Source organism: Aeromonas sp. FDAARGOS 1408 (assembly GCF_019048665.1).
GTDB classification, from domain to species: Bacteria; Pseudomonadota; Gammaproteobacteria; order Enterobacterales; family Aeromonadaceae; genus Aeromonas; species Aeromonas dhakensis.
This window is the reverse complement of the sequence record NZ_CP077394.1, coordinates 3,891,088-3,946,469: the sequence shown is the minus strand read 5'-3', so window position 1 is coordinate 3,946,469 and position 55,382 is coordinate 3,891,088. Positions and strand designations below refer to the sequence as shown.

Annotated in this window: 56 protein-coding genes (2 of these 56 only partly in view); 30 read left to right on the top strand and 26 right to left on the bottom strand. The window is 61.1% G+C overall.

The features are described from left to right. Together I6L38_RS18260 and I6L38_RS18255 are read right to left on the bottom strand one after the other, a co-directional pair. A protein-coding gene (locus I6L38_RS18260) for an ABC transporter ATP-binding protein (RefSeq protein WP_043170713.1) crosses the window boundary here: on the bottom strand, positions 1-1,186 show its 5' portion. It extends 395 nt beyond the left edge of the window; only the first 1,186 of its 1,581 coding nucleotides appear in the window; it begins with the start codon at positions 1,184-1,186; the stop codon falls past the left edge of the window. Positions 1,187-1,269: 83 nt separating this feature from the next. Next, a complete protein-coding gene (locus I6L38_RS18255; RefSeq protein WP_024943029.1) occupies positions 1,270-2,268 on the bottom strand; it encodes a BMP family protein in 999 nt (332 codons plus the stop codon). A gap of 432 nt (positions 2,269-2,700) precedes the next feature. Between I6L38_RS18255 and uvrD the strand changes: the two genes are divergently transcribed. The 4 genes from uvrD to I6L38_RS18235 all read left to right on the top strand — a co-directional run bounded on the left by uvrD (position 2,701) and on the right by I6L38_RS18235 (position 7,093). Beyond that, positions 2,701-4,872, top strand: a complete 2,172-nt coding sequence (gene uvrD / locus I6L38_RS18250) for a DNA helicase II (protein ID WP_201883041.1) — start codon at positions 2,701-2,703, stop codon at positions 4,870-4,872. Positions 4,873-5,129: 257 nt separating this feature from the next. Beyond that, positions 5,130-5,426, top strand: coding sequence for a hypothetical protein (locus I6L38_RS18245; RefSeq protein ID WP_155292456.1), 297 nt, complete (start codon positions 5,130-5,132; stop codon positions 5,424-5,426). Positions 5,427-5,699: 273 nt separating this feature from the next. Then, complete coding sequence (locus I6L38_RS18240) at positions 5,700-6,521, top strand: hypothetical protein (RefSeq protein WP_216988817.1); 822 nt, start codon at positions 5,700-5,702, stop codon at positions 6,519-6,521. Continuing rightward, on the top strand, positions 6,521-7,093 hold the full coding sequence (locus I6L38_RS18235; protein ID WP_080760895.1) for a hypothetical protein: 573 nt from the start codon (positions 6,521-6,523) through the stop codon (positions 7,091-7,093). Before I6L38_RS18240 ends, I6L38_RS18235 begins: the two co-directional genes overlap by 1 nt. Before the next feature lie 201 nt (positions 7,094-7,294). On the opposite strand, the gene I6L38_RS18230 is transcribed toward I6L38_RS18235, so the two are convergent. From I6L38_RS18230 to I6L38_RS18220, 3 genes are all read right to left on the bottom strand, one after another. Continuing rightward, complete coding sequence (locus tag I6L38_RS18230) at positions 7,295-7,825, bottom strand: transposase (protein ID WP_043170715.1); 531 nt, start codon at positions 7,823-7,825, stop codon at positions 7,295-7,297. 198 nt (positions 7,826-8,023) lie between these two features. Then, on the bottom strand, positions 8,024-8,917 hold the full coding sequence (locus tag I6L38_RS18225) for a LysR family transcriptional regulator (RefSeq protein ID WP_216988816.1): 894 nt from the start codon (positions 8,915-8,917) through the stop codon (positions 8,024-8,026). A 146-nt stretch (positions 8,918-9,063) separates the two neighbouring features. Further along, positions 9,064-9,849 (bottom strand): hypothetical protein, encoded by a 786-nt coding sequence (locus I6L38_RS18220; protein WP_216988815.1) that lies wholly within the window; start codon positions 9,847-9,849, stop codon positions 9,064-9,066. Between the two features lie 234 nt (positions 9,850-10,083). Here I6L38_RS18220 and I6L38_RS18215 point away from each other — a divergent pair, with 234 nt between their 5' ends. Beyond that, complete coding sequence (locus I6L38_RS18215) at positions 10,084-10,428, top strand: SH3 domain-containing protein (protein ID WP_254204169.1); 345 nt, start codon at positions 10,084-10,086, stop codon at positions 10,426-10,428. 95 nt (positions 10,429-10,523) lie between these two features. On the opposite strand, the gene I6L38_RS18210 is transcribed toward I6L38_RS18215, so the two are convergent. Further along, positions 10,524-11,927, bottom strand: coding sequence for a hypothetical protein (locus tag I6L38_RS18210; RefSeq protein ID WP_216988814.1), 1,404 nt, complete (start codon positions 11,925-11,927; stop codon positions 10,524-10,526). A gap of 228 nt (positions 11,928-12,155) precedes the next feature. Next, positions 12,156-12,353 carry a putative selenium delivery protein YdfZ gene (ydfZ, locus tag I6L38_RS18205; RefSeq protein WP_010635475.1) on the bottom strand — a complete coding sequence of 66 codons (198 nt, stop codon included), beginning with the start codon at positions 12,351-12,353 and terminating at the stop codon, positions 12,156-12,158. Between the two features lie 263 nt (positions 12,354-12,616). On the opposite strand from ydfZ, the gene I6L38_RS18200 reads away from it, so the two are divergent. Together I6L38_RS18200 and I6L38_RS18195 are read left to right on the top strand one after the other, a co-directional pair. Beyond that, positions 12,617-13,117: a DUF1993 domain-containing protein gene (locus I6L38_RS18200; protein ID WP_017778633.1), complete on the top strand. Its 501-nt coding sequence runs from the start codon at positions 12,617-12,619 to the stop codon at positions 13,115-13,117. Positions 13,118-13,305: 188 nt separating this feature from the next. Beyond that, entirely contained in the window at positions 13,306-13,971 is a 666-nt protein-coding gene (locus I6L38_RS18195; protein ID WP_017785254.1) for a hypothetical protein, read from the top strand. A gap of 79 nt (positions 13,972-14,050) precedes the next feature. Here I6L38_RS18195 and I6L38_RS18190 read toward each other — a convergent pair whose 3' ends face one another. The 4 genes from I6L38_RS18190 to I6L38_RS18175 form a co-directional block, all read right to left on the bottom strand. Next, the gene (locus I6L38_RS18190) at positions 14,051-14,500 is read right to left on the bottom strand and encodes an SRPBCC family protein (RefSeq protein ID WP_005307686.1); all 450 of its coding nucleotides are present in this window, start codon (positions 14,498-14,500) and stop codon (positions 14,051-14,053) included. Between the two features lie 78 nt (positions 14,501-14,578). Next, on the bottom strand, positions 14,579-15,091 hold the full coding sequence (locus I6L38_RS18185) for a cupin domain-containing protein (protein ID WP_117405644.1): 513 nt from the start codon (positions 15,089-15,091) through the stop codon (positions 14,579-14,581). A 124-nt stretch (positions 15,092-15,215) separates the two neighbouring features. Continuing rightward, positions 15,216-15,578: a cystatin domain-containing protein gene (locus I6L38_RS18180; protein WP_201883114.1), complete on the bottom strand. Its 363-nt coding sequence runs from the start codon at positions 15,576-15,578 to the stop codon at positions 15,216-15,218. Between the two features lie 103 nt (positions 15,579-15,681). Then, on the bottom strand, positions 15,682-16,338 hold the full coding sequence (locus I6L38_RS18175) for a DUF3313 domain-containing protein (protein WP_017788679.1): 657 nt from the start codon (positions 16,336-16,338) through the stop codon (positions 15,682-15,684). Between the two features lie 270 nt (positions 16,339-16,608). Here I6L38_RS18175 and I6L38_RS18170 point away from each other — a divergent pair, with 270 nt between their 5' ends. Next, positions 16,609-17,283, top strand: coding sequence for a chromophore lyase CpcT/CpeT (locus I6L38_RS18170; RefSeq protein WP_201883112.1), 675 nt, complete (start codon positions 16,609-16,611; stop codon positions 17,281-17,283). Between the two features lie 9 nt (positions 17,284-17,292). Here the strand turns inward: I6L38_RS18170 and I6L38_RS18165 are convergent, their stop codons facing one another. Continuing rightward, complete coding sequence (locus I6L38_RS18165; protein WP_201883110.1) at positions 17,293-18,177, bottom strand: LysR family transcriptional regulator; 885 nt, start codon at positions 18,175-18,177, stop codon at positions 17,293-17,295. 101 nt (positions 18,178-18,278) lie between these two features. On the opposite strand from I6L38_RS18165, the gene I6L38_RS18160 reads away from it, so the two are divergent. Further along, a complete protein-coding gene (locus I6L38_RS18160; protein WP_005307702.1) occupies positions 18,279-18,899 on the top strand; it encodes a LysE family translocator in 621 nt (206 codons plus the stop codon). Between the two features lie 96 nt (positions 18,900-18,995). Here I6L38_RS18160 and I6L38_RS18155 read toward each other — a convergent pair whose 3' ends face one another. Beyond that, the gene (locus tag I6L38_RS18155; protein ID WP_216988813.1) at positions 18,996-20,105 is read right to left on the bottom strand and encodes a YeeE/YedE thiosulfate transporter family protein; all 1,110 of its coding nucleotides are present in this window, start codon (positions 20,103-20,105) and stop codon (positions 18,996-18,998) included. Between the two features lie 1,230 nt (positions 20,106-21,335). On the opposite strand from I6L38_RS18155, the gene mgtA reads away from it, so the two are divergent. After that, positions 21,336-24,098, top strand: coding sequence for a magnesium-translocating P-type ATPase (gene mgtA, locus I6L38_RS18150; RefSeq protein ID WP_201882228.1), 2,763 nt, complete (start codon positions 21,336-21,338; stop codon positions 24,096-24,098). A gap of 99 nt (positions 24,099-24,197) precedes the next feature. On the opposite strand, the gene I6L38_RS18145 is transcribed toward mgtA, so the two are convergent. From I6L38_RS18145 to I6L38_RS18120, 6 genes are all read right to left on the bottom strand, one after another. Then, positions 24,198-24,845, bottom strand: coding sequence for a LysE family translocator (locus I6L38_RS18145; protein ID WP_045790883.1), 648 nt, complete (start codon positions 24,843-24,845; stop codon positions 24,198-24,200). Between the two features lie 79 nt (positions 24,846-24,924). Further along, positions 24,925-25,743 carry an AraC family transcriptional regulator gene (locus I6L38_RS18140; protein WP_117405650.1) on the bottom strand — a complete coding sequence of 273 codons (819 nt, stop codon included), beginning with the start codon at positions 25,741-25,743 and terminating at the stop codon, positions 24,925-24,927. Between the two features lie 66 nt (positions 25,744-25,809). Further along, a complete protein-coding gene (rarD, locus tag I6L38_RS18135) occupies positions 25,810-26,712 on the bottom strand; it encodes an EamA family transporter RarD (RefSeq protein ID WP_216988812.1) in 903 nt (300 codons plus the stop codon). A gap of 125 nt (positions 26,713-26,837) precedes the next feature. Further along, the gene (locus I6L38_RS18130) at positions 26,838-27,011 is read right to left on the bottom strand and encodes a hypothetical protein (protein WP_005307716.1); all 174 of its coding nucleotides are present in this window, start codon (positions 27,009-27,011) and stop codon (positions 26,838-26,840) included. 125 nt (positions 27,012-27,136) lie between these two features. Beyond that, a complete protein-coding gene (locus tag I6L38_RS18125) occupies positions 27,137-28,633 on the bottom strand; it encodes an aldehyde dehydrogenase (RefSeq protein WP_216988811.1) in 1,497 nt (498 codons plus the stop codon). A 261-nt stretch (positions 28,634-28,894) separates the two neighbouring features. Beyond that, positions 28,895-29,437: a cupin domain-containing protein gene (locus tag I6L38_RS18120; RefSeq protein WP_011704252.1), complete on the bottom strand. Its 543-nt coding sequence runs from the start codon at positions 29,435-29,437 to the stop codon at positions 28,895-28,897. 185 nt (positions 29,438-29,622) lie between these two features. Between I6L38_RS18120 and I6L38_RS18115 the strand changes: the two genes are divergently transcribed. The 6 genes from I6L38_RS18115 (at position 29,623) to I6L38_RS18090 (ending at position 36,210) form a co-directional block, all read left to right on the top strand. Further along, entirely contained in the window at positions 29,623-30,954 is a 1,332-nt protein-coding gene (locus tag I6L38_RS18115; RefSeq protein WP_216988810.1) for an aspartate aminotransferase family protein, read from the top strand. A gap of 98 nt (positions 30,955-31,052) precedes the next feature. After that, positions 31,053-32,549 (top strand): CoA-acylating methylmalonate-semialdehyde dehydrogenase, encoded by a 1,497-nt coding sequence (locus I6L38_RS18110; protein WP_216988809.1) that lies wholly within the window; start codon positions 31,053-31,055, stop codon positions 32,547-32,549. 84 nt (positions 32,550-32,633) lie between these two features. Further along, positions 32,634-33,389 (top strand): glutamine amidotransferase, encoded by a 756-nt coding sequence (locus I6L38_RS18105; protein WP_216988808.1) that lies wholly within the window; start codon positions 32,634-32,636, stop codon positions 33,387-33,389. Then, positions 33,386-34,501, top strand: coding sequence for an alanine dehydrogenase (ald, locus tag I6L38_RS18100; RefSeq protein WP_010635456.1), 1,116 nt, complete (start codon positions 33,386-33,388; stop codon positions 34,499-34,501). Before I6L38_RS18105 ends, ald begins: the two co-directional genes overlap by 4 nt. A 119-nt stretch (positions 34,502-34,620) precedes the next feature. After that, positions 34,621-35,460 carry a PfkB family carbohydrate kinase gene (locus tag I6L38_RS18095; protein WP_005307736.1) on the top strand — a complete coding sequence of 280 codons (840 nt, stop codon included), beginning with the start codon at positions 34,621-34,623 and terminating at the stop codon, positions 35,458-35,460. A 297-nt stretch (positions 35,461-35,757) separates the two neighbouring features. Next, entirely contained in the window at positions 35,758-36,210 is a 453-nt protein-coding gene (locus tag I6L38_RS18090; protein ID WP_005307739.1) for an Rrf2 family transcriptional regulator, read from the top strand. Positions 36,211-36,270: 60 nt separating this feature from the next. Here I6L38_RS18090 and I6L38_RS18085 read toward each other — a convergent pair whose 3' ends face one another. Beyond that, complete coding sequence (locus I6L38_RS18085) at positions 36,271-36,783, bottom strand: ferredoxin-type protein NapF (protein ID WP_005307741.1); 513 nt, start codon at positions 36,781-36,783, stop codon at positions 36,271-36,273. Positions 36,784-36,921: 138 nt separating this feature from the next. Here I6L38_RS18085 and I6L38_RS18080 point away from each other — a divergent pair, with 138 nt between their 5' ends. Both I6L38_RS18080 and rmuC read left to right on the top strand, forming a co-directional pair. Beyond that, a complete protein-coding gene (locus I6L38_RS18080; protein ID WP_005307744.1) occupies positions 36,922-37,137 on the top strand; it encodes a hypothetical protein in 216 nt (71 codons plus the stop codon). Further along, entirely contained in the window at positions 37,134-38,474 is a 1,341-nt protein-coding gene (rmuC, locus tag I6L38_RS18075) for a DNA recombination protein RmuC (RefSeq protein WP_017785242.1), read from the top strand. Before I6L38_RS18080 ends, rmuC begins: the two co-directional genes overlap by 4 nt. 221 nt (positions 38,475-38,695) lie before the next feature. Here rmuC and I6L38_RS18070 read toward each other — a convergent pair whose 3' ends face one another. The 5 genes from I6L38_RS18070 to def form a co-directional block, all read right to left on the bottom strand. Then, on the bottom strand, positions 38,696-40,138 hold the full coding sequence (locus I6L38_RS18070) for a TrkH family potassium uptake protein (RefSeq protein ID WP_216988807.1): 1,443 nt from the start codon (positions 40,136-40,138) through the stop codon (positions 38,696-38,698). 96 nt (positions 40,139-40,234) lie between these two features. Then, complete coding sequence (gene trkA / locus I6L38_RS18065; protein WP_005307752.1) at positions 40,235-41,611, bottom strand: Trk system potassium transporter TrkA; 1,377 nt, start codon at positions 41,609-41,611, stop codon at positions 40,235-40,237. Between the two features lie 147 nt (positions 41,612-41,758). After that, positions 41,759-43,051 (bottom strand): 16S rRNA (cytosine(967)-C(5))-methyltransferase RsmB, encoded by a 1,293-nt coding sequence (gene rsmB / locus I6L38_RS18060; protein WP_017785240.1) that lies wholly within the window; start codon positions 43,049-43,051, stop codon positions 41,759-41,761. A gap of 56 nt (positions 43,052-43,107) precedes the next feature. Next, on the bottom strand, positions 43,108-44,052 hold the full coding sequence (gene fmt, locus I6L38_RS18055; protein ID WP_017788635.1) for a methionyl-tRNA formyltransferase: 945 nt from the start codon (positions 44,050-44,052) through the stop codon (positions 43,108-43,110). Between the two features lie 12 nt (positions 44,053-44,064). Continuing rightward, positions 44,065-44,577, bottom strand: a complete 513-nt coding sequence (gene def / locus I6L38_RS18050; protein WP_011704266.1) for a peptide deformylase — start codon at positions 44,575-44,577, stop codon at positions 44,065-44,067. 108 nt (positions 44,578-44,685) lie between these two features. Here def and I6L38_RS18045 point away from each other — a divergent pair, with 108 nt between their 5' ends. From I6L38_RS18045 to I6L38_RS18005, 9 genes are all read left to right on the top strand, one after another. After that, entirely contained in the window at positions 44,686-45,774 is a 1,089-nt protein-coding gene (locus tag I6L38_RS18045) for a LysM peptidoglycan-binding domain-containing protein (protein ID WP_017778614.1), read from the top strand. Between the two features lies 1 nt (position 45,775). Then, on the top strand, positions 45,776-46,891 hold the full coding sequence (dprA, locus tag I6L38_RS18040) for a DNA-processing protein DprA (RefSeq protein ID WP_216988806.1): 1,116 nt from the start codon (positions 45,776-45,778) through the stop codon (positions 46,889-46,891). Further along, entirely contained in the window at positions 46,884-47,357 is a 474-nt protein-coding gene (locus I6L38_RS18035) for a DUF494 family protein (RefSeq protein WP_005307774.1), read from the top strand. The genes dprA and I6L38_RS18035 overlap by 8 nt, the downstream gene beginning before the upstream one ends. 55 nt (positions 47,358-47,412) lie before the next feature. Next, positions 47,413-47,970, top strand: coding sequence for a type I DNA topoisomerase (locus tag I6L38_RS18030; RefSeq protein ID WP_005307777.1), 558 nt, complete (start codon positions 47,413-47,415; stop codon positions 47,968-47,970). Between the two features lie 74 nt (positions 47,971-48,044). Continuing rightward, complete coding sequence (purE, locus tag I6L38_RS18025; protein WP_005307779.1) at positions 48,045-48,548, top strand: 5-(carboxyamino)imidazole ribonucleotide mutase; 504 nt, start codon at positions 48,045-48,047, stop codon at positions 48,546-48,548. Between the two features lie 133 nt (positions 48,549-48,681). Beyond that, complete coding sequence (locus I6L38_RS18020) at positions 48,682-49,242, top strand: Sua5/YciO/YrdC/YwlC family protein (protein ID WP_005307782.1); 561 nt, start codon at positions 48,682-48,684, stop codon at positions 49,240-49,242. Positions 49,243-49,348: 106 nt separating this feature from the next. After that, the gene (gene hemF, locus I6L38_RS18015; protein ID WP_216988805.1) at positions 49,349-50,257 is read left to right on the top strand and encodes an oxygen-dependent coproporphyrinogen oxidase; all 909 of its coding nucleotides are present in this window, start codon (positions 49,349-49,351) and stop codon (positions 50,255-50,257) included. A gap of 102 nt (positions 50,258-50,359) precedes the next feature. Beyond that, a complete protein-coding gene (gene aroE / locus I6L38_RS18010; protein WP_017778610.1) occupies positions 50,360-51,181 on the top strand; it encodes a shikimate dehydrogenase in 822 nt (273 codons plus the stop codon). Next, the gene (locus I6L38_RS18005; protein ID WP_005307791.1) at positions 51,178-51,438 is read left to right on the top strand and encodes a DUF1488 domain-containing protein; all 261 of its coding nucleotides are present in this window, start codon (positions 51,178-51,180) and stop codon (positions 51,436-51,438) included. Before aroE ends, I6L38_RS18005 begins: the two co-directional genes overlap by 4 nt. Before the next feature lie 790 nt (positions 51,439-52,228). Here the strand turns inward: I6L38_RS18005 and yihA are convergent. Continuing rightward, positions 52,229-52,879 carry a ribosome biogenesis GTP-binding protein YihA/YsxC gene (yihA, locus tag I6L38_RS18000; RefSeq protein ID WP_005307794.1) on the bottom strand — a complete coding sequence of 217 codons (651 nt, stop codon included), beginning with the start codon at positions 52,877-52,879 and terminating at the stop codon, positions 52,229-52,231. Positions 52,880-53,021: 142 nt separating this feature from the next. Between yihA and I6L38_RS17995 the strand changes: the two genes are divergently transcribed. The 3 genes from I6L38_RS17995 to I6L38_RS17985 form a co-directional block, all read left to right on the top strand. Then, entirely contained in the window at positions 53,022-53,639 is a 618-nt protein-coding gene (locus I6L38_RS17995; protein ID WP_043170739.1) for a cytochrome c, read from the top strand. An 830-nt stretch (positions 53,640-54,469) separates the two neighbouring features. After that, on the top strand, positions 54,470-55,048 hold the full coding sequence (yihI, locus tag I6L38_RS17990) for a Der GTPase-activating protein YihI (RefSeq protein ID WP_043170740.1): 579 nt from the start codon (positions 54,470-54,472) through the stop codon (positions 55,046-55,048). An 11-nt stretch (positions 55,049-55,059) separates the two neighbouring features. Then, positions 55,060-55,382, top strand: partial view of a DUF2489 domain-containing protein gene (locus tag I6L38_RS17985; RefSeq protein WP_216989603.1) — the 5' portion only. 118 nt of this gene lie beyond the right edge of the window; 323 of the gene's 441 nt are visible here — the first part of the coding sequence; its start codon is at positions 55,060-55,062; the stop codon falls past the right edge of the window.

Genomic DNA, 55,382 nt, shown 5'->3' with positions numbered 1-55,382 from the left:
TCTTGGCCTGGCAATCCTGCAGGATCGCCTCCTTGTTCTGCAGCCAGCCCTTGTTGTACTGGGGGCGGCGGTGATAACCGAGGATGAAGGCTTCTTTCGCCTCGAAGCGGTTGATGAGACCCATCTTGTGTCTGTCTTCCGGCACGTGGCCGAGACCGAAGTTGCGCACCCGCTCCGGGTCGGCCGGGTGGCTCACGCTCACCTCGTGGGCCTGACCGTTGCCGGTGATGGTGAAGCTGCCTTTGCTCGGCTTGAGGATGCCACCGAGCAGGCTGAGCAGTTCGGACTGGCCGTTGCCGGAGACGCCGGCGATGCCGACCACTTCACCGGCTCGCACCTCGAAGCTGACGGATTTGACCCGCTCCACCTTGGCGTCGTCCACATAGCTGAGGCCATTGACCTTGAGCTTGGCGTCGCCTGGCTGGGTCGGCCCCTTGTCGACCTTGAGGCGCACCTTGCGGCCCACCATGAGTTCGGCCAGCTGCTCCTTGTCGGTATCCTTGGTGGCGACGTGGGCTACCATTTCACCCCGGCGCATAATGGAGACCTGATCCGTGATGGCCAGGATCTCGCGCAGCTTGTGGGTGATGAGGATGATGGTGGCGCCCTGATCGCGCAGCTTCTTGAGCACCTCGAACAGGTGATCCGCCTCTTGCGGGGTCAGTACCCCGGTCGGCTCGTCCAGGATCAGGATGCGGGCGCCACGATAGAGCGCCTTGAGGATCTCGACCCGCTGTTGCAGGCCCACCGGCAGATCCTCGACCTTCTCGTGCAGCGGCACTTCGAGACCATAGTCCCGTGCCAGCTCGCCCAGCAGTTTTTCGGCCGCCGCCAGGCTCTGGCCCAGGTGCCAGCCGTTTTCCGCGCCGAGAATGACGTTTTCTAACACTGTAAAATTGTTCACCAGCATAAAGTGCTGGTGCACCATGCCCACGCCTGCGGCGATCGCATCTTGTGAGCCATGGGGTTTGAAGGGGTTGCCGTCGATGAACATCTCGCCTTTGTCGGCGTGGTAGAAACCGTAGATTATGCTCATCAGGGTCGACTTGCCGGCGCCATTTTCGCCGACGATACCGTGAATGCTGCCTTTACGAACCTTAAGGTCGATCTGCTTGTTGGCGTACACTTCGCCAAACCGCTTATCGATACCCCTTAATTCGATGGCATAGCGATCTGTCTGGTCCATGATGCAGTCCTTGCGGGTCATGAAAAGAGACTAAAAACCGGCCCGTGCGGGCCGGTCGTTGGGTTGAGAGTAGTAGCGGTTACTCAGTATTTGCAGGTGCTGTCGCTCATATAGTCGTGCACCTTGACCTTGCCGGAGATGATCTCGGCCTTGATGGCCTCCACCTTGGCTTTCATCTCGGGGGTGATCAGCTTCTCGTTGTCTTTGTCGAGTGCCCAATCCACACCACCCTCGGCCAGACCCAGGTTCTTGATACCCGGTTTCCAGGTGCCTTTGGCGGCGTCATCCCAGGTCTGGTAGGCGGCCAGGCCCACCGACTTGACCATGGAGGTCAGCATGGTGCCCGGTTGCAGGTGGTTCTGGTTGGAGTCCACGCCGATGGCCAGCTTGCCTTCGTCCTTGGCGGCCTGGTAAACACCGATGCCGGTACCGCCGGCGGCGGCATAGACCACGTCGGCGCCCTTGGCGAACTGGGACTTGGCCAGTTCCGCACCCTTGGCCGGGTCCGCAAACGCTGCCGGGGTGGAGCCGGTCATGTTCTGGAACACCTCGATCTTCGGATTGACGTACTTGGCGCCCTGCTCGTAGCCGCACTCGAATTTGCGGATCAGCGGGATGTCCATGCCGCCCACGAAGCCGACCTTGCCGCTCTTGGAGGCGATGGCAGCCAGGGCGCCCACCAGGAAGGAACCTTCATGCTCCTTGAAGATGACGGACTGGACGTTCGGCTTGTCGACCACCATGTCGATGATGGTGAACTGGGTTTTCGGAAACTCGGTCGCCACCTTCTCTACCGCGGAACCCATGTTGAAGCCGACGGCCACGATCGGGCCATTGCCACGGCTGGCCAGACGACGCAGACCCTGCTCGCGCTGGGCTTCGTTCTGGGGTTCGAACTCCTTGACCTTGACGCCTTTGTCCTTGTTGTAGACTTCGACGCCATTGCGGAACACGGCTTCGTTGAACGATTTGTCGAATTTGCCTGCGGTGTCGTAGATGACGGCGGGCTGGGAGGCTGCCTGGGCAGAAAGGGCAGCGAGAGTGAGGGCGGCAACGGTGGCCAGCTTGAGCACTTTAGTCACGATCGTATCCTTGATTGTTATGTGAGGGTCCACAACCTGCCGGGGCAGGCCATAAAGCACGCCGGCTAACTGTAAGTGAGCCGTGGTACGGGTCAAGGAGATCATAAAGGAAAAACGTTTGCGTTAACGGTTTGAAATATAAGCAAATGACTTTATAAGTTGTTGTTTTGATGCCTGTTTTTAGATTTAAATTCTGTGAATAATTGGTTCCAAATGACATTTCTGTTTGTATTCATGAGGTTATAAGCAAGCGTTTTCCTGAAATCGGCCAAAAAGTGGCTTCCAATGGTGCCAACTGATGGATTTTTCTAGGTTGGAACGCCTCGGCCGGGGTGACAAGAAACCGGGCCATGGTGATCACCCCTACGCCGATTTGGTCTGCGGCGCCGCAGGTCGTATAATCCCCGCCTGTATAAATAAACAGGAGTGGTGATGGACGTTTCAACCCTGCTCGACGGGCTCAATGACAAGCAAAGAGACGCGGTGGCGGCCCCCCGTTGCAACCTGCTGGTACTGGCCGGTGCCGGTTCGGGCAAGACCCGGGTGCTGGTGCACCGTATCGCCTGGCTGATGCAGGTGGAACGCTGTTCACCCTTCTCCATCATCGCGGTGACCTTTACCAACAAGGCGGCGGCCGAGATGCGCGGCCGGGTCGAGAAGGTGATAGGCGACGGTGTGCGCGGCATGTGGATCGGCACCTTCCACGGCATCGCCCACCGCCTGCTGCGGGCCCACCATCTGGATTCGGGGCTGCCGCAGGATTTCCAGATCCTCGACTCCGACGACCAGTACCGTCTCATTCGCCGGGTGCTCAAGGCGCTCAACCTCGACGAGAAGCACTGGGCCCCCCGCGCCGTGATGGGTTACATCAACGGCAAGAAGGACGAGGGGCTGCGCCCCGGCGACATCGACCTCTACGGCGACCCTGTCACCCGCACCTATCAGCAGATCTACAAGACCTATCAGGAGACCTGCGATCGCTCCGGTCTGGTGGACTTCGCCGAGCTGCTGCTGCGCGCCCACGAGCTGTGGCTCAACAAGCCCCACATCCTCGAGCACTACCGCGATCGCTTCCAGAACATCCTGGTGGACGAGTTCCAGGATACCAACGGCATCCAGTACGCCTGGCTGCGGATGCTGGCCGGCGACACCGGCAAGGTGATGATCGTCGGTGACGATGACCAGTCCATCTACGGCTGGCGCGGCGCCAAGATCGAGAATATCCAGCGCTTCCTGACCGACTATCAGGGGGCCGAGACCATTCGCCTCGAGCAGAACTACCGCTCCACCGCCAATATCCTCAAGGCTGCCAACAGCGTCATCGCCAACAACGCCGAGCGCCTCGGTAAGGAGCTGTGGACCGAGGGGGCCGAGGGCGAGCCGATCTCGCTCTACGCCGCCTTCAACGAGGTGGACGAGGCCCGCTTCGTGGTCGGCCGTCTCAAGGACTGGAAAGAGAAGGGGGGTCTGCTCGCCGACTGCGCCATCCTCTATCGCTCCAACGCCCAGTCACGGGTGCTGGAAGAGGCGCTGATGCAGGACGCCATGCCGTACCGCATCTACGGCGGCCTGCGCTTCTTCGAGCGCCAGGAGATCAAGGACGCCATGGCCTACCTGCGCCTTATCAACAACCGTGGCGACGACGCCAGCTTCGAGCGGGTGGTCAACACGCCGACCCGCGGCATCGGCGATCGCACCCTGGAGATCTTGCGCAATAACGCTCGCGATCAGGGGCAGAACCTGTGGCAATCGGCCAAGGCACTGCTCAATGACAAGGTGCTGACCGGTCGCGCCGGCAATGCGGTGCGCGGCTTTGTCGAGCTGATCGACGCGCTGGAGGAACAGGTCTCCCTGTTGCCCCTGCACCAGCAGGCGGATATCGCCATCCAGCACTCCGGCCTCAAGGCGATGTATCTGGCGGAAAAAGGCGAGAAATCCCAGGCGCGGGTAGAGAACCTGGACGAACTGGTCACCGCCTGCCGCCAGTACCAGCGCCCGGACGAGCTGGAAGACATGAGCGATCTCTCCGCCTTCCTCGCCCACGCGGCGCTGGAATCCGGTGAGAATCAGGCGGACGAATATGCCGACGCGGTGCAGCTGATGACGCTGCACAGCGCCAAGGGGCTGGAGTTCCCCCTGGTACTGCTGGTCGGTGTCGAGGAGGGCATGTTCCCCAGCCAGCAATCCACCGAGGAGTCGGGCCGGCTGGAAGAGGAGCGGCGCCTCTGTTACGTCGGCATGACCCGCGCCATGGAAAAGCTCTACATCTGTTATGCCGAGAGCCGCCGCATCTACGGCCGCGAGATGTTCCACAAGCCGAGCCGCTTTATCCGCGAAATGCCCGCCGAGTGTCTGGAAGAGATCCGGCTGCGCACTCAGGTCAGCCGCCCCACCCAGTACGGTCGCTTCAGCCAGAACGAGGTGCAGCAGAGCTTCGACGCCAGCGGCATCAAGCTCGGCCAGCGGGTGCTGCATCCAAAATTTGGCGAAGGGGTCGTGCTCAACTTCGAAGGGGTCGGCCAGCAGAGCCGGGTGCAGATCCAGTTCGACGACGTCGGCGCCAAGTGGCTGGTGACGGCCTACGCCAGATTGGAAGCGCTCTAATCCCCTCACCCTGACCCTCTCCCAACGGGAGAGGGGATCATCCCCGAGATAGCCTTGGTCTCCTTCTCCCATGGCGGGAGAGGGGGCCTGTTCCCGTGATCGTCTTCGCTCCCTTCTCCCCTTGTGGGAGAAGGGTTGGGGATGAGGGGTTCGGAAATGGCTTTGGATCTTGGCACGGCTGGCGCCGTGCAGGACGCGAGGGCTGTGCCCTCGACAGGGATTCGCCCGCCCTTCGGGCTGGGGCGAGTAACTTTTCTTTGCGTGGCCAAAGAAAAGTCACCAAAAGGAAGACCACCTGTGCTTTTTGGGACAGCACATACAGCCGCTTTAGTCAGAACGAAGTGCGGCAGAGCCAGGAGCAGATCCAGTTCGACGACGTCGGCGCCAAGTGGCTGGTGGCGGCGTATGCCCGCCTTGAGGCGCAGAGCTCCCGCCATAAAGAGCAAAAGGAGCCGTTGGCTCCTTTTTTGTTTATCGAAGCTTGGCTTGGAAACGAAGAGAGCGAGACTTTCGGCGTCAAGGGGCCGGTAAACGCCAATGTCAGATTGGAATAGCTCTTATTTCAATTGCCCCTGACCTCACTAACCCTGCTTTAGATCGGGCTTCATCCATCATTCCAATACAACTACAGGTCAGACAGAATGTCTGGAGCGTTGGAAATTTATTTTCTATTCACACCAAATCTCTTTAGAAGAGGATGATGCATCGCCCAATGACTTTAAAATATGTGACCGGCTTATCAAATAGAATTAGTAATGTATGCATTATAGACGAGGAATATTTATGTTAGTTGATTCATATGTGTGTAAATGTTGGAGAAACTTCAGGTGTCCGAGAAAGATTTAAGTTTTACTCTTAGAATTGAGGGTGGTGATGCTGATGAAGGTATCCTAGATATCTATGACGCGGCCAATACAATGTATGGCTTAGCAAGAGCAACAAACCTTGTGTCTCATGCGTTCAGTAATAATGACGAGGTTAAAAAGAAAGGCGATTCTGCTATTGGTGTAAAAATATTCATTCATCCCTCTCGGAAAGGATGTTTTGAAGAACAAGTTAAAATTGTTTTTTCATCTACGGTCACACAAAAAATAGGTCATTCAGTAATAAATAAAAATTTTTTTGATGACTTAACTTGGTGCTGGTCGGAAGCTGTAGGAATTTCCTATACACCGAGCACTCCATTCGTAAAAAAGATATGTTCGAATAAGAAAAAAGAAGGTTTTATACATGATATAGCATTTACTCTTGAAAAACCTTTTATATATATGCAGAAGACTATTAAAAATAATCCAGATGCAAAAATATATATTGAAAGACCAATGGTTGGTGATATTTTATCTTTGGATAGCGCCACATTCAATTATGTGTCTGAAACAATAGTCGAATCAAGAAAATTCAACATCATTGGGAATGTAACTACATTTAATATCCTTAGTGACTTTGGACGGATGTATTCCGACCAAGATAAAAAATTAATATCATTCAATTTGTCTGAACCTAAAGATAGAATTCGAGATCTTGCGACAAAATCCATGAATGACTTTACGAAAAGGCTACCAGGAAAAGTGGTTTTTACCGTTAGTAAAGTTACAAATAAAAGTGGTATTTTAAGACGCTATATTGTTCATGATGTGCAGCCAGTATAATGAAAAAAGAAATTTTATATTGTCTTTTTAATACTACGGACTACTGCTATTCACTTTCTGAGTGGGGTGTTATATGGCAGTCAGTAGGGGTCTTTGCATCAATAGCAATTGGACTCGTTGGCTTCTACAAAATATATCTTGAGCTCAAGGAGTTGAACCGGCAGAGAGCAAAGCAATTAAAAGATGATGAAGATACAGCTAAGTTAACTAGAACAGAGTTTTTCCTCCGGCAACATCGTCGACTATTTGATGATTTTGATCTTTCTCAAGTAATGAACTTGATTGACTCTGATGATATTCGACTTAGAAATGAGAAACTATGGGATAGCAAGAGGAAATTATTAGTTTTTTTCGAAGAAGTGGCACTCTTAGTGTATTCAGGACAATTAAATAAAGAGGTGGCATTTTATATGTTTGGATATTATGTCAGATGTGCCGTACATGGAGAAAATTTCGCTATAGGTATCGAACCATCCCGTGAACATTGGGGTTTATTATATAGATTTGTTGATGACCTTGAAGAACATTTATTAATGCATTCAGAAGACCCACCTAAGAACTTGAACTTATAAATACGTAAGGGCGGTATGACGCGTTATTGAACGAAAATATGGGGCACCCACCTTTCTGACAGCGGCGTAGCTGATGAGGCTACGCCCTGTTTGTTCGGCACAGATATCAGATTACTTAACCAGGGCCGTAGGTTCGATTAGCGAAGCGTAATCGGACGATCGCGTAATCGGACGCTTACAACGGAACAATCCTTGAGAGGTTTACTCCAATCCCCCCAACACCCCCTCCACCGACCCGCACCAATCCTGCGGATAGACGCCGCTCGCCACGTAATGATGGAAGGTGGAATACGGCCAATCGGCCACCCGCGTGACATGACCATGTTTGATCGGGTTGATATGGACGTAATCCATATGGCGGCGGTAATCCTGCTCACCCCGGATCAGGTGTTCCCAATAATGGCGCTGCCAGATGCCCCGCTCCCCGTGGCGTAGCCGGGTCTGGCTGCGGCGCTCGTTCACCGGCAAGGCGCGAGAAAAGTGGCTTTTGATCAGCCGCCAACGCAGGGGGAAGTCGGTGTCCCCCTCCGGCAATGAGAGAATGCAGTGAAGATGGTCGGGCAACACCACCCAGGCGTGAATGGCGAAGGGGTGAGCCTGTTGCACCTTGGCAACGCTGTGGCGCAGCAGGTCGATCTGCTCCACCAGCAACCGGTTGTTGCGCCGCTCCAGCAGGTTGACGGTAAAGAACCAGGTTCCGCCGAGCCACCATGCCCGCCGCCAGTTTGCCATCCTCTTTCCCTTGTTGAGACCGAAAAGCCAAGCATAGCCTTGCCGCTATATACCCAATCACGCGAATGTCCGATGATGCGATCGTCCGATTCCACGAACGTCCGATTACGCTTCGCTCATCGAACCTACATGCCGCATACAGTTGGGTATCGGCGTTTCGCCCGAGAGGCAAAAAAACCAAGATCCCGCCTATCGGGCTCACCTCGGCTGAAACGCCTTGACGATAAATTCGATAAAGAGCCGCACGTTGGGGGACTGCTCCTTGTGGAAGGGGTAGACGGCGAACAGGGCGTGGGGGTCGGGTTGCCAGTCGGGGAGCAGTTTGACCAGGGTGCCGTCCGCCAGCTCGCTTGCTACGAACTCATGCGGCACCAGGATCACCCCAAGCCCTTGCACCGCAGCCTGTTTGAGGGCAATGCCGTTGTTGGCGCAGAAGCTGGCAGGGCGCACGTCCACCGTCAGGCTCTCCTCTGCTCGGCTAAAGCACCACTTGTTGGGGGAAGAGGAGAGGCTGTAGCGCAGGCAGTTGTGGGCCTTGAGATCCTCCGGGTGGGCGGGCTGACCCGCCTCTTTGAGATAGTCGGGGGCGGCGCAGAGCACCCGCCGCACCTCGCACAGGGGTTTGGCGCGCAGGGTGGAGTCCTCCAGGGTGCCAGCCCCCCGGATCACCACATCCAGCCCCTGATCCACCAGATCCATGTAGGCGTCGCTCAGGATCACCTCGATGCCGATCGCCGGATAGCGGCGCTGGAACTCGCAGACGAGGGGGTTGAGCCGGATCAGCCCGTAGGACATGGGCATGCCGATCCTCAGCCTGCCCCTGGGGGTGAAGGAGGTGGCCATGATGGACTGGTCGGCGGCCTCCAGGCCGTCCAGCACGGCGCATATCTGGCGGTAATAGGTCATGCCGGCTTCGGTGACGCTCAGCCGCCTGGTGGTGCGGTTGATCAGCGCGATGCCGAGAAAGGCCTCCAGCTCGTTAATGTTCTTGCTGACCGCTGCCTGTGAGAGGTGCAGGTCATCTGCCGCCGCCCTGAAGGTGCCCATCTCCACCACCCGGCGAAAGACGTTCAGCGCCGTGATCTTGTTCATCCTGCCCCCGATAATTCACCACTGGTAAACGATGGTGCCATCATGGCGCGGTGAATTCACCCAATCCGGCTCGCCGGGCGCCAGGTAACAGACAGGCACAACAAGGGCGGCAGGGCCTTGACCCGACCGCCCGGTGCCGCGGTGGCCTATTGCACCTTGCCGGGGGCGGGGGGCAGGCTGATGCCAACATCGGCCCAGGGGTTGGTGCCGAGCAGTTGGGCGTGGGGCACGTCGGCCTGGTAGCGCATGGTGAATTCCTTTGGACCGTGGGCGAAGGCTACCAGCAGCCCCTGTTTGGCATCCATCAGCCCGGCGTGCATGCCCAGCCCGTGATAGCTGACTCGCACGGCCTTGTCCTCCAGGCCCACCTTGTCGATCTGGAAGCGGGCTATGCTGCCGTCTTGCAGGGTAAAGCCCCAGCGGAACGGCCCGCCGCTGACCACCGTCATCACCTCGTCGATATCGGTACCATCCTCTGCAGAGTTGACGTGCATGCGGCCATATTTGCCGAGCACGGCGCTGCGGGTGCGCTCGTCCAGCGCCATCAGGTCATAGACCTTGGGGTAGGGGCCGACGCCTGTCTCTTCGGTGGCGACGCCACCCCCTTGCACCGCAGGCTCGCGGCCTGCGAGCCTGGCCTGCTCCAGCAGCTCCCCCTGACTCAGGTTGAAGGCTGCAATCAGGGCGCTGTGCTCCACTTTGGTCAACGCGCGGCGGTGGGAGGCCTCCAGCAGCGGCCTGGCGGCGTCGGGGATGTCGACGGTGACCACGTTGACGCCGATGGGGTTGAGCGCTTTGTTGACCGCCTCGACTCCGGTCACGGCGGGGCGGCCATCGCTGAACTGCACCGAGACCAGATCACCGGCTAAGGTGTTGAAAGAGAGGGCCGAAGTTATGGTGCCGGCCAGCAAAGTAATATGGATGAGTTTCATACAAGACTCCTCGTTAAGGTTCGAGAAGCAGTCTAGGGCGGTAGAAAGTGCACTGAAATGGCGCTCTGTTGATATGAAAATTCACTGACAGTAATGAATAGCGGGGAGCAGGATCGCCGGCCCGCCCCGGGGGATGGCGCACCCTGCCAGAGGATGTGAGCCCGGTTGACGCAACTGTGCCCTGCTTGTGGTATGACTCTGGACGTCACTCATCAGAACCTGTTGGAGGATGCGATGATGCTGGTGTTGATCACCACGGCGCACCACACCTGTTACCCCAATCCCATCACCTTTCGGGCCGGAGAGTGGGTGCGCATCGGCCACGAAGATGACGAGTTTCCGGGCTGGGTGCGCACCTTTACCGCAGACGGCAACGAGGGGTGGGCGCCCCTATCGCTGCTGACGCCGATCAGCGCGCAGGAGGCGCAGGCGCGTCAGGACTATACCGCCCGCGAGCTGGATGTGGCGGCGGGGGAGAGGGTGCGGGTGGAGCGGGAGCTGGCAGGCTGGCTCTGGGTACATAACGATCAAGGGCAATCTGGCTGGATCCCGGCCAGCGCCATCGCACCAGTCTCTTGAGGTCCTTGATGGTGGCGGGTGAGGTGTTGTGATCACCCGCCGGAACGATATGGCGCAGCAGACTGACGGATTCTGTGTGAATGCTGCGCTGCTTCTCAATCAAGAGGGGGAGTTTTTCCCTGTCGCATCAGCTGATAAATCAGACGGCCATGTTCTTTGCGATAGATGTCACTGTGCGCACCACCACCACTTAGATAGGCGTTCTCACTGATGAGGCTGCTCGCCTCGATATAGGTGATGTTGCTGCGGGCTGGGCCGCTGACACCGAACAGGTTACCGTGATGATCGGCGAAGGCGCAGCGAATAAGGGTGTTGGTATTGGAGCAAATCTCTGCATAGCTCCTGGCATCGCCGGCATAGCCTCCCCCGGGCGCCTTGTTCATGGCCTGATCATTGATCGATGCTGTCAGCGCTACCTGCTTGACCAGAGGGCAAAACACCGTCGCAGAGGTCGATGTGGCGTTATCGGTCAGTCGGGTCAGTTTAAAGGCTCCTTGCAGGTTGATCAGGTTATCAATGCCCGCCGTGGGGGGCTGGTAGTGATCCTGATAAATGGCCGGACCAAAGCAGGCAGCCACATTGGAAGCACGGCTGCCAAAGCTATGGCCAATCAGCGAGGTCGTGAGTTGCGCTTGCTGGGCTTGAGGCAATGCGGCTTTTACTTCCGGCAGTGTCTGCTGTATCAGCACTCCCAGCCAGCTCAGGCCGAGTTCGTCGGCGTCGCCTGCCTTGGTGGGGAAGCTGGTGAGTCGATAAATCGGTTCAATCCAACTGCTGCTCCATTGGCTAGGCCAGGTGACACCGATAACCAGGGGATTGAAATCGGCAGGGGCACTGCGTTTCACATTGAGCATGATGGAGTTGAAGTTGCGAATGGCCTCTTCTTGCACCGTATTCCAGCCCATGACAATGACCACAATGTCGCTGTAAGGCTTGCCTGTATTGGCCTGCGTCATCAGGCGCTGAATCATGCTCTGTTTTAACAGCTTCAGCGCATCCCAACTGTCGTCATAACCGCAGACCTCTTTATCCTGGCAACGCCGATGCGTGGTGGCCATCGGTAGCATATTCTGCTGGGCGCAGAGTTCAACCAGCTGGGATTGTGCGGGCTCCAGTCGTTGATAAAGGTTATACAAGGCACAGGTATGGTTTTCGTCGGATTGGGGCTGGGCCTGCTCTCGCAGAATATGCGAGATATACAACAACTTGGGCTGGTCTAATAATGCGTCTGTTGATGTTTTCAAGGTCTTCTCTGAGGGTGTACTGACCTTCACGCTTTGCGGTGTAGAGACCAGATCACGCGGGCTTTTTTCCACGCCAATCAGATAACCATCAAAACGCAAACTCAGTTCATCCGGATAATAAAGAACAGAGTGATACAGCATGGTGGTTTCACCATCCGTACTCAATTGCTTTTCTGCCGAGGCAAGCCGGCGTTGAGGAGTATTGGTACAACCCTGTAATAACAGACAGACGATCAGAAGGATTTTCCCGTACATGATTCACTCTCCTTGTTATGTGGCACCCCGATGAGGGTAGTCCGTACAGGTGAGTAGATGTAGTGGAAGGGGTTGAGCCACACCTTGTTCATGGCGATCCCCGTGCCGATAGCGTGCATGCTCCCATGACGCGGTGTGGAGATGGAGGTAGAGCGCAGAAACCCGGCCCCAACGGGGAGCGGCGGCCGGGTGAATTGTAAAGAGTAGGGTGACAGGTAACGCCGGGTATCAGCCTAGTCTAATCAACTCGATGGGGGCGTAGCGCTCCCGGGAGTTGGCCAGCAGCACGCACTGCTCGTGCTCGGCCTGATAGGGGGTCAGGTTGTCGGTGTGGGCCTCTTTCAGTACGTCGACGGCGCCAGTGGCGGCGATCATCACCCGCTGACCCGGTGTGAGCGCATTGCGGTTTCGGTCATAGATTTTCATGGCACTCTCCTTTATGTGGTGCCCGGCGACATGCCCGGGCTGCGCGAATCAGCCTACGCCCCTGCCAAAGAGTGATGCATGTCACAGATCAAAAAAGAGCCAAAGAGGGCCTCGGCATATCGGCAGCCGCAGGGGTCGTCCAATCCTGTCGCTGGGCAACTGGCCGGGGCCGGCATTTTGCGGGGGCGGGCTCGAACAAACGGGGGGATGCGCTATAGTGGATGCCGCTCGTGCAACCGCCTTCAACCAACCGAGAGCGCATTATGAATCGTGAGATCGCCGCCCAGTTTATCAAGATGCTGACCAACCTCGACCACTGTCTGGCCAAGGCCGAGGCCCATGCCGCCGCCAAGAAGTTCAACGTGGAGAACTTCTTCAATGAGCGGCTCATCGTCGACATGCTGCCGCTGGCCAAGCAGGTGCTGATCTGCTGCGACAGCGCCCGCGCCGTTGTGGCCACCGCCAGCCTGAGCGAGCCGCCGGTGCTGGGGGATGACCCCAAGACCATGGCGGATCTGCGCGCCCATGTGGCCAAGACCCTCACCTATCTGCAAAGCAAGCTGGATGCCGACTTCAGCCAGTATGCGAGCGGCCACTACACCCCCTACTGGGCCGGTGGCAAGGGAATGGACGGCCACACCTGCGTGCACGAATACGGCATCCCCAACTTCTACTTCCACCTCACCATGACCTATGCCCTGCTGCGCCAGGCCGGGGTCGAGCTCGGCAAGGGAGATTACCTGGGCGCCATCAAGCTGCAATAAGCTGTATTCAGGAACGAAAAAGCCTGCCTGCTGGCAGGCTTTTTTTATCCGCGAACGGAGGGCGAGCCAGATCTAGCTGCATGGTCGCCGGCGACGGCTCTGGGCATAAAGGCGTGGTCTTCGGCCCTCGCGCGGTTACAATCCGGCGTCAAAGTAGAAAGGGTAAGAGAAACATGAAGATCCGAGTAATGATGCTGGCGGCCTTGCTGTGCCATGGCGCCGCGCAGGCGCAGGAAAGCGTCGCCGCAAGCTGGCCCGACACCCCCGTCACCCGTCTCAAGGCTCAGGCGCTGCTGCAGACCCTCAATGCCACCCTGCTCAGCAACCCGAGCGCCACCGTCACCCTGCAGAACTGGTGCGCCGACCACCGGATGGCCGGTGAGCCGCGCATCCGCGCCCTGCGTGATCAGGATACCCGCAAACCGGCCGATGCCGCCGTCCGCGAGCAGCTCAAGATCGCGGCCGACGAGCCCGTCGGTTATCGTCGGGTACAGCTCGCCTGCGGCGATCATGTCTTCTCCGAAGCGGACAACTGGTACGTGAAAAGCCGCCTCACACCGGAGATGAACCGGCTCCTCGACACCAGCGATACCCCGTTTGGCCTGGCCGTCAAGGCGCTGAACTTCAGCCGCCGGACCCTCTCTTCCACCCTGCTGTGGGCACCCCTGCCGGCCGGTTGGGAGATGCAGATGCCCACCCTCACCAGCAGTGACCAGCCGCTGGCGATCCCCGAGCGGGTGCTGCAGCATAGGGCCATCCTCTCACGGGGGGATGGCGTGCCGTTCAGCCTGGTGGTCGAGACCTATCGCCGCGATCTCTTCGCCTTCCCGCTGGACAAGGCCCCCGGCCGCTGAGCCCGGATGGTGGTTTGGCGCACAGGCCGCCAGCAATAAAAAAAGCCTGCCGGCTGGCAGGCTTTTTCGTGGGCGTCACTCAGCCCGGCGGGATCTCCGGCTCCACCAGGGCCGCCAGCTGGGCCAACGACTCCTGCCAGCCGAGATAGCACATCTCCACCGGGATGGCCGCGGGGATCCCCTCCTGCACGATGACGAGTTCGGTGCCGCACACTACCCCGGTCAGGATCACGGTCACGTGCATCACCCCCGGCAGGTTGGGGTCGTCGAAGCTGTCGGTGTAGCGAATGCGCTTGCCCGGTTCGAGCTCTAGGTATTCGCCGCCAAAGGCGTGGCTGTGGCCGTTGCCGAACTGGGTGAACGCCATCCGGAAGTGGCCGCCGACCCTGGCCTCCAGCTGTTCCACCTGGCAGGTGAAGCCGTGGGGTGGCAGCCATTTGGCCAGCGCATCGGCCTCGATAAAGGCCCGGTAGATCCGCATCGGCGGCGCCTTGAGCACCCGATGCAGCCGCACTGTTCCTGTCTTCATCTCTCTTCCTCGTTGCCTTGGGTCCATCAAGGATAGTCGGTTGCGTCCGCTTGCCGACCAGGGGCCGGCCGCGGCGGCCTAGAAGGGGCCGTTGCGCTCGCGCAGCTGGTCGGGCAGGCCGTCGTGATCCCCCAGCTCGCGCTCGGGTACCGTATCCCAGTGCCGCGCACCGATGAAGCGGTTGCGCTCAGGGTGCAGGGCGTAGTGGATGTGGTTGTCCGCCCGATCGGTGTCGCCCACGCAGAGCAGCCGCACCGGCTGATCGGTATTGTTGATGAAGGTATGGGCCAGCCCGTCTCCCGCCTTGAAGCCGACCGAGTCACCGGGTTGCAGCCGATGGAGCACGCCGTCGAGCCAGACATCCGGAGTGCCTTCCAGCACGTGGACGAACTCGTCCTCTGTCTCCTCGGCGTGAGGCCAGCTGGTGCGCCGGCCCGGCGGCAGCAGCTCGTGGTGAATGCCGAGACGGGCAAAGCCGTAGTGTCTGCCGAGGGCACTGCCCAGAGAGAGCGGCTCCTCGCTGCCGGAGTAGCGGCCGGGTTCGGGCTCCTGCAGCTCGCGCCAGTGCTTGATGCTGGGGTGACGGGTCATAGTGGTTCCTTTTCTATGGGGATGTGGTCACGGGAAGGGTCATCCTGACTGCCGGAGTGCGGGGAGAACAGCAGAGATTTGCTGGTCAGATGAGCCCCTCTGGCGAGGGACCCGATGGTCGCGGCTATTTGGCCTTGACGCAAGGCATGGCGGGCAGTTCCCCCTGGGCGGCCGGCCGGGCCATCTGGTAGTGGCCGGCGAGATCCCGATAGACGCGGGTATTCCACACCTCGCCGTTGTCGAGCTGGAAGGCGATGTCGTAGTTGATCCCGGAGACCACCTGGCTGCGCACCTCGAGAATGCGCTCCAGCCTGGCGGAGGTGTTCATGCGCGCCAGCACGCTGGCCAGCGCCGCTTCGGCGCCGGCGTTCGGCAACGGCTGACTCTGCCATCCGCCGGCCATGGGGGCGCACTCCTGCTGCTGTGGAGCCATGCTGCAGGCGCTCAGCAGGCCGGCAACCAGAATGGGAAACAGCGCTTTTTTCATATCTTTTTCTCCAGCCAATAAAGTAATGACCTTATCAACATTCAGGCGATAACGCAGCTGTCATGGCTCCAAAAGCCCCCCTTTTGGGAGGCGGCCGGCCCGTTCAGCGACCCAGGTTGTCGGCCAGCTGCTTGGCGCGGCCGGCGGCCCACTGGTCGATCATTTTCGCCATCTCGCCGGCGGTGATGGGGCTCTCCTTGTGGGTGGTGTCCGGGCTCTCGCGTGCATCCATCACCCGCACCAGCAGCTTGCCGCTTTGGGAGTCGAGCAGCTGGGCCATGCTGCCCACCCTGAGCAGATAGGGCTCCTTGCCGATCACCTCGCGGGTGACGTTGATGGCGATCTTGGCGGGCAGCAGATCCCGCAGCTTGGGGTCGGGCCGGGTCAGGTCGAAGTTGGTGATGGCGGCCTGCACCCGGAGCACGCCGGGGCCGGGGGCGGTGGCAATCTTGACGCCGTGGCTCATCAGCTCGCGCTGGAAGGTGGCGTGGTAGTAGCGGCCGATCTCGTTCTGCTCGTTGGCGGTCAGCAGATACCACTGGCCATTTTCCTGCCGGATAAACTGGAGCGGATCGAGCAGCACCTCATTGTATTGGCGCAGATCCACGCCGGGCTCCTTGTAGATGCGCTGGTTGGGGTTGCTTTCACTCTGCTGGAAGGCGGTCAGCGGGATCGCCTGCAGGCTGTGGGAGACCTGGTTCTTCACCGCGCAGCCACTCAGCAGAATGGCCACCATGCCCGCGATTACGGCTCTCTTCATCTCTTGCTCCTGATTGCGCTGCTTGTCCGACCCTGGCATCCGCTGCACAGGGCATGGCAAGAGAGATAACCGATTCAAAGAGCGCCCACAAGGACAGAATGCGGGGTGTTCAGGCAGGGTCCAGCCTGGCGTCGATGGCTACCCGATTGCCGGGACATGACGCTAATACGATGATTTTGCTTCGGATCGGCAATCATTTGATCAAGGTTGCGGATATTGACGCCGTTCGCTCATATAATCGCCGCCATGACACTGATTCGGAAGGATTCGATGACCAGCCTGATGACGGCCCTGTGGGGGCTGCTCTTCTCCTGCCTGGCCTGGGCGGCACCCGGCCCCTTCGTCACCACGCCCCCTGACAGCACCACCACGACGCAGCCTGCCAGCATGGAGCCGCTGCTCTCCTGGTTTACCGGCGAGTTCTCCAGCCGCGAGCAGGCCAGCTACGACAGCCGCTTTACCAGTGCCGAGCTGCGGCTGGTGGAGATCTGGCCCGGCTACAAGGGCTTTCGCTGGGTCTATGCCGAGCAGTTCCTGACCGAGCGGGCGGTGCGCCCGTTTCGCCAGCGCATCTATCGCTTCTCGCTGGTGCCCGATGGCCGCATCCTGATGGCCGAGCTGACCATGCCGCGAGCCATCGACTTTGCCGGTGCCTGGCGCCGGCCCGAACTGCTCGACTCCCTCACCCCGCAACAGCTCTCCCTGCGCCAGGGCTGCGAGATCTGGCTGACTCGCCAGCCGTCGGGGGAATACGCCGGCCACAGCAAGGTGGGCAGCTGCTCCACCAATTTCGGCGGTGCCAGCACCCTGGTGCAATACCTCTGGATCGGCCCCCACAGTGTGCGACTGCTGGATCGGGCCTATGACACCGATGCCCATCAGCGCTGGGGCAGCCCGGGGGAGGGCTATGTCTATCTGCGCCGGGTGAAGCAGCGCGGCGAGTAGGGCTGCGCCCTACAGCTGGTGGCGCAGCTCGATCAGGTAGTCGATGAGCAACCGCAGGCGCAGCGGCAGCGGCTCCCTGGCCGGGTAGAGCAGGTTGACCGGGCGCGGGGCGGGCAGCGCATCCGCCAGGATCTCCTGCAGGGTGCCGCGCGCCAGCTCCTCGCTCAGCAGGGCGCGTGGCTGCAGCAGGATGCCGGCGTGGTTGAGGGCGGCCACCTTGAGGGCGCCGCCGTGGTTGCTGATGAAGGGGCTGTCCCACAGGTGCAGCTGTTCGAGGGGAAAGGCTTCGGCCAGGCGCGACTGGCCGAGCCAGGGGCTGAATCCCAGGCAGTGGTGGCTGGCCAGATCCGCCAGCGTGAGGGGAGTGCCGTGGCGTTGCAGATAGTCTGGCGAGGCGCAAAACACCGAGCCCGTGCTGGTCAGTGGCCGGGCGATGTAGCCGGCATCCTTGGGCTGGCCGATCCGGAAGATGAGGTCGAAGCCGTCGCCGATGACGTCCACCAGCCGATCCGACAGATCCAGCTCGATGCGGATCTGCGGGTAGCGCTCCATGAAGCGGCACAGCAGCGGCGTCAGCCGGTAGCTGCCGAAGGTAACGGGTGCATTGATGCGGATCCTGCCCGCCGCCTGGCCGGTATTGGCCAGGGTGTTCTGCTCCAGCTCCCGGTAGTGTTGCAGCAGGCTCTGGCAGCCGGCGAGGTATTCCTGGCCCGCCTCGGTCAGGCTCTGGCAACGGGTGTTGCGATTGAGCAGGCGGGAGCCGACTCTGGCCTCCAGCCACTTGATGTACTTGCCGATCATGGCCGGCGTCATCGCGAAGCGCTCCGACACGGCGGCGAAACTGCCCGCGCGGGCAACCTCGACGAAGATCTCGATGGCGGTCAAGCGGTCCACTCTAAACTCCTGGTTTATAAAGCCCGGCGCCACTATGTCTGGCTGGCGTCGCGGCTGTCAATATACTGGGCGGCAGCCAATCCACGCTGGAATCTCTCTCGATGACGCTCGACTATTACGCCCTCTATCTGCTGCTCGCCATCGGCACAGTGCTGAGCCCGGGGCCCGCCGTGATCTACACCATAGGCAACACCCTGACCCGGGGTGCTCGCCATGCCATCGCCGGCTTTTGCGGGGTGGCGGTGGGCATCCTGCTGGTGGCGAGCCTGGCCTCGCTGGCGGTGCTCTGGTTCACCCGCTGGCTGGCCGCGGGCCAGCAGATCCTCACCCTGGGCGGTGCGCTCTACCTGCTCTATCTGGGGCTCAACTCCTGGCGCCAGCGGGCGGTGAGCCCGGTGCCGGGGGCCGGGCCGGATCGGGATTGCCGTCGCAGCTTCATCAAAGGGGCGCTCATCAGCCTGCTCAACCCCAAGGCGATCATCTTCTTCACCAGCCTGTTCCCCCAGTTCATCGACTTTCAACACGGGGCGCTGGGTCAGTGCATGCTGCTGGCGGTCACCTTCAGCGCCGTGGTGCTGGTGGTGCATGGCGGCTACTGCTTGGTGTTCCACTGGGTAGGGGCGCAAGGCTATGGCGAACGCTTCGCCAGGGGGATCAACCGGCTGTCGGCGGTGATGTTCACCGGTTTTGCCCTGTTGCTGTTGTTTAAAGGACTGAGATAGAGAAGAGGGGGTTGGGGGGCTGCGTGGGATCGGCGCACCGGCGTGGAAGGGGAATAGTGGCGGGATGGCGTTTAACCGCGCCATCCCGTTGTTTTATCAGAGCTTGAACAGCGGGCGCAGGCGGATGCCGATCAGGCTGCCGGCGAGGGCCATCAGCATCCAGACCCAGCCGTGCAGGCTGCCCGATGCCGTGCCGTCGAAGAAGCCGCCAAGGTTGCAGGCGCTGTACATGGCGCCCATCCCCATCAGCAGGCCGCCGAGGATGGAGGCCAGGCTGTTGCCGAGCCGCATCGGGGCGAATTGGCCGCCACCGCTGATGCAGCGCGCCAGCATGGCCCCCAGGATCCCCAGCCAGAACATGCCGACCATGGGGTTGATGAAGAGCGGCTGGGCCAGCTTGGGGTGCCCCTCGAACAGACCGAACAGGGAGGCACCGCGCAGCGCCATGTCATAGACGGCGCCTGTGATGGTCCAGGCAGAGCCGTGCAGGGCGACCACGGACGAGTTGAGCAGAGCTATGATGATGCCGCCGGTCAGCACGGTGAAGCGGCCGTCGCGCCAGAACAGGTTGCCGCCGCTGAAGAGGGGCTTGAGCTCACCGGTGCGCTTGAGTTCGCTCTTGCGAAACAGCAGGAACAGCGCGGCGACCAGCGCCAGGTTGAGCAGCATGCCGCTCCAGATATTGCCGGTCAGGTCTTTTGCCAGCACCACATGGCTGGAGAAGGTGGCCTCCAGTTCGGGGCGGAACTGGTTGCTGATCAGAGTGCCGATGCCGTAGCAGAGCAGCACCAGCCAGAAGCGGGGTTGCCCCTCGCCGCAGCAGTAGAGGGTGCCGGTGGCGCAGACGCCCGCCAGCTGCATGCCGATGCCGAACAGGAAGGCACCGACGATGAAGGGAATGCCGATGGCCATCACGTTGCCCACCATGGCATCGCCAAACAGGGCGTGGCTAAAGGAGAGGAAGCAGGTGAACAGCAGAATTTCGATGGCGATGGTGAGCAGGTGAACCCGCACGTAGTAGCTGTTGCGCTTGGTCAGCATCTCACGCCAACCGAACACGATGCCGAAGCGGCTGAAGGAGAGGGTGAAGCCGAAGCCGAATCCGATCAGGGCCATCAGAGCCCATTTCATACCAAAGGTGTTGCCGAGCCAGAGTAACGCTCCCCCCGCGATTGCCACGATGGGGAGCGACCATTTTCGATTCATGCCTGTTGTTTCCTGTGCGTCATGGATGGAAGCCGTGCATCCTATTCCCACATTGAGTCCGATTCCAGCCCGGATCCGGTGGATGGCCGGAATATTCGGGCAAAACCCCATCCAGATCAATTAACCCTGTGTTGCAGAGCGAAATGAGGATGAATCCGTTTTCGCGCAATAATTAATATCTCTGCCGTCCTTAATTGGAATTTGATGGCGAAAGATGAATTTATATTTTGCGCCACCCAATATTTCTGGGTAGAATCTTGGCGTGTTATCAACAGGTGGAAGGATATTATGGACAGCGACAGTTGTAGCCGATTGCACAGCGCGATGTGGGCTAATCAGAACTGAGGTTGATATCCCTTCTTCTCCCTCACTCTGATCGCTCAGAGTGTGGCATCTAGCGAGTCATCCCGACTCTTGCAACCCAGTCCCGCCGGGACCTGCGTTGCTCCCCGGATTGTTCCACTCCCTCTGCGAGCCATGCCGCCTCGCGCCCCAGCAATTGCACGCCTTGTCACGTGAGCCCTTGGTAATGGGCACGTGTCTGCCCGTCATGGCCGCTCGAAGGTTTCTTCGTGAGCATGGTCAGCCAGGCTGGCGTGAAATAACAGGATGAACCGTGTGTATTGAAAACAATGTTGTTTTCGATAGGACGGGTTGCGAATTTAAATAATGAAAGCGTCTGCCATATATATTTCAAAATATGCCTTGGTGATTTTGAAATATATTCATGGGGTGCGGTTGTTTCCCTGCTGAACCGGCCCATGAGCTGCAGCTCGTTATTGTTCGACCATCATGCCGTTATGGTTGCCTGCCGTTATCCTGATCTTCTTTTGTGCAATGAGTCGCCGTCGCGATTCATGCCCTGTCGATAATGCGCGCCGCGCGGATCTGCCCGCCGGCGATGACCAGCCGTGCCATCGAGATGTCGGGCCGGCTTGCTGCAGCCCAACTCGGAGGAACCGCCATGACCGAAGAGCCCAAACCTAGACCCTCGGGGTCCACGCCTGCCCACTCCTGATCCCTGCGGGACGGGATGCGGTGTCCTGACCCCTGATCCGACCTAACCATGCCGGTTGGCACGACGGCAGACATGTGTCTGACGGGCCGCCCTGCGCGCGGCGATTGACCGTGCCGGCATTGTGTTGGGTTCACAGCCTTCGATTTCAGTACTGACGCCAGGCCCGGCCCGCGACAGCGCCCGCCTGCGCGTAAAAATCAGGATAAAGAGTCATGAAGCAACAACATACCGCCAGCCGGCACAAGCAGAGAGGGTTCGTCGCCCCGGGCAGCCAGAAGGAGAAACTCTCCTCACGGGTGCTCGACGAGGCCGACAAATCCCTCGAATACACCCTCACTGCCGTGCGCGGCAACATCGACGGCCTCACCGCGACCGAGGCCGCCAACCGCCTGATCCAGTTTGGTCCCAACGAGGTGACCCACGACAAGCCGCCCCACGCGCTGATCCAGCTGCTGCAGGCGTTCAAGAACCCTTTCGTGATGGTGCTGATCGTGCTCGGGCTGGTCAGCTACGTGATGGACGTGCTGATGGCCGAGCCGGGCGACGAGGACTGGGTCAAGGTGATCATCCTCGGCGTCATGGTGGGGCTGAGCGGCTTGCTGCGCTTCTGGCAGGAGTACCGCTCCGCCAAGGCGGCAGAGGCGCTCAAGTCGCTGGTGCGCAACACCGCCACCGTGCAGCGTCGCCCCTCGCCGGGAGTCGCCCCCCAGCGCAAGGAGGTAGCGATGACCGAGCTGGTGGCTGGTGACATAGTGCACCTGCAGGCGGGAGACATGATCCCGGCCGACATCAAGCTGATCGAATCGCGCGATCTCTTCATCAGCCAGGCGGTGCTGACCGGCGAAGCGCTGCCGGTGGAGAAGTACGACACCCTGGGCGCCGTGGCCGGCAAATCGGCGGACGGTACCGGCGCAGGGGAGGCAGGATTGCTCGATCTGCCCAACATCTGCTTCATGGGCACCAACGTGGTGAGCGGTACCGCCCGCGCCGTGGTGGTGGCCACCGGCAGCGACACCTATTTCGGTTCGCTGGCCCGCAACGTGGTGAGCCACAAGCGCATCGAGACCAGCTTCGATCGCGGCGTGAACAGCGTCACCAGGCTGCTGATCCGCTTCATGCTGGTGATGGTGCCCATCGTCTTTATGCTGAGCGGGGTCAGCAGCGGCGACTGGATGTCGGCGCTCACCTTCGCGCTGGCGGTGGCGGTGGGGCTCACCCCCGAGATGCTGCCGATGATCGTCTCCGCCAACCTGGCGCGCGGCGCGGTGGCCATGGCCAAGCGCAAGGTGGTGGTGAAGCGGCTCAACTCGGTGCAGAACTTCGGCGCCATGGATGTGCTCTGCACCGACAAGACCGGCACCCTGACCCAGGACAAGATCATCCTCGAGCACCACTACGATGTGCGCGGCAACCGGGACGACCGGATCCTGCAGCTGGCCTGGCTCAACAGCTTTCACCAGAGCGGCATGAAGAACCTGATGGACATCGCGGTGGTCGAGCACGCCGATGCGCTGGGGGAGAGCTGCAAGCCGGCCAACTACCGCAAGGTGGACGAGCTGCCGTTCGACTTCGTGCGCCGCCGCTTGTCAGTCATTGTGCAGGACGATCTGGGCCAGCAGCTGATGGTCTCCAAGGGGGCGGTGGAAGAGATGCTGGCCGTTTCCAGCGAGATCGCCGATGGCCAGGAGGTTAGGGAGCTGACCGACGCGGATCGCCGCGCTCTGCTGCGCCAGAGCGAGGAGTTCAACGCCGAGGGCTATCGGGTGCTGATCGTGGCGACCCGCGAGATCCCGGCTGACGAGTGCAAGCAGAGCTATCAGACCCGCGACGAGGCCAAACTGGTGGTGCGCGGCTTCCTCACCTTCTTCGATCCGCCCAAGGACTCGGCCGCACCGGCCATCCGTGCGCTGAACGAGTACGGGGTGGCGGTCAAGGTGCTGACCGGCGACAACCCCATCATCACCAGCAAGGTGTGCCGTGATGTGGGGCTGGCGCCCGGCGTGCCGCTGCTCGGCAAGGATATCGAGGGGATGGACGACGTGGCGCTGTGCGAGGCGGTCAAGCAGACCACCATCTTCGCCAAGCTGACCCCGTTGCAGAAGTCGCGGGTGGTGAAGGCGCTGCAGGCCAACGGCAACACCGTCGGTTTCCTCGGTGACGGCATCAACGATGCGCCGGCGCTGCGGGATGCAGACGTGGGGATCTCGGTGGACAGCGGTGCCGACATCGCCAAGGAGACCGCCGACATCATCCTGCTGGAGAAGAGCCTGATGGTGCTGGAGGAGGGGGTGATCAAGGGGCGCGAGACCTTTGGCAACATCTTGAAGTACCTCAACATGACCGCCAGCTCCAACTTCGGCAACGTATTCTCGGTGCTGGTGGCCTCCGCCTGGCTGCCCTGGGCGCCAATGCTGGCGATGCAGATGCTGATCCAGAACCTGGTGTACGACGTCTCCCAGATGCTGCTGCCGTGGGACAAGATGGACCCCGAGTTCCTCAAGCGCCCGCGCAAGTGGGAGGCGAGCAACATCAAGCGTTTCATGCTGTGGCTCGGCCCGACCTCCTCGGTGTTCGACATCAGCACCTACTGCCTGATGTGGTTCGTGTTCGGCGCCGGCGCCCTCTATGCCACCGCCAACGGCAGCATGGATCCGCTGGTCAACGGTCAGGCCATCATGAACTCAGGCTGGTTCATCGAGGGGCTGGTGTCGCAGACCCTAGTGGTGCATATGCTGCGTACCCGCAAGATCCCCTTCCTGCAGAGTACCGCTACCCTGCCGGTGCTGCTCTCCACCTCGATCGCCATCGCCATCGGCTGCTACCTGCCGTTCTCGCCGCTGGCTGAGCACTTCGGCTTCATCACTCTGGATGGGCCCAAGTACTTCATGTGGCTGGTGATCACCATGCTGGCCTACATGGGGCTGACCCAGACCGTCAAGACCCTCTACATCAAGCGCCACGGTCAGTGGTTCTGATGAAGGGTGAGTGAGAGGGCCGGTTACCCGGCCAGGAGCAATGAACGCAAAGAGGGATGGCCCGGGCCATCCCTCTTTTTCATGGCAGGAACACGGGTGTCAGTGCAGGACCAGGGCATAGGCCTCGCCGGCCATGCCGGTCAGGATGGAGAGGCTGACCGCGCCAAACAGCAGGCCGGTGACCAGGTTGAGCGGACGCTGCACGCGGCCGAGCAGGCGCTGGGCCCGCACGGTGGAGAGGCTCCAGGCCAGCACCCCGAACCAGATCAGGGAGAGCAGGAACAGCTCCAGCACCAGCAGGCCGCGAGTCAGGCCGTCCACCTGCGGCGTCACCATGGCGGCCAGTAGCCCCATGAAGAACAGCAGTGCCTTGGGGTTGAGCAGGTTGGTAGCAATGCCGCGCTGCACCCCCTTGCGCCAGCCCTGCGCCTCACCGCCGGCGTGCAGGGCGAGCTCGGCCGAGCTGTGCCAGGCCGCCTTCAGCGCTCCCCAGCCGAGCCAGCCCAGATAGAGGGCGCCGACCACCTTCACCGTGATGAATAGCCAGGGGTGTTCGGCAATCAGCAGGCTGATGCCGGTGAGGCTGAGGGTGGCATGCACCAGGATGGCGAGCGCGATGCCGAGCGCTGCGCCCAGTGCGGTGGGCCTGTGCAGGCTGGTGCGCAGGATCAACGCGAAATCCGGGCCCGGGCTCGCTAGGGCGATGAGATGGATGAGACCTATGGTCAGAAACAGGCTGGTGAACATGGAAACCTCTGGGACAGTATCGAGTTCACAGCATGGCGGATTGTGGAGTCGCCGGATTGTAAAAGATTGCAGTGCGGAGTTAGTCGACGCGCCCGCTGGCGGCCAGCATCTGCTGGCGAAAGTCGGCAGGGGTGAGGCCGAACGCCTGGCGAAAGCCGTGGTGGAAGTGACTCTGATCGAAGAAACCGACCGCCAGCGCCACCTCGCTCACCGGCAGGCCGCTGCCGAGCAGGCGCTTGCTCTGCTCGAGTCGCAGTCGCTTGAGCCAGGCATAGGGGGTCATGCCGGTCTTCTTCTTGAACTGGCGCAGGAAGGCGAAGCGATCCAGTCCGAACAGGGCGGCCAGATCCTCCAGGCTGTGGCGCTGATCCAGCCGGGCCATCAGATAGTCGCGCAGGTACCTGAGCTGAGGGTCGGCCAGGGCGTGGCGCTCCGGTGCGATGTGCAACAGCTCGCCGAGCAGGGCCAGCAGCTGGCTCTCCGCCAGCAGGCCGTCGGGGCTGGGGTTGTCCAGATACATGTGCAGCCTGGCAAAACCCTGATAGAGGTCGGGGCGGCTCTGCAACCCCTTGTCGAAGAAGGGTTCCGGGCTCTCTGGCAGCCAGCGAGCCAGCTGCTCGGGGGCGATGGCGAACACCCGCACCTCGTACCCTTCCGGCAGCAGGCTGAGGCCGTCGTGCATCTCGTCCGGGTTGACGGTGGAAAGCTCGCCGCGCACCAGGTGGTGGCTGCTGCCCTTGTGGATGAATTTCTGGCCGCCCTGCTGCACCAGACCTATGTGGTAGTCCAGGTGCACATGGCGGCCATAGCTGAACTCCCTGTGGTGGGAGTGGGAGAGTTCAACTCCCGGCAGCAGCCGGGATTGCCAGTAGTGGATGCGGGATTGGGGTGCGCTCATCGGCTATTGATAACCTGAAACCCGGGCATGGGCTTGTAGATTATTGCAGCGCCGGGCGGCGTCCCGTCAAGCCTGCTCCACAGCCTGCCGGCGTTTGCCACTGCGCAGCCCGTCCAGACTGAACAGCACCAGCGCGCTCCAGATGAAGGCGAAGGTGATCATCTTGTCCAACGCCAGTGCCTCGCCATAGAGGGTGACTGCCAGGATGAACATCAGGCTTGGCCCTATGTACTGGAAGAAACCCAGGGTGGAGAGCTTGAGCCGGGTGGCGGCGGCGGTGAAGCAGAGCAGCGGCGCCGTGGTGACGGCACCGGCGGCGATCAGCAGCAGGTTGAGGTGCCAGTCATTCTGGGTGAGATGGCTGGTAGGGCTGTCGGCGATGCCCCACAGATAGATGGCGGCCGGCGGCAGCATGATCAGGGTCTCGATCAAGAGGCCGGTCAGCGCGTCGAGGGCCAGCTTCTTGCGAATGAGGCCATAGATGGCGAAGCTTGAGGCCAGCACCAGCGCTATCCACGGCAGGGAGCCGAAGGCGATGATCTGGATGGCGACACCGATCGCTGCCAGTCCCACCGCCCACCACTGTAGCCGGCGCAGCTTCTCGCCCAGGAACAGCATGCCGAGCAGCACGTTGAACAGCGGGTTGATGTAGTAGCCGAGGCTGGCATCCAGCATGTGGCCGTTGTTGATGGCCCAGATGAACAGCAGCCAGTTGCCGCCGACCGTGATGGAGGTGAAGGCCAGGGTGAGCAGCACCTTCGGCTGGCGCAGTACTGCCTGTACCTTGTGCCACTGGCGGCCGAGCAGGGTCAGCACCAGCAGCAGGGCGCACGACCAGATCATCCGGTGGGTCAGGATCTCGGCGGCCGGTACGGCGGCGATGGTCTTGAAGTAGATGGGCGCCAGGCCCCAAAGGGTATAGGCGCACAAGGCGTAGATGACGCCCTGGCGCTGAACGTGTTGCTGCATGCGGATAACCTTCACTGGAGAGGCGGATGCTGGAACGCATCGCAAAAAATCAGTGTAGCGATCCTTTTGCGGGGAAAGAAGCGAATAAATGGTGATCAGCGGATTTTAACGGTGTACTGCCCGGCTCAGCGGCCTCCGCCGCGGCGGATCTTGTCCACGTCCAGCAGCAGCCACAGCATGAGTGCGATGGCGGAGATCCACGGACCCCAGGTCACGTAGGCCTCACCGTGTCCCAGTATGTAGAACAGCAGCGGCAGTCCTATTACCAGAAACAGTACACTTCCCAGAAAAAATAACATTTTTATCTTTATATTTAAGGGCTTGTCTATTTGATGATTATATCGATTGAGGCCGACGATGAAAGGGTAAAAATGAAAAAGGGGGATTTCTCCCCCTTTTCGATAAATGAACGTCATTTCTGATGCTATTCGAGCTGGATCCAGGTGCTTTTCAGCTCGGTGTACTTCTCCAGCGCATGCAACGACTTGTCGCGACCGTTGCCGGACTGCTTGAAACCGCCGAACGGCATGGTCATGTCGCCGCCATCCCAGTTGTTGACGAACACGGTGCCGGCGCGCAGGGCGCGGGAGCCCTTCACCGCCTTGTTGAGATCCGCCGTCCAGATTGCGGCCGCCAGACCGTAGTCGGTGTCGTTGCCGAGCGCAATGGCCTCATCCAGAGTATCGAAGCCGGTCACCGCCAGCACGGGGCCGAAGATCTCCTCGCGGAAGATGCGCATCTCTGGGGTCACCTCATCGAAGATGGTGGGCTCGATATAGAAGCCGCCGCTCTCGGTATTGGTGCGCTTGCCCCCCAGCAGCAGCTTGGCGCCCTGCTGCTGGCCGATGGCGATGTAGCTGAGCACCTGCTCCATCTGGATGTGATCCACCATGGCGCCGATGCGGGTGGTGGGGTCGAGCGGGTTGGCCGAGATCCACTCGCGGGCATGGGCCAGCAGCCGCTCCATGAACTGCGGCTTGATGCTGTTTTGCACCAGCAGGCGGGAGGCTGCGGTGCACACCTCGCCCTGGTTGTAGAAGATGGCACCGGCCGCGCTGCGGGCGGCGGCGTCCAGATCCGGCGCATCCGCCAGTATGATGTTGGGGCTCTTGCCGCCGCACTCCATGAAGGCACGCTTGAGGTTGGACTTGCCGGAGCACTGCACCAGATGCTTGCCGATCTTGGTGGAGCCGGTGAAGGTGATGCAGTCGACGTCCATGTGCATGGCCAGCGCCTCGCCGACCGTGTGGCCGAAGCCGGGCAGCACGTTGAACACGCCGTCGGGGATGCCGGCCTCTTTGGCCAGACCCGCGATGCGCAGGGCGGTGAGCGGGGATTTCTCGGAGGGTTTGAGGATCACCGAGTTGCCGGTGGCGAGCGCCGGGCCCAGCTTCCAGCAGGCCATCACCAGCGGGAAGTTCCAGGGGACGATGGCGGCCACGACGCCGAGCGGCTCGTGGGTAACCAGCGCCAGGGCGGACTCCTCGACCGGAGCGACCTGATCGTAGATCTTGTCGATGGCCTCGGCGTTCCAGGCGATGCAGTTGGCGGCGGCGGGGGCGTCATAGCCCATGGCGTCGCCGATGGGCTTGCCCATGTCGAGCGATTCCAGCAGTGCCAGCTCCACCAGATTGAGCCGCATCAGTTCGGCGAAGCGCTGCAGGATCTGCTTGCGCTGCTTGGGCGACAGACCGCTCCAGCGTTTGTCGTCAAAGGCGGCGCGGGCGGCCTGCACCGCCAGTTCGGCATCGGCGGCGTCGCAGGCGGCAACCCTGGTCAGCAGCTTGCCGTTGGCCGGGTTGATGCAGTCGAAGGTGGCGCCGTTGATGGCGTCCCGGTAGCTGCCGTCGATGAAGGCTTGCGAGGGCAGGGTCAGGTGGGAGGCCTTGTGTTGCCACTGGGCCAGGGTCAGGTCACTCATGTTCACTCCTTGAACCGGCAAAAAGTCAGTTTCCGCGTATCAATATGCTAAACATCTTGCCGCTTGTAAATCCATCTTGTAACAATTCGTTAAACACTTTGCTGGTTTGGCCCCATCCGGAATCCGTCCCGGCGAGGGTATCCGGCGGGGCAAAGCACACCGCAAGCGCGGGCCATCGACGCCTGCCGAAGCGGAGGTCAGCGCGAAGGGGCTGGTCGCTGTGCCGGGTCCGCCGAGGGGCGGGCTCTCCCCTCTCATGGCTTAGAAGCTGGCGGGGGTGTTGGCCGAGATCAGCACGCATTCGTGCTCATCCACATTGCGAAAACGGTGCGGGGTGCGGCTGTCGAAGTAGTAGCCGTCCCCCGGCGTCAGCAGGTAGACCTGCTCGCCGACGGTGACCTCCACCTGGCCCTGAATGACGATGCCGCACTCTTCGCCCTCGTGGCTCAGCATGTCGTCGCCGGTGTCGGCGCCCGGTGGCAGTATCTCCTGCATCATGCCGATGGCACGGTTGGCGCGGCTGTGGCCCACCAGGCGGTAGCTGATGGGGTGGGTGCCGAGATCCGGCATGTCGGCGGCGCGGAAGATCACCTCGGAATCCATCTCCGTCTCATCGGTGAAGAAGGTGGCCAGGGACATGGGGATCCCTTCCAGCACCTTGCGCAGGGAAGCGACCGAGGGGCTCACCTGATTTTTCTCGATCTGGGAGATAAAGCCGTTGGTCACACCGGAGCGTTTGGCCAGCTCGCGCTGGGAGAGGGCGGCTTTGGTGCGAACCGCCTTGAGGCGGTGACCGATATCCATCGATAGACACTCCTTGACTGTTTACTATTATTAAATTTGTGTTAAATATCTTATACCACCCCGCTCAGAGCAGCTAGCCGGGTGACACCATATGGGGCAAGTTTGAGCCCTTTTTTAAGATTTTAGGTGTTTAATTTAATAGGCATTAGCCGATAGTTACTAAACACCTTAAGGATGAGGTGACCATGAAACCGATCAGCGACATCAATACCCCCTCCGACATGTCCGCTTTCTGGATGCCGTTCACCGCCAATCAGCAGTTCAAGGCGGCGCCGCGCATCCTGAAGTCGGCAGAGGGGATGTATTATCACTCAGAGGATGGCCGCAAGATACTGGATGGCACTGCCGGGCTCTGGTGTTGCAACGCGGGTCATGGTCGGCGCGAGATTGCCGAGGCGGTTTCCCAGCAGATTTCCCACCTCGATTTTGCCCCCACGTTCCAGATGGGGCACCCCCTGCCGTTCGAGCTGGCCAACCGGCTGGTGGAGATCGCCCCCAAGGGGCTCGGCCACGTCTTCTATACCAACTCCGGTTCCGAGTCGGTCGATACCGCGCTCAAGATCGCGCTGGCCTGGCAGCGGGCGCGTGGCCAGGGCACTCGTACCCGGCTGATCGGTCGTGAACGTGGTTACCACGGGGTCGGCTTCGGCGGCATCTCGGTAGGGGGCATTCCCGGCAACCGCAAGTGGTTCGGCTCCCTGCTGACCGGGGTGGATCACCTGCCCCACACCCTCAACATCGCCAAGAATGCCTTTACCAAGGGGTTGCCCGAGGAGGATGTGGCGTTGGCCGACGAGCTGGAGAAGATCGTCTTCCTGCACGATGCCAGCAACATAGCGGCGGTGATCGTCGAGCCCATCGCCGGCAGTACTGGCGTGCTGATGCCACCCAAGGGCTACCTCAAGCGGCTGCGGGAGATCTGTACCAAACACGGCATCCTGCTGATCTTCGACGAGGTGATCACCGGTTTCGGCCGCCTCGGTGCCCCCTTCGCCGCCCAGGAGTTCGACGTCATTCCCGACATGATCACCTGCGCCAAGGGGCTGACCAACGGCGCCATCCCCATGGGGGCCGTGCTGGTGAGCAACGCCATCTATGACGACATGATGGCCGCCGGCAAGGGGGCCATCGAGATGTTCCACGGCTACACCTACTCCGGCCATCCGGTGGCCGCCGCCGCGGGCCTCGCGACCCTCGAGATCTATCGCAACGAGAACCTGCTGAGCCGCGCCGCCGATCTGGCGGGCTACTGGGAGGAGGCGGCCCATTCGCTCAAGGGCTGCAAGCACGTGAAGGATGTGCGCAACTACGGGCTGGTGGCGGGCATCGAGCTCGAGTCCATGCCGGATGCGCCGGGCAAGCGCGCCTACGAGGTGTTCGTGCGCTGCTTCGAGAAGGGGGCGCTGATCCGGGTCACCGGCGACATCATCGCTCTGTCGCCGCCCCTCATCATAGAGCGCAGCCAGATCGACGATCTCTTCACCCTGCTGCAGGACGCCCTGCAGGCCCAGGACTGACTTTTAACCGGTTGATGGCGCCCGTCGCGGCGCCACTTGCCCGTGCCTGCTCCCCGGGGCGGCGCGGGCAGGCACGAATAACCCATCACGGAGGATTTATGACATACAGGGTCAGCAACTTCATCGACGGCGAGACGACCGAGAGCCGCAGCGAGCGCTTCGGGGCCATCTTCAACCCGGCAACCGGCCAGCAGCAGGGCCAGGTGGTGCTCAGCACCGCCGCCGAGTGCCAGGATGCCATCGCCAGCGCCGAGCGCGCCCTGGTCGACTGGGCGCAGACTCCGCCGCTGGTGCGGGCCCGGGTGCTGTTTCGCTTCAAGGAGCTGATGGAGCAGCACAGGGACGATCTGGCGCGGTTGATCAGTCGCGAGCACGGCAAGGTGTTTTCCGACGCCCAGGGCGAGCTGACCCGGGGTCTGGAGGTGGTGGAGTTTGCCTGCGGCATTCCCCATCTGCTCAAGGGGGAGCACTCCCTCAACGTGGGCCGCGGGGTCGACAGTCACTCCATGATGCAGCCGGTGGGGGTCTGCGCCGGCATCACCCCGTTCAACTTCCCGGCCATGGTGCCGCTGTGGATGTTCCCGGTGGCCATCGCCTGCGGCAACACCTTCATCCTCAAGCCCTCCGAGAAGGATCCCTCCCTCTCCCTTCGCATGGCCGAGCTGCTCAAGCAGGCCGGCCTGCCGGACGGGGTGCTCAACGTGGTCAACGGCGACAAGGAGGTGGTAGACGTGCTGCTGACCGACCCGCGGGTCGGTGCCGTGTCGTTCGTCGGCTCCACCCCCATCGCACAGTACATCTATGCCACCGCCTCGGCCCACGGCAAGCGGGTACAGGCGCTGGGCGGCGCCAAGAACCACATGGTGGTGATGCCGGATGCAGACCTCGAGCAAGCTGTTTCCGCCCTGATGGGGGCGGCCTACGGTGCGGCCGGCGAGCGCTGCATGGCCATTTCGGTGGCCGTGGTGGTGGGGGACGAGACTGCCGATGCGCTGGTGGCCAGGCTGTCGCCCCTGGTGGCGGCGCTGCGGGTGGGCCCGGGGCTGGGCCAGAGCCCGGAGAACGAGATGGGGCCCCTCATCAGCCGCGAGCACCTGGCCAAGGTGCGCGGCTATGTGGATCAGGGGGTGGCCGAGGGGGCCGAACTGGTGGTGGACGGCCGGGGCCTGAGCCACGGCGAGGGTTACTTCATCGGCGGCAGCCTGTTCGACCGGGTGAGCCCCGAGATGCGCATCTACCGGGAGGAGATCTTCGGCCCTGTGCTGGCCATCGTGCGGGCGCCGGACTACGAGACGGCGCTCAGGCTCATCAACGAACACGAGTACGGCAACGGCACCGCCATCTTCACCTGTGACGGCGATACCGCGCGGGACTTCACCGCTCGCGTGCAGGTCGGTATGGTAGGGGTGAACGTTCCCATCCCGGTGCCCATGGCGTTTCACAGCTTTGGCGGCTGGAAGCGGTCCATCTTCGGGCCGCTCAACATGCACGGGCCGGATGGAGTGCGCTTCTATACCCGGATGAAGACGGTGACTGCCCGTTGGCCTCAGAGCCTGCGGGCGGGCGCGGAGTTCTCCATGCCGACCATGAAGTAATCAACCATGCAGCAGTTAGCCCGGACATGGCCCGGTGGCAGGAATCCACCTTCGTTCGCCGCTATCACTGTGAAGGAGTAACAGATGCGACTGGGAATTCTCGATTGTGACCGGCTGGACCCCGACTTGGTGGGGGATTTCGGCCCCGTTTACTCCGAGATGTTTATCAAGGGCTTCCGGGCACTGGCCCCCGGGCTGGAATTTCGGGTCTGGTCGGCGCTCGATGGCGAGCTGCCGGCCGATCTGCACGAGTGCGATGCCTGGCTCATCACCGGCTCGCGCCACGATGCCTACAGCGACATCCCCTGGATCCAGGCGCTGCGCGACTGGATCCGGCGCGCCCACGATGCCGACGTCAAGCTGGCGGGGGTCTGCTTCGGCCATCAGGTGATCGCCCAGGCGCTGGGGGGCGAGGTGGTGAAGTCCACCAAGGGGTGGGGGCTGGGGGTGTCGGTTCATCCCATGCTGGCCAGGCAACCCTGGATGGAGCCGGGGCTCGAGACCATCCGGATCCTGGCCAGCCACCAGGATCAGGTGGAGCAGCTGCCGCCGGGGGCCACCCGGTTGGCGGGCAATGATTTTTGTCCCAATTTCATGTTTTTGCAGGGTGACCACATAGTGGCCATCCAGGGACATCCGGAATTCTCGGTGGCGTACAACCGGGCGCTGATCGAGCGGCGGCGGGACTTCCTGTCCGATGACCGCTATCAGCGCAGCCTCTCCTCGCTGGAGGGAGAGGTGGATTCGGCCACCATGATGCAGTGGTTGTTGCAATTTTTGGGCATCCTGCCCGGCGCCGACACGGCTGCCGGCGGGATCACAGCAGGAGAGCGAGCATGATTATTGGCGTACCCAAGGAAATCAAAAACCATGAATACCGGGTCGGCATGACTCCCGCCGGAGTGCAGGAGCTGACGGCCCGGGGACACAAGGTGCTGGTGCAGCAGCAGGGAGGCGAGGCGATCGGGCTGTCCGACGCCGAGTACCAGGCAGCCGGTGCCGAACTGGTGGCCAGCGCGGCGGAGATCTTCGCCCGGGCCGAGATGATAGTAAAGGTGAAGGAGCCCCAGCCGGAGGAGTGTGAACTGCTCAGACCGGGTCAGCTGCTGTTCACCTACCTGCACCTGGCGCCGGATCCGGTGCAGACCCAGCTGCTGGTGCACTCGGGGGCGGTGGCCATCGCCTACGAGACGGTGACCGACGATCGCGGCGGCCTGCCGCTGCTGGCGCCCATGTCCGAGGTGGCGGGGCGGATGGCGATCCAGGCCGGCGCCCACAGCCTGGAGAAGGCGCAGGGGGGCAACGGCACCCTGCTGGGCGGGGTGCCGGCGGTGGCACCCGCCAAGGTGGTGGTGCTGGGGGGCGGTGTGGTCGGTGTCAACTCGGCGCGCATGGCGCTGGGACTGGGGGCCGACGTCACCATCCTGGATCGCTCCCTGCCGCGGCTGCGGGAGCTGGACAGCCTCTACGGCCCGGCCCTCAAGACTCTCTACTCCACCCGTACCAATATCGAGGCGTGCATCGCCCAGGCTGACCTGGTGATCGGTGCCGTGCTGATCCCGGGGGCGGCGGCGCCCAAGCTGCTGACCCGCGACATGCTCAAGCTGATGCGCAAGGGCTCGGTGCTGGTGGACGTGGCCATCGATCAGGGCGGCTGCTTCGAGACCTCCCACCCGACCACCCACGAGGAGCCCACCTACGTGGTGGACGGCATCATCCACTACTGCGTGGCCAACATGCCGGGCGGGGTGGCGCGCACCTCCACCTTCGCGCTGACCAACGCCACCCTGCCGTTCGTGCTGGCGCTGGCCGACAAGGGCTATGCCCGGGCACTGCAGGAGGATCGCCACCTGCGGGCCGGTCTGAACGTGTTCAAGGGCAAGATCACCCAGGCGGCGGTGGCGCAGGCGCTCGGCTACGAGTACGTCAGCGCCGAGGCGGTACTGGACTGACGCAGCCGTCGCGGGCCCGCCCGGCAAACGTCGAGCGGGCTCACAAACCCCGCGATTTCAGGGAGGGCCGCTGTGGCCCTTTCTCATATACTGGGCTCCCCTGTCAGTGAGGTCTCTTCATGTCCCGCATTCTGCTGCTCGCCAATCTCAACTGTGATCACGTGCTCTCCCTCTCCGAACCCCTGGTGGCCGGTGCCCGCCTGCAGTACGTGGATCAGGGCCGCCGGCTCGGCGGTGGCGCCGCCAACACCGGCATCGGGCTGGTGTGGGCCGGCCACGAGGTGACCATAGCGTCGCGCATCGGGCTGGACGAAACCGGCGACTGGCTGCTGGAGCAGGCGGCGGGCTACGGTCTGGATTGCAGCCATGTGGAGCGCTTCGGCGGCGAGACCGGCGAGCTGCTGATCCTGGTGGACTCCACCGGCGAGCGCACCATCCTCAGGCGGCCACGGCGTCCGGATCTGCCGGGGGATCTGCCGAGCGAGGGGGTGGACTGCCTCTACGTGAACTATCCCGGCACCGCCATCATCGGCTACATGCGCCAGATGCTCGGCAAGAGCTTCGTGGTGGCCCAGTACCCCAAGGGCGGCCAGGCGCGTCGCCCCTGCCACGTGCTGGTGGCCTCCCGCTCCGATCTCGGCGAGGTGGACGACCTCTGGCAGCATGCCCGCCAGATCGCCGGCGAGCAGCTGGCCTGGCTGGTACTGACCGAAGGCAAGGCGGGGGCGGTGGCCATTCACGGCGAGGAGCAGATCCGGGTGGCGGCGCGGCCGGTATCGGTGGTGGACACCACGGGGGCGGGGGATGCCTTCGCCGGCGGTTTGATCCACGGGCTGGCGCGGGGCATGGCGATCCGGGAAGCGCTGCAGTGCGCGGTGGACTGGGGCGCCTTTGCGGTCGCCTCCGAGAGTTCCATCCCCTCCAGCGCTCTCAAAAACTGGCTCAAGCAGCCCCATTGAATCGGCAAAACGGTTGCGAATGACACATGGCAGCATCGGCGGGGGCGAGGGAGGAAACCGGCGAATTTCACCGTCAAAATCCGCCAAAACCTTGGGCTAACCCTGCAAGTTTGCGATCAATCAAAGAAAGTGTCGATTTATGTGCATCTTCATCGACACCCGCCTGAGCTGCTCTTAACCTTGACCTCCACGACTCAGATTAAGAGGCGGACGCTGCGCGGGCGCAGGGGTTCCCCTACCTCTTAGCTTTAGGTCGTCGTCCTGATTTCTGGCTTGTAGTAAGAGGCAAGTGCGACCATGCAACTGACACGATTTACCGACTATGCCCTGCGTACCCTCACCTTTCTGGCCGTCCAGCCGGGAGATCGCCTGTCGACCATCACAGAGGTGGCCGATACCTTTGGCATCTCCCGCAACCACGTGGTCAAGATTGTCCACCAGCTCGGCATCAAGGGGTACATAGAGACGGTGCGTGGCAAGCATGGCGGCATCCGGCTCGGTCGCTCCGCCGTCTCCATCAACCTGCGCGACGTGGTGATGGACATGGAGCACGTGCTCTGCCCGGTGGACTGCAAGCGTGAAAACTGCCGCCTCTCCGGTGGCTGCCGCATCCAGGGCATTTTGCGCCGCGCCATGAACGCCTTCCTCGAGGTGCTGGGTGAATACACCCTGGCCGATGCGGTGCGCGACCCGACCCGGCTCTGTCACCTGCTCGGCATCGAACAGGATTCCATTCTAGCCATGGCATAAGCCAGGCAAGCACGACAAAGGGGCCCGCGGGCCCCTTTGTCGTTTGCGCCGGGCGCGGGATCAGGGTTGGGGGATCAGGGTGATGGCGCCGTGCAGGCAGGCGAGGCCGCAGGCGCCGCAACCGTCGCAGGCCGCCATGTTGATGCTGACGCCGTCGGCACAGGCCTTGATCGCCTGCTGGGGGCAGGCATCTTCACAGAGCAGGCAGTAGAAGCCCTGGCGGGCCTGACAGCTTGCCTCGATCCGCACCCGGGTCTGTACTTGACGGCCAAGTTGTAGGTCGAGGGCGCCGGTCGGACAGGCTCTGGCGCAGCTGCCGCAGTAGCTGCACTGGCCGCAGGCGAGATCGAGCAGCGGCGTGCCGGCGATGGGGGTGCCGTCGTATTCGGGCTGGGTGGCTGGCTTGAGCAGGCCGTTGGGACAGGCCTTGAAGCATTCGCCGCAGCGGGAGCAGAGGGAGAGGAACTGGGACTCTTCGATGGCCCAGGGGGGACGGGCTTCATGGCAAACCACCTCGGGTTTGCGGGAGCCTCCCAATGCCTGTGTCAGCCAGCGACAGAAAAAATGCGTCATGCCCACCCCTGATACCTATTAGGGGTTAATTTTATCCAAGTTTCCCTTTGCAAGCCAGAGAATAGCGCCGGCCAGGATCGCAAGCCGGGTTGCCCTTGTGTAAGCTAGGCGGGTCTTTTTGCAGGATTGAATGAACTCATGTGGTTATTTCTGTGGCGTGCTTCTCTGCTCTATGTCTTCCCCTTGCTGATGTGGGGCTACTGCCGCATCAAGGGGATCGAATTCGTCGAGCTCGACACCGGGGTTAACAGCCACAAGTGGGTGGTGCTGGCCGCCTATCTGCTCTACGTGCTGATCTGGCTGCTGCTCAACCGCTATCTCGAGCTGTTCCTGCGCCAACGGGGTCGCAAATGATCGAGCCCGGGCTCTGGGCCCTGCTGCTGCCGGGTGCGCTGCTGGCTATCGGCATTGGCTGGGGGATCGGGCGGCGCAGCGGCACGGCGCAAGCCCGGGAATTGCTGCTGAGCCAGGAGCGCCTGCAAACGCTGCAGGCGCGTTATGACGAGCTGCAGGATGAGCGGCTGCTGGGCCAGCAGAAGCTGGATCAGCAGCAGACCCTGCTGATCAAGCTCACCGCCCGTCTCAAGGATGCCGAGGCCACCCTGCGCAGCGAGCGGCTGGCCGCCGCCGAGAAGCTGCAACTGCAACAGGAGGCTGAACAGCGCCTCAGCCAGCAGTTCGAGAACCTCGCCAACCGGATCTTCGAGCAGAACTCGGGCAACTTCCGCGAACTGAACCAGAACAGCCTGGATCTGCTGCTCACTCCGCTGAAAGAGCAGCTGGAAGGCTTTCGCCGCCAGGTGGGGGAGACCCACGCCCAGGAGACGGCCCAGCGCCACAGCCTCAAGTTCGAATTGGAGCGCCTCGCCGAACTCAACGCCCGCATGACCGAGGAGGCGGCGGCGCTGACCCGCGCCCTCAAGGGCGACAGCAAGCAGCAGGGCAACTGGGGCGAGGTGGTGCTGGCGCGCATCCTCAGCGAATGCGGCCTGCGCGAGGGTCACGAATACCACACCCAGGTCAACATCGAGGTGGACAAGGGTAAGCGCTATCAGCCCGACGTCATCGTCCACCTGCCGCAGGACAAAGACATCATCATCGATGCCAAGGTGTCGCTGACCGCCTACGAGCGCTGGTACAACGCCGCTGACGAGCTGGAGAAGGCGGTGGCGCTGAAAGAGCACGTTGCCTCGGTGCGCAACCACATCCGCGAGCTGGGCCGCAAGGATTACCAGCAGCTGCCCGGGGTGCGCACCCTCGACTACGTGCTGATGTTCGTGGCGGTGGAGCCCGCCTTCCTCACCGCGGTGGAGGCCGATCCCTCGCTGGTGCGTTACGGTCTCGACAACAACATACTGCTGGTGAGCCCCACCAACCTGATGGTGGCTCTGCGCACCATAGAGAACCTGTGGCGCTACGAACGGCAGAACCAGAATGCCCGCCAGATCGCCGAGCGGGCGGGCCGCCTCTACGAGAAGCTGCGGCTGTTCGTGGAGGAGATGCAGCAACTGGGGGGCAGCCTGCACAAGGCGCAAGAGAGCTACGACAAGGCGATGGGGCGGCTGGTCAACGGCCGCGGCAACCTGATCGCCCAGGTGGAGCGCTTTCGCGAGCTGGGGGTGGAGGTGACCAAGACCCTGCCCGAGCCGTTGGTCAACCGGGCGCTGGAGCGGGAAGACCCGGCCGAGTGAGACGGGGCCTCAAGTTGCATGCAACAAGAAGGGCAGCCAGTGGCTGCCCTTCTGCATTTGCGTGTCCGAATACACATCGTTACCAACCCCGTTGCCGCGTCCGAATACGCTTCGCTATTCGAACCTACGGATCCACAGGCTTGTCGATTGCAGCCAAGGCCGTAGGTTTGATTAGCCGCGCAGCGGCGTAATCAGACGTTCGCGGTCATGCCATCTTCTGGTTACTGCTTCCAGAAGGAGGGGAAGAAGATCACCGCCACGGTCAGGATCTCGAGGCGCCCCAGCAGCATGCCGAACGACAGGATCCACTTGGCCGAGTCCGGCAGGGAGGCGAAGTTGGCGCTGGGACCGATGATCGGGCCCATGCCCGGGCCTACGTTGGCCACGGCGGTGATGGAGCCCGAGATGGCGGTCAGGGGATCCAGCCCGATGGCGCCGAGCAGGGCGGCGATCAGCAAGATGATGGCGAAGTAGGCCAGCACGAACGAGATCATCGAGCGGATGATGGCGTCGTTGACCGGCCGGCCGTTGTACTTCTGCGGGAAGACCCCGGAGGGGTGCATCAGCTGGCGCATCTGCTTCTTGAACAGGGCGAACGCCACCTGCACCCGGAAGATCTTGAGACCGCCGGCGGTGGAGCCGGAGCAGGCGCCAAGCGCCAGCAGCACGATGAAGATGATGCTGGTGAGCGGGCCCCAGGTGCCATAGTCGCCGAGGCCATAGCCAGTGGTGGTGAGCACGGAGACGATGTTGAAGCTGCTGATGCGCAGGGCATCCGTGAAGTCGTAGGTGCCCCGCAACCAGAGATAGACGGTGACCACTAGGGTGACCCAGACCACCAGCCAGAAGAAGCCCCGCACCTGGGCATCCTTGAGCAGGCTGTGATCGCGCCGGCTCAGGCTCTGCACGTAGAGCAGGAAGGGCAGGCCGCCGAGAAACATGAAGAGGGTGCCGATCCAGTGCGCCGAGTTGGAGAAGTGGGACATGGATTGATCGGAGGTGGAGTAGCCGCCGGTACTCAGGGTGGTCATGGCGTGATTGACCGCCTCGAACAGGGTCATGCCGCTCACCCAGTAGGCCAGGAAGCAGAGCATGGAGAGCACCAAGTAGACCAGCACTATGTTGTTGGCCACCGTCTTGGCGCGCGGGGCACTTTTATCCGACCAGTCCGAGCTCTCGGTCTGGAACAGCTTCATGCCCCCCACGTTGAGGTAGGGCAGTACCGCTACCGCCATTACGATGAAACCCACCCCGCCCAGCCACTGCAGGATGGAGCGCCATAACAGGATGCTGTGGGCCATGTTGTCGAGCCCGGACAGCACGGTGGAGCCCGTGGTGGTCACCCCCGACATGGTTTCGAAGTAGGCGTCGGTGAAGTTGATGTGGGTGATGAAGAAGAAGGGCAGGGCGCCAAAGATGCAGGCCACCACCCAGACCGAGGTGGTGAGCAGGAACATCTCCCGCACGCCGAGGTGAAACTCCGCCTTGCGGCCGTAATGAAGGCAGAGCAGGGCCGCGCCGTGGGTGATCAGTACCGACTTGAGAAACTCGACGAACCCCTCTGAACCGGTCAGCAGGGCCAGCAGGGTGGGCAGCCACATGAACAGGGCCAGTTTGGAGAGCACGAGGCCGAGGGTGAAGATGATGGGACGCAGCTTGATCATGCAAGATAACCTGGTCGTTGATTGACAAAAGACCCGGACAACCCCCTGGAGAGGCGGTGCCGGGTCTGCTTTGCGCTGCCTGGGTACATGGGCAGGTTACAGGAAGAAGGGACTTGGCTGGAACAAGCGTTCCACTTCCGGAATGTACTTCTTGTCCACCAGGAACATCACCACGTGGTCGTCCTGCTGGATCTGGGTGCGGTCGTGGGCGATCAGTACTTCATCCCCCCGAACCACGGCGCCTATGGTGGTGCCGGGCGGCAGCTTGAGCTCGCCCACCGTCTTGCCGACCACCTTGGAGGTGTTCTCGTCACCGTGGGCGATGGCCTCGATGGCCTCGGCGGCACCGCGGCGCAGGCTGTAGACGTTGGCGATGTCGGCCCGGCGCACATGGGTCAGCAGGGCCGAGATGGTGGCCTGCTGGGGCGAGATGGCGATGTCGATGGAGCCGCCCTGCACCAGATCCACGTAGGCGCTGCGCTGGATCAGCACCATGGTCTTCTTGGCGCCCATCTTCTTGGCGAGCAGGGCCGACATGATGTTGGCCTCGTCCTCGTTGGTCACCGCGATGAAGACGTCGATCTGGTCGATGTGCTCCTCCGCCAGCAACTCCTGATCCGCCGCATCGCCGCAGAAGACGATGGTGTGCTCCAGCACCTCGGAGAGCTGCTCCGCCCGCTTCTGGCTACGCTCGATCAGCTTCACGCTGTAGCGCTTCTCCAGCTGACGGGCGAGGCCGGCGCCTATGTTGCCGCCGCCGACGATCATGATGCGCCGGTAGGGGCTCTCGAGGCGCTGCAGCTCCGACATCACGGCGCGGATATGGCCGGCCGCCGCCACGAAGAACACCTCGTCATCCGCTTCTATGATGGTGGTGCCCTGCGGACGGATGGAGCGGCCCTGACGGAAGATGGCCGCCACCCGGGTCTCGATGTTGGGCATGTGATCGCGCAGGGTGGAGAGGGCGTTACCCACCAGCGGGCCGCCGTAGTAGGCCTTGACCGCCACCAGACCCACCTTGCCGCCGGCGAAGTCCACCACCTGCAAGGCGCCCGGGTATTCGATCAGGCGGCGCACATAGTCGGTCACCAGCTGCTCGGGGGCGATCAGGTGATCCACCGGCACGGATTCGGGCAGGAACAGCCGATCCCGCTCCACCAGATAGGCGGGGGAGCGAATGCGCGCCACCTTGTTCGGGGTGTTGAACAGGGAATAGGCCACCTGGCAGGCGATCATGTTGGTCTCGTCGCTGTTGGTGACCGCGACCAGCATGTCGGCATCCTGGGCGCCGGCTTCGCGCAGCACCTTGGGATGGGCGCCGTGACCGTTCACTACCCGCAGGTCAAACTTGTCCTGCAGCTCGCGCAGCCGATCGCTGTCGGTGTCGACTATGGTGATGTCGTTGTTCTCGCCGGCCAGGTTCTCGGCCAGGGTGCCGCCGACCTGACCGGCGCCCAGAATGATGATCTTCATAGAACAGCCTCATGGACGTCACCCTTGCCAGCTCTGCCTGTGTGCGCGGGGACAGTCATCAACATCATGAATCTCATAGGGAAAACGTGCTCGATATTGGGCAGTAACGGGTGCCGACCGGCGGCACCCCCGTACTTGCGGCCCTGCTTAGCGCTTGCTCAGCCTGGCGTAGTAGAAGCCGTCCATCTCGGCCTCGCCCGGCAGGAACTGGCGCCCCGGGCACTCCGGTGTGTCCTCTGCGTGCAGGGGCACCAGAGTGGCATCTGGCGTGGCCGCGAGGAAGGCGCGGATCTGATCGCGGTTCTCTTCCGGCAGCACGGAACAGGTGGCGTAGAGCAGAGTACCGCCGCTTTTCAGTTTCGACCAGAGGGCGCCGAGGATGCGGCGCTGCAGCTCTGCCAGCTCGCGAATGTCCTGATCCCGGCGCAGCCACTTGATGTCGGGGTGGCGGCGGATGACGCCGGTGGCGGAGCAAGGGGCATCCAGCAGGATGCGATCGAACTGCCCCTCTGGCCACCACTGATCCGGCGTGCTGGCATCGCCGTGGATCACCTTGGCGCTGAGGCCGATGCGATCCAGGTTCTCCTGCACCCGCTTGAGGCGGTTCTCGTCGGCATCGACGGCGACCACGCCGGCCAGCGCGGGTTGGCGCTCCAGCAGATGGGCTGTCTTGCCGCCGGGGGCGGCGCAGGCATCCAGCACCCACTCGCCCGGTTGCGGGTCGAGCAGGGCGGCCGCCTGTTGTGCTGCGCCATCCTGTACCGAGCAGTCGCCGACCTCGAAGCCGGGCAGCTTGGTCACGTCGCAGGGACGCTCCAGCAGGATGCAATCCTCGCCCTCTTCACCGGCCACCGCATTGATGCCGGCGTCGGCCATGCGGGCCAGCATCTGCTCGCGGCTCTGGCGCTGGCTGTTGTTGCGGATCCACATGGGTGGGCGCTGGTTGTTGGCCTCCATGATGAACTCCCACTCATCCGGATAGGCCTGACGCAGACGCTTGGTGAGCCACTCGGGGTGGCCGAGGCGCACGCTCGGTACGCGGTCGATGCGCAGCAGAATGACTTCGGCGCTGCGCTGGAAGTTGCGCAGCACGCCGTTGATGAGGCCGCGCAGAGAGGTACCCTTGAGCAGCTTGACGGCGTTGACGGTCTCGGCCACCGCGGCGTGAGCCGGAATGCGGGTGTAGATGAGCTGATAGAGACCGACCAGGATGAGGTAGTGGAAGATGCGGCTCTTGTTCTTGAGCGGCTTGTCCATCATCTCGCCGACCGCCGCATCGAGGCGGGGCAGCCAGCGCAGGGTACCGTAGCAGAGTTCTTGCAGGAGGGCGCGATCGCGGGGCGCAACCTTCTCCTGGGCAGCAGGCAGAACGGCTGAGAGGGACTGGCCCTGATCCAGCACCTGTTGAATGACGAGAGCAGCCTGTGCGCGTGTTTTCATAGTGTTACCTTAGATGCGCAAGTCGGGGCCTGGGCCCCGCCTTGTGTCAATTCAGTTCAATTCAATTGCGTGCCGGGTTCAAACCAGTCGCGGCGAGAGTTGAGCAGATCCGTCACGGACATCGCCTTCTTGCCGGGCGGCTGCAGGGTCAGCAGGCGCAGTACCCCCTTGCCGGTGGCGACATCGATCCCCTGCTTGTCGGCCTTGAGCAGGGTGCCGGCGCGCTGGCCGTGATCCTGTGTGATGACCTCGGCCTGCCATACCTTGACGGTCTGGTCAGCCACCTCGAACCAGCTGATGGGCCAGGGGTTGAAGGCGCGGATGCAGCGCTCGATGGCGACGGCTTCCATCGACCAGTCGATACGGGCCTCTTCCTTGGAGAGCTTCTCGGCGTAGTTGGCCAGCGCATCGTCCTGCGCCTCGGCGGCAGTGTCGCCGGCGGCCATGGCGTTGATGGTGTCGACCAGCGCCTGCGGGCCCAGTTCGGCCAGCTTGTCATAGAGGCTGGCGGAGGTCTCGTCGGCGGCGATGGGGCAGCTCATCTTGCGGATCATGGCGCCGGTATCCAGCCCCACATCCATCTGCATGATGGTGACGCCGGTTTCGGCATCGCCCGCCCAAATGGAACGCTGGATCGGGGCGGCGCCGCGCCAGCGCGGCAGCAGGGAGCCGTGCACGTTGATACAGCCCAGACGAGGGGTATCGAGCACCACCTTGGGCAGGATCAGGCCGTAGGCCACCACCACCATCAGGTCGGCGCCAAGGGCAGCCAGTTCGGCCTGGGCCTCTTCCTTGCGCAGGGAAGCCGGTTGATAGACCGGCAGATCGTGGGCCAGCGCCAGTTCCTTGACCGGGCTGGCGGTGAGCTTCTGGCCGCGGCCGGCAGGCTTGTCCGGCTGGGTATAAACGGCGACGACCTCGTGGTCGGAAGACAACAACGCCGCCAGGTGACGGGCGGCGAAGTCGGGAGTACCGGCAAAAATCAGTTTCAGCTTATTCAATGGGGCAGATCCTCAGAGGACTTTGCGATCTTCACGGGCCATCTTTTCCAGCTTCTGGCGAATGCGCTGGCGCTTGAGTGGGGAGAGGTAATCCACAAACAGCTTGCCGACCAGATGATCCATCTCATGCTGGATGCAGATGGCGAGCAGATCGTCTGCTTCCAGCTCGAATGCCTTGCCGTGGCGATCCAGTGCGCGCACCTTGACCCACTCGGCGCGGGGCACCAGGGCACGGCTGCCGGGCACGGAGAGACACCCTTCCTCGATGCCGGTGCTGCCGGCCTGCTCGATGATCTCGGGGTTGATCAATACCAGAGGATCTTCACGGTTTTCAGAGACATCGATCACTATGATGCGCTGATGAATGTCGACCTGAGTGGCGGCAAGGCCGATGCCTTCCTCCGCGTACATGGTTTCGAACATATCATCTACAATGTGTTGTAACTCGGGTGTAAAGGTCTCGACAGGGGCTGCGACGGTACGCAGACGCTCATCGGGGAAACGCAATACATCTAGAATGGCCATAGTTTTTTCTTTAGTTTCGTATAAATGCAGTCAATATTGGCGTAATTCTAGTCATTTACGCCGACAAAAAACAGCAACACTTTGCGCGCAGAAGTAACAGGGAGTGTTATGTATCTGAAGCAAACCATCCTCGCCTGCCTGTTGGCCACGTTGAGCCAGGGAGCTCAGGCCGACCAGCTCAAACTGAAGGCAGGCTATCCCGAGACCTATGTGGTGCAAAAAGGCGACACCCTCTGGGATATTTCCGGCCAGTATCTGGCAGAGCCTTGGCTCTGGCCAAGGCTTTGGAACATCAACCCGCAGATTGCCAATCCCCACTGGATCTACCCGGGTGACGTGCTGCACCTGAGCTGGGTCAATGGCGAGCCGCGGCTCGGCAAGGCGACCCAGGGCGGCAAGCAGGTGATCCGCCTCTCTCCCAAGAGCCGCTACGAGAACAAGGCCAACCCTATTCCGACCCTGCCGCTCAGCGAGATAGGCCCCTTCCTGCAGACCGACCATATTCTGGCAAACAGCCAGCAGGCGAAGCAGTTGCCCTACGTGCTCGGTAATGATGAGGCCCATATCGGCATGCTGGAGGGCGATACCCTCTACGTGCAGGGTTCGCTGATCCCGGGCCAGGATTACGGCATCTACCACCCTGGTGCCATCTACAAGGATCGGAAAACCGGCGAGCAACTTGGGCAGGAGGCGGTCTTCGTCGGTACGGCCAGGGCGGAGGCCCTGCTGCCGGATGGCCGCACCCGGGTCACCCTCAGCCACAGCAAGCGGGAAGTGTATCAGGGAGACAAGCTGATGCCGTTCCCGCCGCAGGAGAGCCTCTCCGCCGTGTTTACACCCAAGGCGGCCCCTGTCATCTCGCCCGGCTATATCGTCGATCTGCCGAGCAAGGCCCGGGGCGGCGGCAAGTTCGATGTCGTGCTCATCAACAAGGGTCTGCGGGATCAGGTGGCGCCCGGCGATGTATTGGAGATCCTGCGACCCGGGACCCGACTGGTGAGCAAGAATGGCAAGGTCGCCTATCGGGAGTACTCTTCCGTCTATGACAAGGCCTTCTATTCTGCCGGCAAACCACCGCTCCCCTCGGAGGCGGTGGCGCGGGTCATGCTGTTCAAGGTGTATGACAAGTTGAGCTACGGGCTGATCCTGCAAAGCCAGAACATGGTCGGCACCGGCTATCAGGTCAGCAACTTCTGACGTGACGCTTCCATCCGGGCGACTCGCGCTGTGGCTGACACTGGATGCCGTCACCGGTATTGGCCCGGTCACTGCCGCTCGTCTGCTCGCCCATTTCGGCGGCGACATCGCCGCCCTGTTCGACTCGGAAGATGGCACCTTGCGAGAACTGGGTCTGCAAAGTGCCCAGATCCGGCAGATGCGATGGCCTCTGCCGGTGGTCGAACAGGGGCTAAGCTGGGCAGCCGAGCCCGGCAATCACCTTCTCTGCCCCGACGATACCGCCTATCCACCTCTGCTCAAGGAGATCCCAGCCGCCCCTCTGTTGCTCTACTGCCGCGGCAATCTGGCAGCGCTGTCTGTTCCCCAGCTGGCGATGGTCGGCACGCGCCACCCGACCTATGCCGGCAAGGACAATGCGGCCCGCCTCTGCAGCGAGCTGGTCGGGTGCGGATTGGCCATTACCTCCGGTCTGGCGCTTGGCATCGACGGGATTTGTCATCAACAGGCGCTGACAAACGGGGGGATCACCCTGGCAGTGCTGGGCTCCGGGCTCGACAGCCTCTACCCAAAGCGTCACCAGGGGCTGGCAGAGCAGATCCTGGCGCAGGATGGTGTGCTCATCTCCGAGCTGGTGCCCGACAAGGGGCCGCTGGCGGAACACTTTCCACGGCGCAATCGCATCATCAGCGGCCTGTCGCTGGGAACCCTGGTTGTGGAGGCGGCCGAGCAGAGCGGTTCGCTCATCACGGCCCGTTACGCGCTAGAACAGGGACGGGATGTCTTCGCCGTGCCGGGGGCACCGCAGAACGGGCAGGCGCTGGGCTGCAACAAATTAATCCAGCAGGGGGCCAAACTTGTGTTGAACGCGGCCGATATAGTGGAAGAGCTGCCGGGATTCTGTGCCCTGAGCCATCAAGGGACGGATATGTCTGAACAGCAGCATAATAGCGAATTGCCTTATGCCGATTTGTTGGATAACGTAGATTACGAGACCACGAGCGTGGATACCGTTGCCGAGCGGACCCAGCTTCCTGTCGAAGTGGTATTGGGCAGGTTGGTTGAGCTGGAGCTTGCCGGAGCAGTGATGGCGGTAGCCGGTGGATACGTCAGAGCGAGGAGGGCGAATCATGTTTGATGTATTGATGTACCTTTTCGAGACCTACATCCACAGCGATGCAGATGTGACGGTCGAACAGAACGAACTCACCGATGAACTGAGCCGCGCCGGTTTCGACAAGGAGGAGATCGAGAAGGCACTCGACTGGCTGGAAAGACTGGCCAACCTGCACGACAGCGAGCGGGAGGTCTACGTGGCCGCCAGTACGCAAGGCTCGATGCGTATCTATGCCCCGCAAGAACTGGCCCGTCTCAGCACCGAGTGCCGCGGCTTCCTGCTGTTTCTGGAGCAGGCCCAGGTGCTCAACGCCGAAACCCGCGAAATCTGCATCGAGCGTCTGCTCGAGCTGGACAAGCCGGATATCGAGCTGGATGACCTGAAGTGGGTGGTCATGATGGTGCTCTTCAACGTTCCCGGCAGTGAAAACGCCTACCAGCAGATGGAAGAGCTGGTGTTTGACGAGTCAGATGGCGTCATCCACTGACAGCCCGCAGCCGCGCTGGTAGAATCCGGATCATCTGGATTTCAAGGCGCGGCCCATGTCAAAGATCGATCACCACCTCTTTTCTGCCCACGAGCATGCGCTTGAACGTGAGCCATGCCCGCAGTGTGGTGCCGAGCTGGTGATCCGCCAGGGCAAGCACGGCCCTTTTCTGGGCTGTTCCGCCTACCCCGCCTGCGACTTCATTCGTTCCCTGACCCCCTCCGGCCGTGACATCGAGAAAGTGCTCGAGGGCTCTGCCTGTCCGGACTGTGGCCAGCCGCTGGCGATCAAGAAGGGGCGCTATGGGTTGTTCGTGGGCTGTACCCAATATCCGGCCTGTCAGCACATCGAATCCCTGCAGGAGAGTGACGATACCCAGGTACTCTGTCCCGAGTGCGGCAAGGGTCATCTGATCAGCCGTACCTCGCGTTATGGCAAGCAGTTCTACTCCTGCGACGGATATCCCCACTGCAAATACGTCGTCAATGACAAGCCGGTTGCCATGCCTTGTCCGCAGTGCGGCTGGGGCATCATGGTGGAGAAAAAGGTGCGGGGGAGCGTGCGCTGGATCTGTCCGCAAAAGAAATGCGGCCACCAGAGCGAGCGGGTATAATCGCGCCGCCTTGAGCGAATTGAAACGTTTTCGGCAACCTTCCACCCCCCACTTGGAGTAAGGAAATTCCCGCCATGACTAAACCTTTCGTTGCCGTATTGATGGGCTCTGATTCCGATTTTCCCGTGATGCAGACCACTCTTGAGGTTCTCAAGTCGTTCGACATCGCGGTGGAAGTGAAGGTGACTTCCGCACACCGTACCCCGGCGGCGACCCACCAGTACGTAACCGATGCCGAAGCCCGTGGCTGCAAGGTATTTATCTGCGCCGCCGGTCTGGCCGCTCACCTGGCAGGTGCCGTGGCTGGCATCACTACGCGTCCCGTGATCGGCGTGCCCATCGATGGTGGCCCGCTCAAGGGGCTGGATGCCCTGCTCTCCACCGTGCAGATGCCGGGTGGTGTGCCGGTGGCAACCGTGGCTATCGGTAAAGCCGGTGCCAAAAATGCCGGCTATCTGGCCGCCCAGATGCTGGCGGTGGCCGATGATGAACTGGCGGCCAAGGTTCGGGCCGAGCGCCAGAAGAATGCCGACGAGGTGCTGGCCAAGGATGCCGCCCTGCAGGCTCAACTCAAGTAAGCCCCGAGACGGCAACCACGGTCAGCCTCGCTCTCTGTTGTTGGCAGGGGGATGAAGGGGGCTGCGGTGGTTGCCACCCTGCGGGGTCAACCTTAATTGATGATGAGGCGACAGCCCGGCTGTCGCATTTTTTATGTCCAAAGAATTTGAACTTGCTGTTGCCGCACTCCAGCACGATGGGGTGATTGCCTACGCTACCGAAGCGGTTTTTGGCCTAGGATGTGACCCCGATTCCGAAGCGGCGGTACAACGCCTGCTGGCGATCAAGCAACGACCGGTAGAGAAAGGGTTGATCCTGATTGCCGCCGATCTGGCCCAGCTGCAGGATTACATCGATTTGGACCAGCTCACCAGCGAGCAGCTGGCCAGGGTGGAGGCCAGCTGGCCCGGCCCCTTTACCTGGATCATGCCGGCTCGTCCCGATACGCCGGCCTGGCTGACCGGGCAATTTGACACCCTGGCCGTGCGCGTTACGGCCCATCCACAGGTACAGGCGCTGTGCCGCGCCTTCGGCAAGCCGCTGGTCTCCACCAGTGCCAACCTGACTGGCGAGGAACCCGCCCGCCGGCTGGCCGACATCGGCGAATTGCTGGCCAGCCAGCTGGCCTATATCCTGCCAGGCGAAGTGGGGGGGCAGGCCAACCCATCCGAGATCAAGGATGCCAGAACCGGTGCCGTCATTCGCCCCTCCTGAGCGGCATTGGTGACGAGGTCTGGTGGCTATGCGGACGGGCGGAGTGCCGGTTCGAGGACATCACAATAATAGGGTCAGGCGACGATCCTGGCTGACTGGAGACAAGATGAGCAAACCGGATGTAGCCCAGGTCAAGGCCTTCCTGCTGCAGTTGCAGGACGACATCTGCCGTGGACTGGAGCAGGCTGACGGTGCCGGGCACTTTGTGGAGGATGCCTGGCAGCGTGAGGGGGGCGGCGGTGGTCGTACCCGGGTGCTGCGCCATGGCGCGGTGATCGAACAGGGGGGAGTCAACTTCTCCCATGTGTATGGCGATGCCATGCCGGCTTCCGCCACGGCCCATCGCCCCGAGCTGGCTGGCCGCAGGTTCGAGGCCATGGGTGTGTCGCTGGTGATCCATCCGCACAACCCCTACGTGCCGACCAGCCATGCCAACGTGCGCTTCTTCATCGCCGAAAAAGAGGGGGAGGAGCCCATCTGGTGGTTCGGAGGGGGCTTCGATCTGACGCCCTTCTATCCGTTCGAAGAGGACGTTCGGCACTGGCACCAAGTCTCCCACGACCTCTGCCAGCCGTTTGGCGATGACATCTATCCCGAGTTCAAAGCCTGGTGCGATCGCTACTTCTTCCTCAAGCATAGAGGCGAGACCCGTGGTGTCGGCGGTCTCTTCTTCGACGATCTCAATCGCTGGCCGTTTGACGACAGTTTTGCCTTCATGCGAGCGGTGGGTGAAGGCTACCTCGCCGCCTATCTGCCGATTGTCGAGCGACGCAAAGGAGATGCCTATGGCGAGCGGGAGCGGGAGTTCCAGTTATATCGCCGCGGTCGCTACGTGGAGTTCAATCTGGTGTACGACCGCGGTACCCTGTTCGGTCTGCAGACGGGGGGGCGTACCGAGTCGATCCTGATGTCGATGCCGCCACTGGCCCGCTGGGAGTATGACTGGCAACCGGAGGCTGGCAGCCCGGAGGCGCAGCTCTACACCGACTATCTCAAGCCGCGTGAGTGGCTGTGAAGCAAGGGGCCATCGCGGCCCCTTCTTGTTGCCGATATTCGACTTGTTCCCGCGGGGGAAAACCCGTTAAATCGGGAGATTGCCCTCTAAAGGAACGCCTTGATGGATCGTTATCTGGTTTTTGGCCACCCGGTGCGCCACAGCAAATCCCCCTTCATTCATACCCTCTTTGCCCGGCAGACCCAGCAAGAGCTGGAATATGGTCTGGCCGAGCCGGCAGTCGAGGAGTTCGCCACCGCATTGCGTGCCTTCTTTACCCAGGGCGGCAAAGGGTGCAACGTTACAGTCCCCTTCAAAGAGCAGGCATTTTCCCTGGTCGACCGGCTGAGCCCCAGGGCCAAACGGGCGGGGGCGGTCAATACCATCAAGTTGACCGATGACGGCGTATTGCTGGGGGACAATACCGATGGGGCCGGGTTGGTGGCTGACCTCAAGTCCCATGGGATGAATTTGGCCGGCAGCAGGATCCTGTTGCTAGGAGCGGGTGGTGCGGCGCGCGGCGCCCTGGCGCCCTTGCTGGCCGAACAGCCGGCCGAAGTGGTGATCGCCAACCGGACCCACGCCCGGGCCGAGCAGCTGGCGGCCGAGTTTGCTGATCTGGGATCCGTCAGTGCCCAGACTTACCCGCAGCTAGCCGGTCCTTTCGATCTGATCATCAACTCCACCTCCGCCAGTCTGCAGGGAGAGCTCCCGCCTCTGGATCCTGCCCTGATCCATGCCGACATCGCTATCTACGACATGATGTATGGTGCGACGGATACCCCTTTTATTGGTTGGGCCAGACAACATGGTGCCCGCCAGGCCATGGACGGGCTGGGTATGCTGGTGGAGCAGGCTGCCGAAGCGTTTACCGTGTGGCGCGGAATCCGGCCAGGGACTAAACAGGTATTGAGAGAACTGCAACGCAATCTGGGGACCCTATGAATCAAGGCATCCTGTTTCCCGAGCTGGCGGACTGGCAACCGCATGAACAGCGCATCCATTTTCCCGCCCAGCAGATGGGGGCACTGGTCGACTGCTACATCAGCCGCCGGCGACTGGAAAAAATGACCGGTCTCTCCCTGGCCAGGGAGGAGGACATACTGCGGGCCTTCGAAAGCGTGCGTTTTGACATTGAAGAGATGGCTGAAAAACTCATTGAAGAACAAGAGTTTGCCGAGGATGGTGCAATCTATCTGTGATTTTTACGAGTTTTTTCTCAAAGCAGCGGAACTTGTACCAAGAGACGTGGACTAACTAGATAGTTGAGGAAGTGCTAGCTAGTCACCTTTATAACGCCCCGGTATTCGTACCGGGGATTTTTTTATCTGCATGAAAAGTAAGAAAAATTATGTAATTCATTTTTCGTGAAACTAAATTACATAAATTACTTTCACTTTCTGCTGCTTTGCTATACAGTTAGCAACGTAGGGTACAGAGGTAAGATGTTCTATCTTTCAGACCTTTTATTTCACGTAATTGAATGTGGCTGAATAGCAGCCCCGGTGAGTCATCATCGGGGCGTTTTTTTATGGGTTGCGTTTAGAGTAAATGCTTTAATGTTGGTGAATATTTGTTAGAATGAAAGGGCTTCTTGAGGAAAAACCAGTCGTCTTTGTTCTCAAGATTTAGCTTCTTCCCAATTTTTGAACTGATTGTTTAAGGCCGGTACTGCATCTGCAGCATCGGCCTCATTTTTATCCCTCTGCCACAGAAAATGTAATTAAATTTCATTTTGGTACTTATTAAGCGATATCGCTGCTTTTCCTCTGCATGAATTTGAAAACGTTGCCAATGGGATGAAAAGTTAATTGTTATATAAAATTAACTGTTTATCCCATTGATCAATATGGTTATTCAGATTTTTAGAGGGAGGTAAGCCAAGCGTGGATGGAGGGCAGAGAAGGGGGCTCACAGGCTGAAAGCCTTTCAATCAGCGGAGGAGTCGCTCCGCCAATTGCATGGTTGCTTGTCGCGTCAACAAGAGGGGAGCTATTCCTCGATCGACTCTTGTTCGTCGTCAATCACCTCATCGGCGCCAGCCTGATACCAGCCGGTCAGCGTCTGGGCCAGCTTTTCCACCCCGATGTTGTTCAGCGAGGAGAAGGCTTCTACTTGGATATGCGGGCCCAATGCCGCCACGGCCTGACGTACCTTGATGACCTGATTGTTGCGCGGGCCCGGGCTCAGCTTGTCGGCCTTGGTCAGCAGCAGCATGACAGGCAGTGCGCGGTGGGCGCTCCACTCCAGCATGTTCATGTCGGTATCTTTGAGCGGATGACGGATGTCCATCAGGATCACCAAGCCTTTCAAAGACTCGCGACGCTGTAGATATTCAGCCAGGGACTTTTGCCACTTAAGCTTCATTTCCAGCGGAACTTGCGCATAACCGTAACCCGGCAGGTCGACCAGACGCTTGCCCGGCTCCAGCTCGAACAGGTTGATCAACTGGGTGCGACCCGGGGTCTTACTGGTACGCGCCAGGTTCTTGTGCTTGGTCAAGGTATTCAATGCAGATGACTTACCGGCGTTGGAACGGCCGGCAAACGCAATCTCGACACCCCCATCATTTGGCAGGTGACGGATGTCGGGTGCGCTGGTCACAAAATGCACCTTATTGAAATTCAGAGTTTGTGTATCCAACGTAAATTCCCCATAGAGATAGAGGGTTATAGAGTTACTTTTTTGTGAAATCGTGTAAAATGGCGTCGCTTAAACGCGTTTATTTTAACATGCCTTCAGCGGCATGGGATCTGGAAGCCTAATAACGAGAAGTTGGAACGCCATGAAGAACCTAGTCATTACTCTTGCTCTGATGGTTGGCGTAACGGGGATGGCACAAGCCAAGGGCGATGCCGCTGCGGGACAAACCAAGGCTGCCGTTTGCGCGGCCTGTCACGGACCGGACGGAAACAGCCTTGTCGACATGTATCCCAAGATTGCTGGTCAGCACGCATCATATATCAAAAAGCAGTTAGTTGAACTGAAGGCTGCAGCTTCCGGCCAAACTGGTCGGGTTGCTCCCATCATGGGGCCGATGGCGCTTCCCCTGTCCGAGCAGGACATGGAGGACCTGGCTGCCTACTTCTCCAGCCAGAAGGTGACGCCGATCGCCGTGCCCGATGATGCTGTGGCGGCAGGCAAGGCGCTCTACATGGGGGGCGACATGAGCCGCGGTCTGGCTGCCTGTACCGCCTGTCATGGTCCTCGTGGTTCCGGGGTCGAGCAGGCCAAGTATCCAAGCCTCTCCGGCCAGCACCCTACCTACATCAAGGCCCAACTCACCGCCTTCCGGGCTGCCGCTCGTGACAACGATCCAAACGGCATGATGCGGGATGTGGCCAAGAAGCTGACCGATCAGGATATCGAAGTGCTGTCCAAATATGTGGCGGGCCTGCACTGATTGCGGTCGTTTATCCAGCCCGTTGATATTGACGAGGAGCCAGCGGCTCCTCGTTTCTTTTTGGCCTTTAACACCATTTGGCCAATTTTTTCTCGCATTGTTGTAAGAGATCTCCCATTCATGAGCCTGGCCAGGGCTTAAAAAATTCGGGAATAATGCTTAGTAATTCATTAATTTCAATATGTTAAATGACAATAGATGGATTATTTCCGTTTGAAAACGTTCCTGGTGGATTGAGCCACTTTATTAAGTTGATACAGTGGATGCATGGAGTGGCCCGCAGGGCAGTTCACGACAGGGATGACGTGAAAGACAGGATGTCGAGGCGGCAGGACGCCACGGAGCCATGCAAGTGGCAGGCAAAGGATTGAAAAACCAGGATGGTGACCGTTCAGGAAGAGCGGGGCTGCGGGACGCAACCACCCCAGAAGATGACCGGACGTCGTCGGCATGGGTCAGGCAAGCACACGCACATTCAGGATCGACCAATTAAGGTCAGGACGACCACACACAAAGATATGATGCGCAGACGTATCACCACGGACAGGGTGATTTGCAGCCAGGGATGGGACTCGCATAAACATATCAAGGCAGCTTCGGCTGCCTTTTTTCTTTTGGGTCATTAACCCGCCCGGTCATTCTGTGTCAAAATACCAGCAACATGCCCAGAGGATGCCGATCCTGCGGTATTTGGCGGTCATTCATGGCCGGATGGGTGCGAGATCCCACTTTTTGTTTCTCGTCCATCACTCCCGGTATCAGCATCCTCCCCGGCCCACATCAGGCCGGGAACGGGTTTCAATCCAGTTATTTGTCGGAGTCAGTCATTCATGTCGGCTAAACAACCCAATCGCAAGCCCGCCGGTAAGCGCAAAGAATCAGAGGCCAGTGCCCAGGAAGGCCGTGAGCGCAAGCGCGCCGCCAAGCGCAAGGGCTTGAAGGCCGGATCCCGCCAGCAAGTCGAGCAGAGCGGCAAGAAAGGCGGTACCAAGCAGGTCAAGGACCCGCGTATCGGTTCCCGCAAGCCCGTCGCGCTGATCGTGGAAGAGAAGGGTGGCAAGCCGGTGGCGCCCAAGCCGGCCAAAGAGAAGAAGCTGGTGATGACCCCTGAGCAGGAGTTGGCCTCCATCGAGAATGATGATCGCCTCAATGACCTGCTGGATCGTCTGGATGCTGGTGAAACCCTGGAAGCGACCGAGCAGGCCTGGGTCGATCAGCGGGTCGATCGCTATCAGGAGCTGATGGACGAGCTTGGCATCATCGACAACGATGACGATGAAGACGACATGGACTTTGATGATGCCGACTTTGACGAGCCGAACCAGCCTGCCTCCGAAGAGGAGCTGTGGGATCGTTTCACTCAGGTTGACTATCAGCCGGAGCCCAAGCCTGAGCCGAAGAAAAAGTGATGAGTGGATGGATGCTGGCCGCCCTGTTGGGCGGCCTGATTTTGTTGGGGCTGGCCTTCTATGCCGGTTCCCTGCTGGCCCGTCTCAAGCGCCAGCACGACAGCCAGCAGCAGGCCATCGCGGCCCGCAATGAGCATATTATCGAGAGCGTCAGGGTCATCGCCCACGCGGTACGAGACGGCCAGTGCGACTACTCCGAAGGTGCCATCCGGCTGACCAACCTGCTCGATGCACTGCAGATCAAGGGCGGTCGTGCCTTTGCCGGTGAATTTCCGGGTCTGTACGGTCTCTACGAGAAGGTGAAAGAGATGCCGACCCATGAGGCGAGGCGGGC

What these genes read in the sequence shown, in the direction of transcription:
- uvrD (WP_201883041.1), top strand. Translation starts at nt 2,701, where the DNA reads ATGGACGTTTCAACCCTGCTCGACGGGCTCAATGACAAGCAAAGAGAC.
- I6L38_RS18235 (WP_080760895.1), top strand. Translation starts at nt 6,521, where the DNA reads ATGAAAAAAGAAATTTTATATTGTCTTTTTAATACTACGGACTACTGC.
- I6L38_RS18230 (WP_043170715.1), bottom strand. Translation starts at nt 7,825, where the DNA reads ATGGCAAACTGGCGGCGGGCATGGTGGCTCGGCGGAACCTGGTTCTTT.
- I6L38_RS18225 (WP_216988816.1), bottom strand. Translation starts at nt 8,917, where the DNA reads ATGAACAAGATCACGGCGCTGAACGTCTTTCGCCGGGTGGTGGAGATG.
- I6L38_RS18220 (WP_216988815.1), bottom strand. Translation starts at nt 9,849, where the DNA reads ATGAAACTCATCCATATTACTTTGCTGGCCGGCACCATAACTTCGGCC.
- I6L38_RS18215 (WP_254204169.1), top strand. Translation starts at nt 10,084, where the DNA reads ATGATGCTGGTGTTGATCACCACGGCGCACCACACCTGTTACCCCAAT.
- I6L38_RS18210 (WP_216988814.1), bottom strand. Translation starts at nt 11,927, where the DNA reads ATGTACGGGAAAATCCTTCTGATCGTCTGTCTGTTATTACAGGGTTGT.
- ydfZ (WP_010635475.1), bottom strand. Translation starts at nt 12,353, where the DNA reads ATGAAAATCTATGACCGAAACCGCAATGCGCTCACACCGGGTCAGCGG.
- I6L38_RS18200 (WP_017778633.1), top strand. Translation starts at nt 12,617, where the DNA reads ATGAATCGTGAGATCGCCGCCCAGTTTATCAAGATGCTGACCAACCTC.
- I6L38_RS18195 (WP_017785254.1), top strand. Translation starts at nt 13,306, where the DNA reads ATGATGCTGGCGGCCTTGCTGTGCCATGGCGCCGCGCAGGCGCAGGAA.
- I6L38_RS18190 (WP_005307686.1), bottom strand. Translation starts at nt 14,500, where the DNA reads ATGAAGACAGGAACAGTGCGGCTGCATCGGGTGCTCAAGGCGCCGCCG.
- I6L38_RS18185 (WP_117405644.1), bottom strand. Translation starts at nt 15,091, where the DNA reads ATGACCCGTCACCCCAGCATCAAGCACTGGCGCGAGCTGCAGGAGCCC.
- I6L38_RS18180 (WP_201883114.1), bottom strand. Translation starts at nt 15,578, where the DNA reads ATGAAAAAAGCGCTGTTTCCCATTCTGGTTGCCGGCCTGCTGAGCGCC.
- I6L38_RS18175 (WP_017788679.1), bottom strand. Translation starts at nt 16,338, where the DNA reads ATGAAGAGAGCCGTAATCGCGGGCATGGTGGCCATTCTGCTGAGTGGC.
- I6L38_RS18170 (WP_201883112.1), top strand. Translation starts at nt 16,609, where the DNA reads ATGACCAGCCTGATGACGGCCCTGTGGGGGCTGCTCTTCTCCTGCCTG.
- I6L38_RS18160 (WP_005307702.1), top strand. Translation starts at nt 18,279, where the DNA reads ATGACGCTCGACTATTACGCCCTCTATCTGCTGCTCGCCATCGGCACA.
- I6L38_RS18155 (WP_216988813.1), bottom strand. Translation starts at nt 20,105, where the DNA reads ATGAATCGAAAATGGTCGCTCCCCATCGTGGCAATCGCGGGGGGAGCG.
- mgtA (WP_201882228.1), top strand. Translation starts at nt 21,336, where the DNA reads ATGAAGCAACAACATACCGCCAGCCGGCACAAGCAGAGAGGGTTCGTC.
- I6L38_RS18145 (WP_045790883.1), bottom strand. Translation starts at nt 24,845, where the DNA reads ATGTTCACCAGCCTGTTTCTGACCATAGGTCTCATCCATCTCATCGCC.
- I6L38_RS18140 (WP_117405650.1), bottom strand. Translation starts at nt 25,743, where the DNA reads ATGAGCGCACCCCAATCCCGCATCCACTACTGGCAATCCCGGCTGCTG.
- rarD (WP_216988812.1), bottom strand. Translation starts at nt 26,712, where the DNA reads ATGCAGCAACACGTTCAGCGCCAGGGCGTCATCTACGCCTTGTGCGCC.
- I6L38_RS18130 (WP_005307716.1), bottom strand. Translation starts at nt 27,011, where the DNA reads ATGTTATTTTTTCTGGGAAGTGTACTGTTTCTGGTAATAGGACTGCCG.
- I6L38_RS18125 (WP_216988811.1), bottom strand. Translation starts at nt 28,633, where the DNA reads ATGAGTGACCTGACCCTGGCCCAGTGGCAACACAAGGCCTCCCACCTG.
- I6L38_RS18120 (WP_011704252.1), bottom strand. Translation starts at nt 29,437, where the DNA reads ATGGATATCGGTCACCGCCTCAAGGCGGTTCGCACCAAAGCCGCCCTC.
- I6L38_RS18115 (WP_216988810.1), top strand. Translation starts at nt 29,623, where the DNA reads ATGAAACCGATCAGCGACATCAATACCCCCTCCGACATGTCCGCTTTC.
- I6L38_RS18110 (WP_216988809.1), top strand. Translation starts at nt 31,053, where the DNA reads ATGACATACAGGGTCAGCAACTTCATCGACGGCGAGACGACCGAGAGC.
- I6L38_RS18105 (WP_216988808.1), top strand. Translation starts at nt 32,634, where the DNA reads ATGCGACTGGGAATTCTCGATTGTGACCGGCTGGACCCCGACTTGGTG.
- ald (WP_010635456.1), top strand. Translation starts at nt 33,386, where the DNA reads ATGATTATTGGCGTACCCAAGGAAATCAAAAACCATGAATACCGGGTC.
- I6L38_RS18095 (WP_005307736.1), top strand. Translation starts at nt 34,621, where the DNA reads ATGTCCCGCATTCTGCTGCTCGCCAATCTCAACTGTGATCACGTGCTC.
- I6L38_RS18090 (WP_005307739.1), top strand. Translation starts at nt 35,758, where the DNA reads ATGCAACTGACACGATTTACCGACTATGCCCTGCGTACCCTCACCTTT.
- I6L38_RS18085 (WP_005307741.1), bottom strand. Translation starts at nt 36,783, where the DNA reads ATGACGCATTTTTTCTGTCGCTGGCTGACACAGGCATTGGGAGGCTCC.
- I6L38_RS18080 (WP_005307744.1), top strand. Translation starts at nt 36,922, where the DNA reads ATGTGGTTATTTCTGTGGCGTGCTTCTCTGCTCTATGTCTTCCCCTTG.
- rmuC (WP_017785242.1), top strand. Translation starts at nt 37,134, where the DNA reads ATGATCGAGCCCGGGCTCTGGGCCCTGCTGCTGCCGGGTGCGCTGCTG.
- I6L38_RS18070 (WP_216988807.1), bottom strand. Translation starts at nt 40,138, where the DNA reads ATGATCAAGCTGCGTCCCATCATCTTCACCCTCGGCCTCGTGCTCTCC.
- trkA (WP_005307752.1), bottom strand. Translation starts at nt 41,611, where the DNA reads ATGAAGATCATCATTCTGGGCGCCGGTCAGGTCGGCGGCACCCTGGCC.
- rsmB (WP_017785240.1), bottom strand. Translation starts at nt 43,051, where the DNA reads ATGAAAACACGCGCACAGGCTGCTCTCGTCATTCAACAGGTGCTGGAT.
- def (WP_011704266.1), bottom strand. Translation starts at nt 44,577, where the DNA reads ATGGCCATTCTAGATGTATTGCGTTTCCCCGATGAGCGTCTGCGTACC.
- I6L38_RS18045 (WP_017778614.1), top strand. Translation starts at nt 44,686, where the DNA reads ATGTATCTGAAGCAAACCATCCTCGCCTGCCTGTTGGCCACGTTGAGC.
- I6L38_RS18035 (WP_005307774.1), top strand. Translation starts at nt 46,884, where the DNA reads ATGTTTGATGTATTGATGTACCTTTTCGAGACCTACATCCACAGCGAT.
- I6L38_RS18030 (WP_005307777.1), top strand. Translation starts at nt 47,413, where the DNA reads ATGTCAAAGATCGATCACCACCTCTTTTCTGCCCACGAGCATGCGCTT.
- purE (WP_005307779.1), top strand. Translation starts at nt 48,045, where the DNA reads ATGACTAAACCTTTCGTTGCCGTATTGATGGGCTCTGATTCCGATTTT.
- I6L38_RS18020 (WP_005307782.1), top strand. Translation starts at nt 48,682, where the DNA reads ATGTCCAAAGAATTTGAACTTGCTGTTGCCGCACTCCAGCACGATGGG.
- hemF (WP_216988805.1), top strand. Translation starts at nt 49,349, where the DNA reads ATGAGCAAACCGGATGTAGCCCAGGTCAAGGCCTTCCTGCTGCAGTTG.
- aroE (WP_017778610.1), top strand. Translation starts at nt 50,360, where the DNA reads ATGGATCGTTATCTGGTTTTTGGCCACCCGGTGCGCCACAGCAAATCC.
- I6L38_RS18005 (WP_005307791.1), top strand. Translation starts at nt 51,178, where the DNA reads ATGAATCAAGGCATCCTGTTTCCCGAGCTGGCGGACTGGCAACCGCAT.
- I6L38_RS17995 (WP_043170739.1), top strand. Translation starts at nt 53,022, where the DNA reads ATGAAGAACCTAGTCATTACTCTTGCTCTGATGGTTGGCGTAACGGGG.
- yihI (WP_043170740.1), top strand. Translation starts at nt 54,470, where the DNA reads ATGTCGGCTAAACAACCCAATCGCAAGCCCGCCGGTAAGCGCAAAGAA.